The 54,430-nt window shown below is 42.9% G+C and carries 46 protein-coding genes and 1 pseudogene; 21 read left to right on the top strand and 26 right to left on the bottom strand.

All coding sequences use genetic code 11. The annotated features are described in order from the left end of the window. Positions 1-98: 98 nt before the first annotated feature. From B4G81_RS08080 to B4G81_RS08035, 10 genes are all read right to left on the bottom strand, one after another. Complete coding sequence (locus tag B4G81_RS08080; protein WP_294081481.1) at positions 99-386, bottom strand: transposase; 288 nt, start codon at positions 384-386, stop codon at positions 99-101. Positions 387-614: 228 nt separating this feature from the next. Further along, on the bottom strand, positions 615-1,091 hold the full coding sequence (locus B4G81_RS08075; protein ID WP_294081477.1) for a transposase: 477 nt from the start codon (positions 1,089-1,091) through the stop codon (positions 615-617). A gap of 226 nt (positions 1,092-1,317) precedes the next feature. Then, positions 1,318-1,821: a hypothetical protein gene (locus B4G81_RS08070; RefSeq protein WP_294081476.1), complete on the bottom strand. Its 504-nt coding sequence runs from the start codon at positions 1,819-1,821 to the stop codon at positions 1,318-1,320. A gap of 175 nt (positions 1,822-1,996) precedes the next feature. Further along, entirely contained in the window at positions 1,997-3,622 is a 1,626-nt protein-coding gene (locus tag B4G81_RS08065; RefSeq protein WP_294081475.1) for a fimbrillin family protein, read from the bottom strand. 30 nt (positions 3,623-3,652) lie between these two features. Next, positions 3,653-5,371 carry a fimbrillin family protein gene (locus B4G81_RS08060; RefSeq protein WP_294081474.1) on the bottom strand — a complete coding sequence of 573 codons (1,719 nt, stop codon included), beginning with the start codon at positions 5,369-5,371 and terminating at the stop codon, positions 3,653-3,655. A gap of 161 nt (positions 5,372-5,532) precedes the next feature. Next, entirely contained in the window at positions 5,533-6,966 is a 1,434-nt protein-coding gene (locus tag B4G81_RS08055; RefSeq protein ID WP_294081473.1) for a fimbrillin family protein, read from the bottom strand. A 145-nt stretch (positions 6,967-7,111) separates the two neighbouring features. Beyond that, a complete protein-coding gene (locus tag B4G81_RS08050) occupies positions 7,112-8,614 on the bottom strand; it encodes a fimbrillin family protein (RefSeq protein WP_294081472.1) in 1,503 nt (500 codons plus the stop codon). Between the two features lie 132 nt (positions 8,615-8,746). Beyond that, positions 8,747-9,724 (bottom strand): fimbrillin family protein, encoded by a 978-nt coding sequence (locus B4G81_RS08045; RefSeq protein WP_294081471.1) that lies wholly within the window; start codon positions 9,722-9,724, stop codon positions 8,747-8,749. A 49-nt stretch (positions 9,725-9,773) separates the two neighbouring features. Beyond that, positions 9,774-10,616, bottom strand: coding sequence for a FimB/Mfa2 family fimbrial subunit (locus B4G81_RS08040; protein ID WP_294081470.1), 843 nt, complete (start codon positions 10,614-10,616; stop codon positions 9,774-9,776). 28 nt (positions 10,617-10,644) lie between these two features. Further along, positions 10,645-11,742, bottom strand: a complete 1,098-nt coding sequence (locus B4G81_RS08035) for a DUF3575 domain-containing protein (protein ID WP_294081469.1) — start codon at positions 11,740-11,742, stop codon at positions 10,645-10,647. Between the two features lie 356 nt (positions 11,743-12,098). Between B4G81_RS08035 and B4G81_RS08030 the strand changes: the two genes are divergently transcribed. From B4G81_RS08030 to B4G81_RS08020, 3 genes are all read left to right on the top strand, one after another. Continuing rightward, the gene (locus B4G81_RS08030) at positions 12,099-13,211 is read left to right on the top strand and encodes a hypothetical protein (protein WP_294081468.1); all 1,113 of its coding nucleotides are present in this window, start codon (positions 12,099-12,101) and stop codon (positions 13,209-13,211) included. Positions 13,212-13,253: 42 nt separating this feature from the next. Continuing rightward, positions 13,254-14,342 carry a helix-turn-helix domain-containing protein gene (locus tag B4G81_RS08025; RefSeq protein ID WP_294081467.1) on the top strand — a complete coding sequence of 363 codons (1,089 nt, stop codon included), beginning with the start codon at positions 13,254-13,256 and terminating at the stop codon, positions 14,340-14,342. A 350-nt stretch (positions 14,343-14,692) separates the two neighbouring features. Then, positions 14,693-16,582, top strand: a complete 1,890-nt coding sequence (locus B4G81_RS08020; RefSeq protein ID WP_294081466.1) for a mechanosensitive ion channel family protein — start codon at positions 14,693-14,695, stop codon at positions 16,580-16,582. A gap of 22 nt (positions 16,583-16,604) precedes the next feature. Here B4G81_RS08020 and B4G81_RS08015 read toward each other — a convergent pair whose 3' ends face one another. Both B4G81_RS08015 and B4G81_RS08010 read right to left on the bottom strand, forming a co-directional pair. Continuing rightward, a complete protein-coding gene (locus B4G81_RS08015; RefSeq protein ID WP_294081465.1) occupies positions 16,605-18,728 on the bottom strand; it encodes a S9 family peptidase in 2,124 nt (707 codons plus the stop codon). 101 nt (positions 18,729-18,829) lie between these two features. Beyond that, positions 18,830-19,486 carry an ABC transporter ATP-binding protein gene (locus B4G81_RS08010; protein WP_294081464.1) on the bottom strand — a complete coding sequence of 219 codons (657 nt, stop codon included), beginning with the start codon at positions 19,484-19,486 and terminating at the stop codon, positions 18,830-18,832. A 105-nt stretch (positions 19,487-19,591) separates the two neighbouring features. Here B4G81_RS08010 and pdxH point away from each other — a divergent pair, with 105 nt between their 5' ends. Next, positions 19,592-20,230, top strand: a complete 639-nt coding sequence (gene pdxH / locus B4G81_RS08005) for a pyridoxamine 5'-phosphate oxidase (RefSeq protein ID WP_294081463.1) — start codon at positions 19,592-19,594, stop codon at positions 20,228-20,230. Between the two features lie 45 nt (positions 20,231-20,275). Here the strand turns inward: pdxH and tsaB are convergent, their stop codons facing one another. The 3 genes from tsaB to B4G81_RS07990 all read right to left on the bottom strand — a co-directional run bounded on the left by tsaB (position 20,276) and on the right by B4G81_RS07990 (position 23,729). Beyond that, positions 20,276-20,974: a tRNA (adenosine(37)-N6)-threonylcarbamoyltransferase complex dimerization subunit type 1 TsaB gene (gene tsaB, locus B4G81_RS08000; RefSeq protein WP_294081462.1), complete on the bottom strand. Its 699-nt coding sequence runs from the start codon at positions 20,972-20,974 to the stop codon at positions 20,276-20,278. Between the two features lie 180 nt (positions 20,975-21,154). Then, complete coding sequence (locus tag B4G81_RS07995) at positions 21,155-21,472, bottom strand: RNA recognition motif domain-containing protein (protein WP_294081461.1); 318 nt, start codon at positions 21,470-21,472, stop codon at positions 21,155-21,157. 205 nt (positions 21,473-21,677) lie between these two features. Continuing rightward, positions 21,678-23,729, bottom strand: a complete 2,052-nt coding sequence (locus B4G81_RS07990) for a M3 family metallopeptidase (protein ID WP_294081480.1) — start codon at positions 23,727-23,729, stop codon at positions 21,678-21,680. 403 nt (positions 23,730-24,132) lie between these two features. On the opposite strand from B4G81_RS07990, the gene B4G81_RS07985 reads away from it, so the two are divergent. From B4G81_RS07985 to B4G81_RS07970, 4 genes are all read left to right on the top strand, one after another. Further along, positions 24,133-25,467, top strand: coding sequence for a PhoH family protein (locus B4G81_RS07985; protein WP_294081479.1), 1,335 nt, complete (start codon positions 24,133-24,135; stop codon positions 25,465-25,467). Positions 25,468-25,524: 57 nt separating this feature from the next. Then, positions 25,525-26,886, top strand: a complete 1,362-nt coding sequence (hisS, locus tag B4G81_RS07980; RefSeq protein ID WP_294081460.1) for a histidine--tRNA ligase — start codon at positions 25,525-25,527, stop codon at positions 26,884-26,886. Positions 26,887-26,952: 66 nt separating this feature from the next. Continuing rightward, positions 26,953-28,872 carry an ABC-F family ATP-binding cassette domain-containing protein gene (locus B4G81_RS07975; protein ID WP_294081459.1) on the top strand — a complete coding sequence of 640 codons (1,920 nt, stop codon included), beginning with the start codon at positions 26,953-26,955 and terminating at the stop codon, positions 28,870-28,872. 115 nt (positions 28,873-28,987) lie between these two features. After that, positions 28,988-29,530, top strand: coding sequence for a lysophospholipid acyltransferase family protein (locus B4G81_RS07970; protein ID WP_294081458.1), 543 nt, complete (start codon positions 28,988-28,990; stop codon positions 29,528-29,530). A gap of 172 nt (positions 29,531-29,702) precedes the next feature. Here the strand turns inward: B4G81_RS07970 and dinB are convergent, their stop codons facing one another. The 7 genes from dinB to B4G81_RS07935 all read right to left on the bottom strand — a co-directional run bounded on the left by dinB (position 29,703) and on the right by B4G81_RS07935 (position 39,846). Beyond that, positions 29,703-30,791 (bottom strand): DNA polymerase IV, encoded by a 1,089-nt coding sequence (dinB, locus tag B4G81_RS07965; protein WP_294081457.1) that lies wholly within the window; start codon positions 30,789-30,791, stop codon positions 29,703-29,705. 122 nt (positions 30,792-30,913) lie between these two features. Further along, positions 30,914-31,393 (bottom strand): DUF6265 family protein, encoded by a 480-nt coding sequence (locus B4G81_RS07960; protein WP_294081456.1) that lies wholly within the window; start codon positions 31,391-31,393, stop codon positions 30,914-30,916. Positions 31,394-31,483: 90 nt separating this feature from the next. Beyond that, positions 31,484-32,083, bottom strand: coding sequence for an NAD(P)H-dependent oxidoreductase (locus B4G81_RS07955; RefSeq protein ID WP_294081455.1), 600 nt, complete (start codon positions 32,081-32,083; stop codon positions 31,484-31,486). Positions 32,084-32,188: 105 nt separating this feature from the next. Then, positions 32,189-33,415 (bottom strand): TlpA disulfide reductase family protein, encoded by a 1,227-nt coding sequence (locus tag B4G81_RS07950; protein ID WP_294081454.1) that lies wholly within the window; start codon positions 33,413-33,415, stop codon positions 32,189-32,191. Between the two features lie 81 nt (positions 33,416-33,496). Then, entirely contained in the window at positions 33,497-35,026 is a 1,530-nt protein-coding gene (locus B4G81_RS07945) for a SusD/RagB family nutrient-binding outer membrane lipoprotein (RefSeq protein WP_294081453.1), read from the bottom strand. 52 nt (positions 35,027-35,078) lie between these two features. Further along, on the bottom strand, positions 35,079-38,276 hold the full coding sequence (locus B4G81_RS07940; RefSeq protein WP_294081452.1) for a SusC/RagA family TonB-linked outer membrane protein: 3,198 nt from the start codon (positions 38,274-38,276) through the stop codon (positions 35,079-35,081). Between the two features lie 274 nt (positions 38,277-38,550). Next, positions 38,551-39,846, bottom strand: a complete 1,296-nt coding sequence (locus tag B4G81_RS07935; RefSeq protein ID WP_294081451.1) for an O-acetylhomoserine aminocarboxypropyltransferase/cysteine synthase family protein — start codon at positions 39,844-39,846, stop codon at positions 38,551-38,553. A 485-nt stretch (positions 39,847-40,331) separates the two neighbouring features. Here B4G81_RS07935 and B4G81_RS07930 point away from each other — a divergent pair, with 485 nt between their 5' ends. Beyond that, positions 40,332-40,976 carry a response regulator transcription factor gene (locus B4G81_RS07930; RefSeq protein WP_294081450.1) on the top strand — a complete coding sequence of 215 codons (645 nt, stop codon included), beginning with the start codon at positions 40,332-40,334 and terminating at the stop codon, positions 40,974-40,976. 64 nt (positions 40,977-41,040) lie between these two features. Beyond that, positions 41,041-41,220 (top strand): hypothetical protein, encoded by a 180-nt coding sequence (locus B4G81_RS07925; RefSeq protein WP_294081449.1) that lies wholly within the window; start codon positions 41,041-41,043, stop codon positions 41,218-41,220. 119 nt (positions 41,221-41,339) lie between these two features. Here B4G81_RS07925 and B4G81_RS07920 read toward each other — a convergent pair whose 3' ends face one another. Together B4G81_RS07920 and B4G81_RS07915 are read right to left on the bottom strand one after the other, a co-directional pair. Next, positions 41,340-41,801: a Fur family transcriptional regulator gene (locus B4G81_RS07920; protein ID WP_294081448.1), complete on the bottom strand. Its 462-nt coding sequence runs from the start codon at positions 41,799-41,801 to the stop codon at positions 41,340-41,342. A 68-nt stretch (positions 41,802-41,869) separates the two neighbouring features. Next, positions 41,870-43,825 (bottom strand): heavy metal translocating P-type ATPase, encoded by a 1,956-nt coding sequence (locus B4G81_RS07915; RefSeq protein WP_414703183.1) that lies wholly within the window; start codon positions 43,823-43,825, stop codon positions 41,870-41,872. A gap of 162 nt (positions 43,826-43,987) precedes the next feature. Between B4G81_RS07915 and B4G81_RS07910 the strand changes: the two genes are divergently transcribed. Both B4G81_RS07910 and B4G81_RS07905 read left to right on the top strand, forming a co-directional pair. Then, positions 43,988-44,197, top strand: a complete 210-nt coding sequence (locus tag B4G81_RS07910; protein ID WP_294081447.1) for a hypothetical protein — start codon at positions 43,988-43,990, stop codon at positions 44,195-44,197. Beyond that, the gene (locus tag B4G81_RS07905; protein WP_294081446.1) at positions 44,191-44,370 is read left to right on the top strand and encodes a hypothetical protein; all 180 of its coding nucleotides are present in this window, start codon (positions 44,191-44,193) and stop codon (positions 44,368-44,370) included. The genes B4G81_RS07910 and B4G81_RS07905 overlap by 7 nt, the downstream gene beginning before the upstream one ends. Before the next feature lie 141 nt (positions 44,371-44,511). Here the strand turns inward: B4G81_RS07905 and B4G81_RS07900 are convergent, their stop codons facing one another. Next, a complete protein-coding gene (locus B4G81_RS07900; RefSeq protein WP_294081445.1) occupies positions 44,512-45,834 on the bottom strand; it encodes an OmpP1/FadL family transporter in 1,323 nt (440 codons plus the stop codon). Positions 45,835-45,883: 49 nt separating this feature from the next. Here B4G81_RS07900 and B4G81_RS07895 point away from each other — a divergent pair, with 49 nt between their 5' ends. From B4G81_RS07895 to B4G81_RS07885, 3 genes are read left to right on the top strand one after another with little or no spacing between them, the layout of a single operon-like run. Further along, the gene (locus tag B4G81_RS07895) at positions 45,884-46,339 is read left to right on the top strand and encodes a transposase (RefSeq protein ID WP_294081444.1); all 456 of its coding nucleotides are present in this window, start codon (positions 45,884-45,886) and stop codon (positions 46,337-46,339) included. Next, the gene (locus B4G81_RS07890) at positions 46,336-46,890 is read left to right on the top strand and encodes a hypothetical protein (RefSeq protein ID WP_294081443.1); all 555 of its coding nucleotides are present in this window, start codon (positions 46,336-46,338) and stop codon (positions 46,888-46,890) included. The genes B4G81_RS07895 and B4G81_RS07890 overlap by 4 nt, the downstream gene beginning before the upstream one ends. Positions 46,891-46,906: 16 nt before the next feature. Then, positions 46,907-47,635, top strand: a complete 729-nt coding sequence (locus B4G81_RS07885; RefSeq protein ID WP_294081442.1) for a hypothetical protein — start codon at positions 46,907-46,909, stop codon at positions 47,633-47,635. Here the strand turns inward: B4G81_RS07885 and B4G81_RS07880 are convergent. Further along, positions 47,628-47,939 (bottom strand): annotated as a pseudogene (locus tag B4G81_RS07880) (Arm DNA-binding domain-containing protein); the annotation flags it as partial. The gene B4G81_RS07885 and the pseudogene B4G81_RS07880 sit on opposite strands and share 8 nt — an antisense overlap. Positions 47,940-48,587: 648 nt before the next feature. Here B4G81_RS07880 and B4G81_RS07875 point away from each other — a divergent pair. From B4G81_RS07875 to B4G81_RS07850, 6 genes are all read left to right on the top strand, one after another. Further along, positions 48,588-49,676: a Fic family protein gene (locus B4G81_RS07875; RefSeq protein WP_294081441.1), complete on the top strand. Its 1,089-nt coding sequence runs from the start codon at positions 48,588-48,590 to the stop codon at positions 49,674-49,676. Positions 49,677-49,767: 91 nt separating this feature from the next. Further along, positions 49,768-50,778 (top strand): helix-turn-helix domain-containing protein, encoded by a 1,011-nt coding sequence (locus B4G81_RS07870; RefSeq protein WP_294081440.1) that lies wholly within the window; start codon positions 49,768-49,770, stop codon positions 50,776-50,778. Positions 50,779-51,380: 602 nt separating this feature from the next. Next, positions 51,381-51,824, top strand: coding sequence for a DUF2141 domain-containing protein (locus B4G81_RS07865; RefSeq protein ID WP_294081439.1), 444 nt, complete (start codon positions 51,381-51,383; stop codon positions 51,822-51,824). A 16-nt stretch (positions 51,825-51,840) separates the two neighbouring features. Further along, positions 51,841-52,488 (top strand): hypothetical protein, encoded by a 648-nt coding sequence (locus tag B4G81_RS07860; RefSeq protein WP_294081438.1) that lies wholly within the window; start codon positions 51,841-51,843, stop codon positions 52,486-52,488. 32 nt (positions 52,489-52,520) lie between these two features. Continuing rightward, positions 52,521-53,366, top strand: a complete 846-nt coding sequence (locus B4G81_RS07855) for an RteC domain-containing protein (RefSeq protein ID WP_294081437.1) — start codon at positions 52,521-52,523, stop codon at positions 53,364-53,366. A 273-nt stretch (positions 53,367-53,639) separates the two neighbouring features. After that, on the top strand, positions 53,640-54,167 hold the full coding sequence (locus tag B4G81_RS07850; RefSeq protein WP_294081436.1) for a dihydrofolate reductase family protein: 528 nt from the start codon (positions 53,640-53,642) through the stop codon (positions 54,165-54,167). Positions 54,168-54,430: the final 263 nt, after the last annotated feature.

The following is a 54,430-nucleotide window of genomic DNA, read 5'->3' as shown; positions in this document are numbered from 1 at the left end:
TACGCACTTAACAAGCGGGATACCGTTCAACAACTCGCACTGGCGTGAAACGCTTAGACTATGAGTTTTGTCAATCTTGGCCATCCGATCCTTTTTTGCTATTTCCCCAATACTTTTTTTAAGAAGTCATTCTCCAGTTGAAGCTGCCCCACTTTCTTGAACAGGGCATCTTTCTCTTTATCATCCTCCGCTTTGGAAGTGCCTTTTTCAAAAACGCTACTCGCGGTAGATACAAATTGGCTCTTCCACGTGGAGATCTGACTCGGGTGAAGCTCGTACTTCCGGGCGATCTCATGGACTGTTTCTCGCTCTTGTAGCACCTCTAAAACAACTTTGGTTTTAAACCCGGAACTGTAAGTTTTCCTTTTCTTCTTGACAACAAAAATAATACAATTTATTAATGATACTTGTTGTCCAAGATTTGGGGGTAATTATACTGATTTGTTTCTCCCCGCTTTCAGTCAGTTTTTCTGAAAGTTGTTCATAGCGCTTGCGGTGGGATAATTTTTCTGCAATTTTCTTCTTTAACAATTCCTTCCGGTCCTCTGCATCAGATTCATTTAATTGTGTTTCATATTCCTCTACTTTCTTGTCAATGTACTCGATATGGCGATCTATCTTTTTTGATTGGAGTTGTGCTTCAAATTGTTTTGAGCAAATATCTTAAATGAGTCGATTGCGACCGTGTCCCCTTCTATCAATTCCAGTTCTTTCAACATGAGTACAAATCTCCTGAAAACCGACTTAAAAGCCTCCGCATTTTCTTTTCGAAAATAGGCTATCGTACGGAATGAAGGTCTTAGACCATGTAACAACCACCATAGTTCTACATTTATGGTACAAGAGTATGCAAGTTTCCTGGAGGATCTGATTGTATGCTTATAACCGTATAAATAAAGTTTTAAAAGTGTTGACGGGTTATATGCGGGACGTCCTTCCTTTCCTACTCTTGCATGCTTGAAGCCTAACTCTTCCAGTGGTAATATATCTACAAATAAATCAATGACTCTGGCCCAAGAGTCTTTCGGAACCATTTGATCCAGCGAGAGGAATTGCAGTTGATTACGGTCTGTGCCTATGATATGATCCATTTGGGAATGATTTTAATACACAATAAAAATACGAAAAAAAGATGAGATATCAAAGCATCATGCGTAATATTGCGTGCTTATTTCGAGTTTTTGCACAGTCTGCCGGTCGCTTACTCCTTTGCTACCACAGAGGATAAGTCCGATAGGCGGATTATCTCCGTCCGACATTTCATTTAATATTAACTCTCACTGACACAGTTTAATTCATACTCTCAAAAGGACTTTTTCATCTTTTAGTCCATTTACCGGTACCACCTCCTCCGGCAATACCGATACCACCTACAGCAAACTCCATTGTGCCCAGGATATCACCTCCCGAAGGCCACATGTTTACTTGCATAACTCCCCCTGTAACACCCACTACTGCAAATTGACAGCAATGTTCTTGATTTTGTTTAGGACGAAATCCGTCCGGGAAAACGGCATAACCTGCTCCAGAAAATGCAGCTGCACCACCGGCCCAAAAACTACATGAGAAATTCCATTTTTCGTTATCTGAAAAATCTACATTTATAGACAAATCTCCTCTACAAATTATTACTTTTACATCAATAGAGGCATAATACCAACTGACTCCGGAGAGTTCTTCACTGGTATTTGTTATTTCATCTTTTTTTGCCTCTTCCTCTATAAGAATTGCTTCCAACTCTTCAGGTCTTTTGCCTAAACGATTTAACGCTTTTCCTTTTCTGCTTTCAAAGAATTCAATTATGTCTTTATTATTTTCCATTACTATTAATTTTTAATACGTTAATAATTTAATGAACTGAGCATTCCCTGCTTTATCTCCTCCTTTCTCAAAGCATAATTTTAGTTGTTTCCTACTCTACTTCAGGCTTTTCGGATGTTGCCTTTATTTTTATTGCTACAGATGCTGCCTTTTATTTAAACGGTAAACAGCCAAGCTAAAAAGCCAAAACAGAACGCACCCTAAAGTAGCGGTCGCCCTTAGGGTGGGCGTTTACGTCACCATTACCGAAGTCCACGCTGAACGCGTAGATGTTCATATCGCGAACGAGCTCCGAACTTGACCAGTAATTCCCAGATGGTATTATCGTAGCCGGACTGCCGACTTTGTTTAGTGATGTATTCACGATATCGTGCATATCTATACCTCCCGACTTGTTAACCCAAATATCATTCATATCCCGTCCACAAAGCAGAGACAGTTCTTTTCCTGATGGTAAGTACCAGCCGCTGCTGTTTGTGGGAGCGGTATTGCTTGCAGCCCAAGAGTCTATGAACTGCACGGGGAGCACATTGCCGATATTACTGACATTAGCATTATATGCCCGTATCGCCTGCGTATTGTTATACCCCCGAAGCTTATTCAAGGCATCGTTTTCTCCTGTGTTTGTGGTAATGGTTTGGTAAGAGGCGTTACCTCCGTTGCCGATGACACTTACAGGGTTTTGCCACAGCGTTGCACTTGATGCATCCTGCAATGCCACTACCAGCCCGTGTGTGCACTGTGGTTTTTCACTTCTCAGAGCAGGGTCGCCAAAGTCGGTGAAGTTTGTTCCGTTGTTATGATTTCCCTTCGTAGGGTCGCCCACCCAGAACACAATGCCCATGCAATTCGCTTTTTGGGTGGCTGTCAATGTTTCGTCTTTGCTCAGCAGTGTGCCGTCTTTCAGCATAAAGTCACCAGGCTGCAGGTTGTAGTTGGATATTACAGTTGCTATTCCGCCATCTACTTTGAAGAGTTTATAATTGCCCGAGGAAATACCTGCCGGATTAATTTCCCATCCTTTGGCCGCACCCGAAGCATTGGTATGGCTGCCTGTCAGGTTTGATATTGTGCTGGGATTTACCAAATAGCGGTAGCAGCCATCTTTCATACGGCAAGGGGAGTAACTATCAAATCCGGTATTGAGCGGGTCGGTTATGTAATCGGAAACAGAGGGATTGGTATTGCTAAACTCGTATTTAGTTCCCGGCAACTCGATCACCACCAGTGCCATTTGGTGCTGCAGGGCAAACGAAAGTTCGTTGTCGCTGATAATACCGTCGGCCACCATCAGGTCTTGTGCCGTGTATTTGGCATACGTGCCCTGATCGGTATTGGGCGACCAATTGGTAATGATATTGGCAAAGAAGTTGGCGGCATTACTTGCCGAAGCATTCGTCGTCCCTGTCGGTGTCGACTGATAAGGATAGTAGGCATAGTAAGCAGCTCCGGTGAATTTCAGGGGAGCGTTACCGCTTGCATCTTTCCACTCCAGTATTCCGCCATTATCGGTGGCCGTCAGGCACAGGTTGTTTACTTCGGTGAGGATAGCTCCACCCTTCATAGCAAACACTCCAATCTTGTCGCCGGCAGTAAACTCGGTTGTGTAGCTGTTTTCTACGGCTTTGGTATGTATGCCTTCCCGTGCGGTTGTGTAGCCGCCGTCGGTTACGCTCACGCTGAATTGTTGTCCGTCGTCACCTAAGCTCCCTCCCAAATCATCTTCGGAGCAAGCTGTTAACATTCCTATCACGACTAACAAAAGCAGCATGAAGAGAGACTTTTGTTTTGGCTGTTTCATATTTTTTGTTTTTATATTGTCTTTTACTATTTAAAAAGCATGAACTGCACGAACCCGGCGATCATTGTTCTTAAAGATGCTGTACACTAAACCATTATTGAAGTTAACGGCGTACGCATTGCTCGAAATAGTATGCTCCGAACTGGACCAATACTCGGTAGATGTTATTGACGTAGCCGGACTGCCGATCTTGTCCAGCGAAGCATTCACAATATTACGCATACCTGTTCCTCCCGAGTTGTTATACCAAATATTATTCACATCCCGTCCGCAAAGCAGAGTCAACTCTTTTGCCGAAGGCAGATACCAACCACTGCTGTTTGTGGGAGCGGTATTGCTTGCAGCCCAATTATCTATAGCCTGCACGGGGAGCACTTTGTCGGTATTACTGTCATTAGCATTATATGCCCGTATCGCCTGCGTATTGTTATACCCCCGAAGCTTATTCAAGGCATCGCCTGCTCCTGCGTTTGTGGTAATACTTTGGTAAAAGGCATTACCACCGTTACCGACAGCTGAGCCTGTATTTTGCCACTTCATGGAATTTGACGCATCCTGTAATGCCACCACCAGACCATGAGTACACTGTGGCTTTTCGGTTTTCAAGGCAGGGTCTCCAAAGTCAGTGAAGTTTGTACCATTGTAATGATTTCCCTCGGTAGGGTCGCCCACCCAGAACACGACACCTACAACGATTTTGCCACCAACAGGGGATACGGTTCCCGCTCCCCAGCCTGTGCCATCGGCATACATACGGCGCAGACCGCTATCGCTCCATGTGCCGTCGCTGTAGTAATAATCGCCGGGTTTCAGGTCGGTGGCGGTATAGGAAGTCCAACTTGTTATAGCTTGTTGTCCACCATTCGTCCATTGTCCACCCGTCACGGCATCCACATCCAAGTAGCCGTTCTTTATGGTGATGTTGTAGGTGTGTACTTTGCCGCCTTGGAGTACGCCATCCGTTCCTGTTGGGGTATAATAATAGGTGTTGCCATTGTTGTGTGTGACGGCGATAAACTTTTTGTCTTTCATATTCTGCGGGATGACAAGGGCGGCATAGCTTTTCAGGTCAGTACCTGTGGGCGTAAGTTCTTTTGGGATGAAGTTTGCTACGTATGTGCTTAAATTGCTCCATGTGCCTTGGGTAGCATTGCCTGTGGGCGCAGCATAATTTCCCGACAGAGCAAAGTTCTGGGCGCCACCTATCCTAACACTTGCTATATCACCAACATTTGTAGCCGCTTCGGCTTTGACGATATTGATAACCACCTTTGCCGTTTGGTGGTAGAATTTCAAAGGGGTGCTTTCTCTGCCTGCAAAAGTAATTTGGATGGGAGGAGCAAACAGCAAATCGCTCGCTTGATATCCTATACCTGTGTTCTGGTTCGATTTTACGACCCACGAAGTTGGTGTTGTGCCACTATACGGATACCATCCTTGCACGGTCTTTGTTTCGGATTGACTTTGCCAATAGAATGGTTCTACACCGTTTGCCGCGGTCAGCTTGCCGTTGGTAGTGGCAATGTACTTCTTTACCATACTGCCTATCTGTATAGTTACTTCCTCTCCGCCATCCCATGAATTTGAGGAAGAAGAGCGGGCAAGCTGTTGCTCGACTGACGTGCTGAATGTCATCGGGTATTCTCCGGCAGGCAATAAGCCGATGTCGTCTTCATTGTTGCACGAGGCAAGAAACAAATTGCACAACAGCAGGGTGGCAATGTTTCTGAAGGTCAATAATCTGTTCATTTTCGTTGATATATTTTTAATTTTTATTGTGCCACCGCCCCATGCGAAAGGGGCCGATGAACCGTTTGTTGTCGGTTTCTGTCTCCGAACTTTAACGCGTTGTCCGGGATGGTATTATCGTAGCCGGACTACCCCTTTGTCGGGAAAGCAGCCTATGTTTATTAGAAAGCTAAAACACACCGCGCCATATTGATGTCATTGAGTTTAAGGCCGAAGTGCGTAAAGCCAAAGTCGAAATTGACATACCACGCGAGGTAGGCGTCATCCTCCGACGAAGACCAGTACCAATAGCTGCCTAAACCGTCACCCCCGGCGGCTGTCAGCCTGCCGTTGAAATTGCTTTTCCCATACGTGTCATAGGCGCTGTACAGAGCCGATAACTCATCTCTGGCCGGCAGATACCACACGCCCGTGGCATTGGCATTGCCGTAGTCTTCATTGGCATCGTTCAGACTGTGCACCCACGCAAAAACAGGATAGCCTGAGAAATTCGCAGACAAACCCTGTATGGTTCTCATATTCGCCCGGCCGTTTGCTATATCCGTGATATTAATAGTACTATATGAATCCGCCCACTTTACATTACTTTTCTCTTTCAACCACACCGCCTTGCCGTGCTTGCCGCCACTTGCGGGGTCGAGCCAGTAGACAATACCCACGGCTGGCCCTGTGTGCGGATAGGCATCGCCTACGGCATACGCATGATTGGGGTCAATGCCCCAGCCCAGGGTTACGCTGTATTTACGCGTGCCTTTAGCTGGCAGTGCAGCGGAAGCGATGCCGGGGTAGGTCATGTCTATCTCCTGGCCCGAGATGGTTTGCACAAAGCTCACTTTGCTGTCTACCCCCAGTGTTTGCGCAGGTACAAGGGCACGATAGGTATTTGTCATCCCCGCCACTTTGTGCATCACGATATTGGTCGGCGTGCCTGCACCCGTCAGGTCGGATGACCAGCCGAGCTGTGTTGCGGGTTTCGCTTCCGTCAGTGTAACGGTAAAATCTCCATCGAAGTGCGGCACGTTCACCTCCCGCTTCACCTCCACCTGCACCAGCGAAAGGGCGTGCTTGAATTGCAGCTGTACGGCATTTCTGCTTTCAGACACATTCTCAGTTTTAGCTGTCATCAGGTCGCTCTTGCTGTAACCATTGCCCGACTGGTCTGCCTGCACGCTGAACGTATAGGCGGTGGGGTTGGTCATATACTCATCGTAAGGGTAGTAGGCGTAGAAATTCAGCGAGTTGACATCGCTGGGATAATAAATTTGGGAGCCGCCATCTATCTCCCATGTGCCATCACCTTGCCTGGTAAGCTTCACATTATCTACATAATTACCCGAAGCTTGCAGGCCGCCACTTCCTTTCACGATGTAGATGCCGATGGCATCGCCCACCTCCCATGTGGTTTTAAAATCGGGGGCGGTAACGGTTTTGTTTTGAGGGATGCCTGCTGCTGCGTCCTGCGGAGCAAAGCCTATTTCAAAGCGGATGGCATCGCCTGTTCCTCCCGGAGTATCGGGATCGCTGCCCAATTCGTCTTTGTTGCATCCTGTCAGCAGCATCGCCGGTAAAAGCAGGAATAAGATTCTTCTTTTCATGTTATATCATTGTCTATTTTTTATTCTTCTCGTCTCTCTTGTCATCCCGAAACGAAGTGAGGTATCTCCATATATTTGTATTCGGTAGACTCCTCCGTCTTGCTGACGTTCGGGATGACAGTTTTTTCAGATTTAAATAACCAAACTAAAAAGCTAAAATACACCTCGTGCTATTGCCACTAAAGCCCTTATTGCCGAAGTAGGTATTGCCACCGCCGAAAAAGACACCCCACGCGCTGGTGCTATCATTCTCCGACGAAGACCAGTAATAATAGTCGCCTAAACCGTCACCCCCGACGGCATTCAACCTATCGTTGAAATCGCTTTTTCCATACGTATTATAAGCACTGTACAGGACAGACAACTCATCCATGGCTGGCAGATACCATACGCCGTCAACAATACCACTATTCATGGTTTGGTATATCCAGTTGAAAATGAAATAGTCAGTCGTAAAATTCGTTTCTCCTTTACGTGCTGCTATCAGGTTGCGGGTGGCAGTTTTACCGTCTGTGGTGCTACGGATACCTGTTACGTCTACACTTTCATCTTTGAGATATACACCCCAGCGTCCTATTGTTTCTTTCAGTCCCAGCACCTTGCCGTGGCGGCTGTCCGATGGGTCTATCCAGTAGACTACGCCAATAGCCGCCGTACCCGACTGCAATGTACCACCCGCATAAACAGCATTCGGGTCGGGATAATAGTCGCCTACTTTCCATGCCCCTGCTCCTCCCTCGATGGTGGGATCGGTCGTTCCTGTTCCTGTCCAGTCGGTGATATCACCCACACTAACGGTGATGCCTGTACGGTTTACCGTAATGTTGTAGGTGTGTGCTTTGCCGCCTTGGAGTACGGCATCGGTTCCTATTGGTGTATAATAATAGGTATTACCATTAGTTAACGCAACGGCGATGAATTTCTTACCCGTCATATCCTGCGGGATGACAAGGGCAGCATAGCTTTTCAGGTAAGTACCTGTGGGGCTAAGTGTTTTTGGGGTGAGGTTCGCGTATGCGCTTAAATTGCTCCATGTGCCCTGGGTAGCATTGCCTGTGGGTGATGTGTAGCTACTTGAAAGGGCAAGGTTATTGGCATCACCTATCTTAACACCCGCTATATCACCGGCATTTGTAGCAGCTTCGGCATTTACTATATTGATAACCACCTTTGCCGTTTGGTGATAGAATTTTAAAGGAGTGCTTTCTCTGCCCGAAAAAGCAATACCGGTAGGAGGTGTAAACAGCAAGTCGCTCTCTTGATAGCTGTTCCCTGTATTCTGATCAGTTTTTACCACCCACGAGGTTGGTACTGTGGCACTATACGGATACCATCCTTGCACGATCTTTATTTCGGATTGGTCTTGCCAATAGAATGGTTCTACACCACTTGCTACGGACAGTTTTCCATCAGTGGCGGCAATGTACTTCTTTACCATACCGCCTGTATGTATGGCTACTTCTTCTCCGCCATCCCACGAATTTGAGGAAGAAGAGCGGGCAAGCTGTTGCTCGACCGATGTGCTGAATGTCATCGGGGATTCTCCGGCAGGCAATAGACCGCTGTCGTCTTCGTGGTTGCACGCGAAAGCCAGCAGTGCACATGTCAGCGCCACAGCCATATTTCGAAATATTTTTAGTCTGTCCATTTTCTTTATCTGTTTATTATTGTTTATTTTTTCGATTGTGCCACCGCCCCCTGCGAAAGGGACCGGTACACCATTTAGATGGGTTGTATCTCCGAACTTAACGCTGTTGTCCGGGATGGCCTTGGTGATTGATTAATCCATTTCGGCACTGCCTGTTACTACGTTTACAGCCTCCCAATCCTCGATAGTCGAAGTAACCTGCAATCCGGTCAGGTTGAGCGTAATCTCGTACCGGTATTTTTTCCCGCTCTCGAAAGTCGTACCTGCCGGGATGGTATATTTCAGCGTTCCGCCGCTTGCTAAATTGAAAGTAAGTACCTTACCTGACATATTTTGCGGAACCAAAATAGCTTCGTTATAAATAATATTGGCAGTAGTAAAATCGGTACAGGTAAGTTGTCCTAATTGCATGGTAGCTGTAGTCGTACCGGCAGCGAGCATAGCTGCACGGTCTGCCTGATTGGTCATCGTGGCAGTGATGGACGGAGTGAATTCCCCATCTACAATAATATTATTATTCCCCAACGATACGGCATCGGACAGAGCCAAAACAGGCACTCCATTGCCAATTTTGACAGCGACTTCCAGCTTCGATAACATATGATAAAAAGTAAGCGATGCTGTAGTCGGATTGCCATTGCGTGCTACATTTTTCGAGTAAGCGTAAAGCAAATCGGAATTGGTGAATTTTACTCCGCCAAATACACTTTGATCGGTTTCTACCGAATAGGCTACAGCACTGGTCGGGAACGCATCACCGTTTGCAAATGGGGTAGCAATTTTACCATGAATAGCGTAGATATCCACATTATTTCCCGTTTGCGGAAAATACATGGGATTGCCTCCTGCAAAACCGTTGCTTCCATTGGCTGTAAGCTGGTTGGCTTTATATAGGGCATCCGCTGTTGTGGCATCATCTACCCACAGGTTTACGGTTTCTCCGCTTGCTATTGTATTTTCCTGTGTGTCGGCAGCACTTTTAAGCAGAGAGCTCACTCCGCTGGAGATGCGTAACTCCGGAGCTTCATTGTTTAAGTCGTTGTCATCGCTGCTACATGATGCAAATAAAATGGCTGTAATAGCCAGTACTGATAATAGTTTCGTTTTCATACTTTCTTTCTTTTTATTGATAATATTTATATTGTTTAATTTGTCTTTTTTATTCCGCATTGCCTGACTCCACGTTGCCCAATATCCAGTCGCTGATGGTGCCCGTCAATTCCAGTCCGCCGGGAGTTTCCACCACAGTTGAGCTTAGGGTGAGCGGTGTTTTCTTGTCGGCGTTGAAATTCGTCAGCATCGTGGTCAGGTCGCTGTCGAGGGTTTGGTCGGCCGGATTGCCGTCCGTAAAAGAAATTATAGCCGTCAGTTTTTGCTCCGAATCCATTACACCTAACAGTCGCACCGTAGCCGACCATTTTTCGTCGTTGCCTTTGGTAAAGGTCAGCGGTGCGTCGGAGGGCGAGCCGTGCGTGTCATTGTCGATATCCAGCGTTCCTGCTACGCCCGAAAGGTTGGCTGTGATGGTCTCTATCCTGTCTGTCGAACCGCCTTCGGGAGTGATAACCAGCGTTAGTTGGCGCACCTGCTGTTTCATCGGTACGGTAAATACATAATCCTTGTCCGCATCTACGGTTTCTGCCAGTTTCCCGGTAAACAGCCAGCCAATCGGTATGGAGGCGTAAGTAGCCGTGGCGGTGGTTCCGCTGATGCTGATTCCTTCTGCCTCGTTAAAGAGGTATGCTATGCAGTTTCCCGAATCCATGTCGGGGAAAGTGTGGCTTTCAGGAGCCGTTGGTATATCTGCGTGTTCTGCTCCGTTTATAACCGCCGTATATTTTGTGGGTTTGGTTAAATTTGGGTCCATATCCATCCAGTCCGCAGTAAGCGTTACCCTTGCCTTGTCGGGATGCGCCGTTTCGTAGATAGGGTCTTTCACGTCGCAGGCGGTTAGCAATACCGCCGCCCCGATTGCCGTTATCAATGATTTTTGTGTCCTCATATTTTTTTATATTCTTTTTTATCGTTTTCTACCTGCATCCGCCTATCGTCCAAACGAGGTTTATGCCCGCCCCGGTTGGTCCCCAAAAGTCTTTGCTCTTGCCCCTGTCCTTATACACGCGGGTTCCATTGGAGATGGTGAAGCTGTCGTATTTGAGGTTGGTGTAACCCAGACCGAGATTGAAGTCCAAAGAGAAACTGTGGCTCAGATAAAGCTGATAACCTACCGCCAGCCCTGCACCCCAAAGTTTGCCCTGATAACCGGTGTCTTTGTCAAACATATTACCGATAAGGAATTTCTGTACGTTGTACTCGCCGAAATTAGCTGATGCACCCACATAAAAACGTTTTGCGTCGAGCAGATACCAACGCAATTCGGGATTTACGAGCCATATCTTCTGCACTTTGCCGTGCTCATCGCTCCACCAACTGCGCGAGCCGTCCACCTTGACGCCTATGCTTGGGTTTATGCGCCACTCAATGCCGAGCGTCGGCAGCAGCATGGCATCGTACATCAGGTTTGTGCGCACGGCGAAGCTGTAGGGCTTGATCAGTGCAATGGGTGCCGTTGCGATAACCCACGGTTCGGATTGTTCTTCCACGACAGGCTCCGTTTTTTGTTCAGCTACCGGCGGTTCCTCGTGGTGGGGTTCTTCACGCACGGGTTCCGGCTTTATTTCGGCTTTCGGTTCTTTCTGTGCCGGAATACGCAACGTTACTACTACCATATCCTTGTGTCCGTCGTAAGCCGCAGCATGGTTTTTCGTGATAAAATGTTCTTCCAACAGCCCTTTGTGGGTTATCAGCTCCGATTTGACACGGTTGGAACGTACCACCGCCGTTTTAAGGTTGTCCTCACGGCTGTCGGACGAAGCGCAGTAGCCGTCCACATGGACGGGCATACGCCCGGCTGCTATCTCGGTACGGTATTCATCCACGAGAGAGTAAAGGCGGTTGATTTCCACGTTGTTTTTGGAGATATTTTGCTTTATACGTAAGGCGTAACTCTTTGAAATATAATCGCAATTGCTTAACCTGACGCGTGAGGCATTGTGTGTGACGGAAATTTCGATTCCACCAAATATATTGCACACCAAATGCGCACTTATCTCACATCTTCCACTCATACATATTGCGGTCGTCCGGGTAAAACTATTTTGACCGCAAAATAAAACTATTATTTTATACCTTTGCGACAAAAAGGTACATATCTGATGCGCGGTAAATCTGATTTTTGACGATCCTGTACAAAAGTGTACATTCCGGACATTTTCATCAAGACATTTATATGGTCATAATACTTATTACAAGTACTATACATACATAAATCAACATATTACATATTTTGTATTGAATATTTCAAAACTATTGCTATTTTTGTCTGTATAATTTGAATATTTTTGAGATTATAAGGGCTTTTATCCTGGCTTTACCGCTCGGTATTTTTATCACTTTCTTCTTGATGGTAGTTGTAAACAGCTCCATGAAAATGAGAAAGGCCGATGCCTTGTTGCGTAAAATAATGGGGAGCTATTGCTTTTCGGCCTCAGTCTCAAGTTTTGCTCTTCTGGCATACTATTATATACCCGACCTGTTTACGCTGTTTGATATTTTACTCCCCGTTTCTGCTATTTTTTCGATGGTGATCTTCTACCATTTCTTTCACTATGCCACCAAACCGGGAGTGCGATTCAGTACACTGCACTATATAATACCGTCACTACTTTTTGTTGTATTGACGGTTATTAAATTGTTGTTCCCCGAAGTGTGGATTCAGGAGGGAGTTCATGCATCGTTGATTGCGGCACTGCTATTCGGGATTGTCTATTCGTTGCTCCCGCTCGCCGGGATGCAGCGATACCAGATGGAAAAGATGGCCGCGCAAGGCAAATCTTACTCGATTAACTTATTACAGGCGACCCTATACGTGACTGAGGTTTTCCTGTTTCCGGTCGTGTTCGTGTTTTTCCCGCTCATCGGCGGACAAACTCCGGGGATACTTACGACATCATTGCTTATGATTTGCATATTGCTGGCACTTAAAGCGAACATTCCTTTTACATACGCGGTAATACGTCACCATATATCATTGGATGCTCTAAGTCATTCGTTTTTTGATGAGACATCGGAACAGAGAATGAACATAAATTCCGATGTAGAAGAGGAGAGCGGCAAGGTCGATATTAGCGAACAAAATACAGTTTCCACTAAAAATGAGATTCCGAAAAAAAGTAACAAGGATTTAAAAAACAGCCTTCCACCCGGCTTCAACAAAAAAATGTTCAATAACTTCATGCGCCGTCATAAGCCATATCTAAATCCCAATCTGACGATTAACGATGTGGCTAAGATGCTCGACAGCAACCGCACCTATATCTCCGAGTTCGTGAACAAGGCGTATAAAATGAATTTCAGCTCCTACATCAACCTTTGCCGCCTGCGCGAGATGAACCGTCTGCTGGGTTTGCAAAAAAACAGCGGTAAAACTCCCCGTGAGCTGATTTCGCAAACCGGTTTCGGAACGCTACGCAACTACCTGCGGGCGAAACGGCAATTCGGCAGGCAGGCAGAAGAAGCCGGGAGTAATGATAATTAACGGATGATAGACTTACAGCAGATACATAACACATTGCCCTTCATGTTGCCGATACAAACGGCGATTATCTGCATGTTGCTGCTGCTCAGGCTTTGGCGCAGGGGTGAATCGCAGCTGGGAAGCAAGCCGGTCATCCTTGCCGTGGCAGCTTTCGCTGCGTCCGCGTTGGGTTGGGGTGCAATCGTGCTGTACATTGCCGCTCCAACGTTATATGTGATACTCCAAGTACCAATCATGTGGTTGTTTATGGGTGTAAATGTGTTGTACTACCGATTTATTTATGAGATAACCAAAACTGATGCGGGTGAGAAATTCTCCCTGTGGCACTATGGTTTACCAACGCTGATAGCGTTGATTTATCTGGTGTGGTCGCTGTTTGTCCCGTTTGGCATTCAACGTTTTCTCGTTGAATCAAAAGGTGAAATTGTTGATGGTTACGAGGCTTATTCGTGGTTCTCGACATCAAAACCGCTCCTGTTTTCACTATTTCTGATTGTTTATACGGTTATCACTATTATCAGGGCAAGACATTTTAGCCGCGCTGTGATCAACTACTCGGCAGATGAAGGGCGGATGTCCCTTTCATGGCTCTATAAAATACTTTATCCCCTGCTGGGCATGGCTCTGTTGGCTGCTACATTGGTGCTTTTTTCCAATAAAACCCTGACCTCCACTCCCGTTATCATCATTCCGCTGTTCTTCTTCATCTTCAGGGATGTGATGCTTACACACAATATACTCCTTGATAACTTTGTGGTGATCGCAACCGAGCCGTGCGGGGAACAGCAACCGGAAGATGCCCCTTGCCCGTCATTGGTGCCGATTACCCGTGAAGATATCCGCCGTCTGGAAAGCTATATGCGTAGAGCAAAACCCTATTTGAAACCTAAGCTGAAGATTACAGACATGACAACAGACCTGGGTACAAACCGTACCTCGCTCTCGCGGCTTATCAACCGCACATACGGCATGAATTTCAGCCGTTTCATCAATCGTTACCGCATGGAAGAGCTGGAGCGGCTGCAAGCGGATTCAAAAAATGCGGGCGTTCCGGAACTTGACCTTATTGCCAGAGCCGGATTCAGCGATTGGAGGGGATATGTAAGGGTGAAGAACAGGGAAAAGATTTAACTCTAAATACAATGAAAGGGGTGGACTGGCAAGCCATACCGCCCTGTATTGTGGAGAAAAAGAGGGAGTTGCCAGGGTCTTTCAAGTGTTCACCGAATTTATAGCTGGCAACTTTTGGCAAATCTTAATTGTATTTTTTCAAGATTGTAACCGTTATCAGAAAATACAGTGAAAATGGCAACAACAGTACAGTTGAATTAAACTAACTGCTAACTTTTCCAACATCTGTGGGGGCGACTTGCAGATTCTTCAGCTTATATAAGCTGTCGGATAGTAATTTTGTTTATATTTGGCCGCCGGAAAATTTATTTTTGAGCAAAAAAACTTATTCTGTTTTTACAAAGCTGACTATGAAACTGATTACATTTATCTTATCCATATTTTTACCCGTTGTAGCGGTAAATGCTCAAAGTGATACCACGCAAGTCATCCAAGCAGATTCCCTGAGGGCGATCTCAAAAGACAGTTTAATAGCGGTAAATCCACAAGCTGATACCTTAAAAGTTATCGACAATAGTTCCACAATTGAGCTGATAGTCAGTTCGACCCAAGAAAATCAAACCAGTTCCATGAAGGAAGAACTGCTTAATGAACAACTTGAAGCACTACAATCCAGTGATCTTCGCCAACGACGATTGATTGAGAAACAGTTGAACGAATTGAGAAAAACCGATTCCATTCGGCGAGTAGCGCAGCGCGAACAGATAGACTCCATGAAACGGCAAGCTGCCGGTGCTCCGGTTGTCCTGAAAGGGGATACTTTATACCTGATTTATACGAACCTCGGCTCTTTTTCGCCGAACGAACGGGCGGCATCCAATTCTGAAAAAATCTTCCGTGCGGCGAAAATGTTCTCACTGAAAAGCGATTCGTTGATTGTTGTCGAGAGCGGTTCGACCTCAGATATATTATACCGGGAAACTATACTATCTAGTATAACCGATATGGATGCGTTGTGGATGGATACTCCCCGTAATGCTCTGGCAGAGGCTTACAAGGAAAAGATCATAGAGGCTATTGGCGTATATAAAAAGAGTATCAGCCTCTTGAATATCCTGAAAATGTCCGGATTAAGCTTGTTCGTCATATTGATATTATTCGGGGCTGTAAAAGGGGTAGGCCTTTTGTTCCGGCGTGTGATCGACAAAAAATTAGTGTCAAAAAAAGATAAATGGTTTCCCGGCATCAGGATCCGTAATCTGGAGGTTATGGATTCGGACAGGGAAGTAAAAGTGGCACTGTTCGTCTCGAAAATAATCCGTTACCTGATCTACATTATTCTATTTTATCTCGCCATTCCCTTGCTATTCAGTATATTTCCCCAAACTCAACGCCTGGCAGAAACCCTGTTCGGGTGGATATTCTCCCCCTTGGCTTCAACCTGGAAAGGGTTCGTATTGTATTTGCCTAACCTCTTCAAAATCATTGTGATTGTATTAATCATGCGTTATGTTGTCAGATTTTTCCGCTACATATTCCGAGAGATCAGTGCGGAAAAACTCATTATTCCAGGCTTTTATGCTGATTGGGCAAAGGCGACATTCAACATTCTACGGATATTTCTCTATGCTTTTATGCTAATCCTGATATTCCCTTTGTTGCCTGGCTCTGATTCAGGCGTTTTCCAGGGGGTTTCGGTATTTATGGGTGTAATTTTCACACTCGGGTCAACCAGCGTGATCGGTAATCTTGTGGCCGGAATGGTGATCACATATATGCGCCCTTTCATTATTGGTGATCGTATAAAAATCGGCGATGTGACTGGAGACGTAACCGAAAAATCTCCCTTTGTGGTTCGTATACGAACCACAAAAAACGAGATCGTCACTGTTCCCAACTCCACTATATTATCGTCGAATGTGATAAATTACAGTTCAACATCCACGGGACAGAATGAAGGACTAATCGTCAATACATCTGTTACGATGGGATATGAAGTACCATGGCGCCAAGTTAACCAGTTATTGATAGATGCGGCTCTCAAAACAGACCTGTTACTCTCAAAACCCCAACCGTTTGTACTCCAAACTGCGTTAAACGATTTTGCGGCCTCCTACCAGCTAAATGCCTACACTAAAAATCCGGAAAAACAGGCGGTAATTTACTCCCAACTGCACCAAAATATCCAGGATATATTCAGGGAAGCCGGTATAGAGTTGATCACTCCACATTACCGGGCGACCCGTGACGGGAATAAATCGGTTGTTCCCCCGGAAGTGGAGAAATCAATTCCTCTCTAGCCGATATCTTTTCAAGGCTCCATTATTTCAACCATTCATCGAACCAACGGAAGAACTCGCGTTGGAACAGGACTCCATTCTGCGGCTTACTGATCCAGTGGTTTTCGTCGGGAAAGATGAGCATCCTCGACGGGATACCCCTCAGCTGTGCGGCATTAAACGCCATCATGCCCTGCGACGCCAGAATACGGTAGTCGTGCTCACCATGGGAAATCATAATCGGCGTATCCCATTTATCTACAAACTTATGGGGAGATGTTGCATAGGTCTTTTGTGCAATACCATTTGACTTATCCCAAAACGGGCCGCCCATATCCCAATTGGCAAAAAACATCTCCTCTGTTTCGAGGTATTGCGCTTCCAGATTGAATATGCCGGCATGGGAGAAAAAAGCTTTAAAACGTCCGTCATGGTTTCCGGCAAGCCAATAGGTGGAAAAACCTCCATAACTGGCACCGGTACAACCGAGCCGATTTTCATCCACATAAGGTTCTTTGGCCATTGCATCGATGGCGGCAAGGTAATCCTTCATATTTTGCCCGCCATAATCGCCACTAATTTGTTCCAGCCACTCCTGCCCAAAGCCGGGTAATCCACGGCGGTTGGGTGCTACTACGATATAACCGTTGGCGGCCATCATCTGCAGATTCCAGCGATACGACCAAAACTGGCTGACCATGCTCTGCGGACCACCCTGACAATACAACAGTGCGGGATACTTCTTCGTAGGATCAAAATCGGGAGGATAGACTACCCAGGTAAGCATTTCCTTCCCGTCGGTAGTAGCGATCCAGCGTTCTTCCACCTCTCCCATCTTCAGCTGATCGAGTATTTCTTTATTTTCAAGTGATATTTCAACGGCTTCTCCGGAGGCTATATCCACACTGTATATCTCCGTAGGTTGTGATAAAGACTGTCGTTTGGCGATCAATTTACCATTTCCCAAGGCAATAGAGACATAATCGAACTTCCCCTCAGTTATAGGTGTGATCTTTTTAGTAACGATATCTGCAGAGTGTAACCGGGTAGTACCCTTTACAGACACCACCATATAAATAGTGCGGTTGTCACTGCTCCATATAAAATCATCGGTATTGTAATCGAACTGCTCCGTGACGTATATTTTCTCCCCTGTCTCCAAATCCATCACGAATAACCGATTTTTGTCTGCTTCATACCCGTCACGCTCCATACTCTGCCAGGCAAGATATTTCCCGTCGGGTGAGAACTGTGGATTCACATCGTATCCCATCATTCCTTCGGTCATATTTTTGGTTTGGCGGGTTTCTATATCATAGAAATAGATATCAGAATTAGTGGAAACAGCATACTCTTTTCCGGTCTTTTTTCGGGAAGTATAGGCAACAGTCTTACCGTCCGGACTCCAAGCAAGCTGTTCCATCCCTCCAAACGGCAACATCGGTGCTTCATAGGGTTCCCCATCCAGAAGATCTTTGATATTCGTCAACTTATTACCCGAGAGGTCAGCCACAAAGGGATGAGGTATATTTTCCACCCATGTGTCCCAATGTTTATACATAAGATCGTCCACTATCCTACCCGATGCATTGGGCAGATCGGTATATTTTTCGGTTGCGGTCTCCACTGTTTTGACACTCCTGATAAACAACACTTTTTTCCCGTCGGGGGAATATTTAAATCCATCTATTCCCCCTTCTACATTGGATATCTGCTTCATTCCTCCCCCATCGGGATTGATAGTCCAAATTTGCGAAGAACCGGTTTCATCGCTTAAAAAAGCGATCTTTTTCCCATCTGCGATCCATTGGGGATTACTTTCCTGCGTACTGGTGATGGTGAGTTGCTTCTTATCAGAACCGTCACTTTTCATAGTGAACAGTTCTGAATTGGTTTTATTTTGTGGAATACTCACATAAGTCACCTGATAAAGGATATTCGACTTGTCGGGTGACACCTCCACATTTCCTATCCGTCCGAAGCTGTAAAGCACTTCGGGAGTCATGATGCCATTTACGATATTGGGTTTTGCCTTGCCTATCGTCTCTGTTAGTTCTTTACTTCCCTTTTTTTCTGTCTCTTTGGAAGCAGATGACTGAGGAGTATCGTTGCAGGCCAGCAGGCCCCCACTGATAATAATTGCCATAAATAATGATTTACGCTTCATATGATTATTTTTTTGCTCCGAGTAATCTAATAGCAATAAAACACAACTGTCTTAACTTTCAATTTCTTAGTCTACGAAGCCTTGCATCTTGTTTCTATATATTATTGCTCCATGATTTGCCCGTCTATCATATGGATAGTCCGGTCGGTAATCGATGCCAACTGTTCGTCATGGGTGACGATGATAAAAGTCTGGTTCAGCTTATCCCTCAACTCGAAAAAAAGCTTGTGAAGCTCTTCCTTATTATCGGAATCGAGGCTTCCCGATGGTTCATCGGCAAATACCACCAATGGATCGTTGATTAATGCACGGGCTACTGCGACACGTTGTTTTTCACCACCCGATAATTCTGCCGGTTTATGGGAGATACGCTCCGAGAGACCCATCATGTGGAGCAATTCCTGAGCTTTCGACTCTGCTTCGGCATGTCTTGTACGTCCTATCAATGCCGGAATCATCACATTTTCGAGTGCAGTAAATTCAGGCAACAGTTGGTGAAACTGAAAAACAAAACCGATATTCCGGTTACGGAAATCAGATAATTTCTTCTCATTCAGTAAGCTCAACTCTTGGTTATCGATATAAATCTTCCCCGAGTCCGCCTTTTCCAATGTGCCCATAATCATTAACAAGGTAGTCTTACCGGCGCCACTTGGACCTACAATAGAGACTATCTCTCCTTTCTTCACTTCCAGATCAATCCCTTTCAATACCTGAAGCGCGCCGAAGCGCTTGAAAATTTTTTCTGCTTTTATCATCTAATTCGTTTGCCACACATAATCAATGTGCGAAGATAAGAAAAATGCATAACTATTTAGAGAAAATCATTTACTTTTGCAAACAGCAAATAAAAATTACAGCAAATGAAAGATTTAAGTAGAATGAGACAGGAATACAGGGAAGGGAGCCTGGATGAAACGGAAGTAGCACTGAATCCTTTAGATCAGTTTAAATTATGGATGGATGCAGCCATTGCTTCCGGATTATCGGAACCCAACGCCATGGTCGTCGCAACCACAACTGTGAGCGGGAAACCTTCTGCCCGTGTGGTACTTTTAAAAGAATTGAATGACCAAGGATTTGTTTTTTATACTAATTACATGAGTCGAAAAGGACGTGAATTGCTTGCGAACCCGTTCACGGCAGTCGTTTTCGACTGGCATGAGATAGAGCGGCAAGTGAGGATTGAAGGCACTGTGGAGAAGGTGGAGGACAAAGAGTCGGATACTTATTTCAACGTACGTCCCGATGATGCCAAGATAGGTGCATGGGCATCTCCCCAGAGCAAAGTGGTAAAAAGCCGTGAAGAACTGAAAAAGATGGAGGAAGAATATGCCACTCAGTTCGAAGGCAGCGATATACCACGTCCCCCTCATTGGGGTGGTTTTCTGATTCGACCGACAATGATAGAGTTCTGGCAGGGACGGCCCAATCGGATGCACGACCGTATAGCATACTATAAGATTGATATGGACTGGGAAATAGTACGGTTGGCTCCCTGAAATCCTGAATGCATAAAGGATTTTATCTAACTCAAGATAAAACGACTAACTTTTGACATTAATCACCTTATTCCTGGGTATGGTAGCCACAAATTCTTTGAGATAAAAAGGTTCAAAATAAGCCACATCAACAAATGATTTTTCAGTAAAGGATGTTTCAGCTAATGGGACCATTGCCGAAGCCAACGGATAAATTCCATCAAAAAAAAGTGCATTGGGATGTGTGATCACGGAGCGGCATTTTTCTGCTCCGTTTCCAAAAAAAATAATCTGCTGTTTATCAAGCATGTCGTTATAGCTACCTCTTTCCACAATATCGGCCGATGTTGTACGAATCACCTTGAGTGATTTGTCAAAAAAAGTGGCATATACTTCCATTCTCCGTGCATCAATCATGGGACAAAGCAAAGTATTCTCATCCGCTTTTTCCTTCATCATGGAAGCCATGACATGTGCTGTGGAAATGGCGATTAACGGAATATCCAAACCATAGCTCAGCCCCTTTGCTTCCGATACACCTATACGAAGTCCGGTATAAGAACCGGGGCCCCGACTGACAGCAATAGCATCCACTTGAATATGCTGTTTCCTGACATATTCCATGATTTCACTGACAAACAAACCGACCAGGCTGGCATGCGACCGACCTTCATAATTCTCTTTATTGATCAATATCTCTCCATCACGTGAAAGCGCACAGGAACAAACCGGAGTGGAAGTTTCAATTGTAATCAGCGTACTCATAATAGGAATAAGGGCGAAATTATTTGTTGCTATGGCAAAATGCAAACAAGTGCAATTTTGCACATTGAATTTAGCTTGATTATTTAGAGGCGTAAAGATAATAAATTTATACCTGCCGGACCGAAAGGGCATAAAAAAACTGCATCGATGTGATGCAGTTTTTCTAAATCTAATAAAAGATCAATACCTATTGTTCCTGTCGCGGTTTCCATAACCACCTCCACGGTTGTTATTATACCTTGGGCGATCTCCCTCTGCACGAGGGCGAGCTACAGAGACAGACAATGTACGTCCGTCATATTCAGCATCGTTGAGCTCTTCAATGGCGCGTTGTCCATCACCTTCGTTGGACATTTCTACGAAACCATAACCTTTTGAACGGCGGGTCTCACGGTCAGTAATAATCTTTGCAGAAGAAACTTCTCCGTATTCTTCAAACAGTTCTTTTAAATCGGCATCCGTAATCTGATAACTTAAGCCAGCTACAAAAATGTTCATGTAAAAAAATTAAAATAAAAAAATAAATAAATTTTGTGCAGAAGTCCTTTCAGTAAGGAGGAGTTAGGAAATCACTTAACATTAAGGTGTGAAGAAACTAAATAACGCCGCTAAAAAAATACTAATGCACGGCAAAGATAGAGATAATATTATTGAAGCAAAACAATTTGGCGATAAATTTACAAAAAAAATATAAGCCAATATATTAATTATCGATGCCACTTCTCTTGAGTAAGGCTTCCACACTGGGTTCCTGCCCACGAAAGCGTTTATAGAGAATCATGGGGTCTTCGGTGTTTCCCCTTTCTAAAATATTGGTTCTGAATAAATGGGCTGTCTTTTTATCAAAAATCCCATTCTTCTTAAAAACAGAGAATGCATCAGCATCCATCACTTCCGACCATTTATAACTATAATAACCGGCAGCATATCCTCCGGAGAAAATATGTCCGAAGGAGGTTGACAGACTGGTTTCTACCACTACCGGCAGAAGTTGCACACGTCCCATCGCCTCTTGTTCAAACGTACGAACATCGCCTTCAAACGGTGTCTCTAAAGAATGCCAGGCCATGTCGAGATACCCAAATGAAAGCTGGCGCAAGGTTAGATAACCGGTATTATAATTGGAAGCGTCCACAATCTTCTGCAGCAACCCGTCCGGCATCTTTTCACCCGTTTGATAATGGAAAGCGAATTTATCGAGATATTCCTTCTCTATCAACCAGTTCTCCATTATTTGTGAAGGTAACTCCACAAAATCACGGTATACATTGGTGCCTGAGAGTGTTGCATAATTACTTTCTGCCAACATACCGTGCAATGCATGACCAAACTCGTGCAGGAAGGTTTCGACCTCGTCAAAAGTAAGTAATGCCGGTTTGGTTTCGGTAGAACGGGTGAAATTCATCACAATGGAGACATGGGGACGACTATCTTTACCGTCCCTTATATATTGTTCCTTGTAAGAGGTCATCCAAGCTCCCGAACGTTTCCCGTCACGAGGATGAAAATCAGTATATAGGACAGCGAGAAAATCTCCATCCTCGCCCAGCACTTCATAGGCTTCCACTTCAGGATGATATACCTGAATATCGGTATTTTTCCTGAATTGCATACCATATAAATCGGTCGCCAGTCCGAAAACACCTCTCTTCACATTTTCCAGTTCAAAATAAGGACGCGTCATCTCGTCATTCAGATCGAAAAGGCTATCTTTCATCTTTTCGGCATAATAATTCCAATCCCATGGCTGCAAATCAAACCCTCCTCCTTCCATTTGAGAAGCAAACGATGCTACATCTTTTACTTCCCGACGGGCTGCCGGGCCAAATGATTCAGCCAACTTGTCGAGTAATCCGAAAACTGCTGTTTCATTCCCGGCCATACTATTCTTTAATGAATATTCGGAATAATTCTTATAACCCAATAGACGAGCAATTTCCAGACGAAGATTGACAATCTTCTGTACATTTCCCTGATTGTCGAATTCACCTCCTGTCATACCTTTTTTATTATATGACCTGTAAAGTTTCTCTCTCAGATCGCGTCGGGAAGAGTATTTCATAAAACCGGTATAGCTGGGTGCTGAGAGGTCTACCAGCCACCCTTCTTTCCCTTTCAACTTCGCTTTGGCTGCGGCAGCATCGATAAGGCTTTCCGGCAACCCAGCCAAATCGGCCCTATCGGCAAGTAGCATTTCAAAGGTATTGGCCTCTTTCAAATTATTTTGCCCAAATGCGAGAGTCGCCTTGTTCAGTTTCATCGACAATTCACGGTATTTTTCTTTTCCTTCGGGGGATAAAGTAGCGCCGCTATTTTCAAAGTTTTCATAATATTTCTCCGTTAACCTCACCTGCTCCGGTGTAAGGCCCGATGAATGTCGGATATCGTATACCGCTTTTACACGTGCGAAAAGCGCTTCATTCAGATTGATATTGTTAGAATGTTCCGATAACTCAGGACTCAACCGCTGCGATATTTCCATCATCTCGTCATTACTTTCGGCACTCAGCAGATTGAAGAAGACACTGCTCACCCTGGTCAGCATTTCTCCTGAATACTCTATTGCTTCAATCGTGTTGCTAAAGGTGGGGGCCTGCGGGTTAGCCACAATCGCATTGATTTCCGATTGATGTATTTCCATCGCTTTCTTAAAGGCCGGTTCATAGTGTTCTATCCTGATCAGATCGAATGGAGCCGTCCCATAGGGCGTTGCAAAAGGTTTTGAAAAAGGATTCTCTTTTTCACATGCAGTCATCATTATCATTATACAGCTAATTATTAATAAAATTTTATTCATAAAGTTCATTATATTTATAGATTACAGGAGTTGTCTTAGAAAAGTTTGAGCAAGCTTGGCTTTTTTCCCGGCTTTCACTACATTTGTAACCCGATAAGATGTACTCCGGATAAATTGAATGAAATTAAGAAAAAATAAAAATTCAACAAAGGTAATTTTTTTGTTCCTGCCAAGCAAAAATCATATCGGGTAAAACAATCTTCATCCAATTGTGTTTTTTATTACAACAGATAGCAACAATCCAAGAACGGAATACGATTACACATAGTTAAATTAGAAAAATATGGCAACAGCTGAGAATAAAACCAGTGGCAAAACAAAAACTACAGCCACTACAGGTAAAAGTAAAACCAATACCAAGATGAGCCGCGCGAGTGTGAAGAAAAACTTCATTCTTGACACGAATGTGATCCTGCACGATTTCAATTGCCTCGATAATTTTGAGGAAAACGATGTCTATATTCCTTTCATCGTATTGGAAGAGTTGGACAAATTTAAGAAAGGGAGCGACCAAATCAATTTCAATGCCCGCGCTTTTGTGCGTGAGTTGGATTTGATTACCGACGACGACTTGTTCACCAATGGCGCCGATATGGGTGTAGGCAGAGGGAAGCTCTATCTTGTAAACGGTTCAAGAGATAACAGGAAAATCATTGATGCGTTTCCTGAAAAAACACCCGACAACCGTATTCTTACTGTAGTATCGGAAGTAGGTGAAAAACATCCGGAGATGAAGACTATTCTCGTATCGAAAGACATCAACCTCCGGATGAAAGCGCGCTCCCTGGGAATGCTCGCAGAAGACTATATCAACGATAAAGTGACAAATGTGGATATCTTCTCACAAGGTGAGGAGGTGATCGGGGGTATCAATCCCGATCTCATCGACAAGATATATGCGCAAGCAGGTGGAGTGGATATCGATGAGTTTAACTTCGAAGATCAAATCGATCCCAACCGTTGTTTTATCCTTAAGAGCGAAAGGAACAGCATATTGGTACGCTTCAATCCTTTTACGCAAAAAATAAAAAAGATCGAGAAAGAGTCGAATTTTGGTATCCAGCCCCGCAATGCGGAGCAAGCATTTGCTTTCGAGATTCTTAATGATCCGGATGTGAAGCTGGTAGGGCTTACCGGAAAAGCGGGTACGGGAAAAACGTTGCTGGCACTGGCTTCCGCCCTGAAACAAAATAAAATATACAGCCAGATACTGTTGGCTCGTCCCATTGTTTCCCTATCGAATAAAGATCTGGGGTATCTTCCGGGGGACGAGAAACAAAAGGTGGCACCCTACATGCAGCCTCTGTTTGATAACCTGAATGTGATCAAATCAAATCTTGGGCAAAATAACCCTGACCTCAGGCTGATCGACGAGATGCAGAAATCAGGACAATTGGAAATAGAAGCACTGGCTTTTATCCGTGGGCGAAGCCTTACAGGTACCTTCTGTATTATCGATGAAGCCCAGAACCTCACTCCGCATGAAATAAAAACAATTATTACCCGTTCCGGAGAAGGTACCAAAATGGTTTTTACAGGCGACCTGCAACAAATCGATTCGCCTTATCTCGACACCCAGTCGAACGGACTCGCCTATATGATCGACAAGATGCGGGGTCAAAACCTGTTCGGACATGTGAACCTGGTAAAGGGGGAACGAAGTGAGTTGTCGGAACTGGCAAGCAACCTTTTGTAGAGAGATAAAGGTGGAAAATCATTATCTTTGCACCTCAAAATAAAGATCAATAGAACAATGCAAAAGCCTTCCATTCCAAAAGGGACCAGAGATTTTTCGCCCGAAGAGACAGCGAAAAGGAATTATATTTTCAATACTATCAAAGAAGTTTACCGTCTATACGGCTTTAGACAGATTGAAACGCCGGCAATGGAAAATCTCTCCACACTAATGGGAAAATATGGCGAAGAGGGAGATAAACTACTCTTCAAGATACTCAATTCCGGTCATTTCTTAGGAGACATGAGTGCGGAGGATATCGCTGAAGGAAATTCAGTGAAGACCGCCAATAAGATTTCTGAAAAAGGATTAAGGTATGATCTTACCGTGCCGTTCGCCCGGTATGTGGTGATGCACCGCAACGACATCACCTTTCCTTTCAAACGCTACCAGATACAACCGGTATGGCGAGCCGACCGTCCACAAAAAGGACGTTACCGCGAATTTTTTCAGTGTGATGCTGATATCGTGGGATCCGACTCTCTGCTCAACGAGGTGGAACTGATCCAGATCATCGACGAAGTTTTCAGCCGGTTCGGCATCCGTGTGTCAGTAAAACTGAACAACCGTAAGATTCTTGCCGGTATTGCCGAAATCATCGGAGAAGCCGACAAGATCACCGACATCACCGTCGCCATCGATAAACTCGATAAGATCGGCACGGAGAAAGTAAATGAAGAACTGGCATCGAAAGGAGTTACTCCAGACGCGATAGAAATGCTACAACCAATTCTCCGGCTCAGTGGTTCCATTCGTGAAAAACTCGAAACGCTGAAAGAGGTGCTGGTATCCTCTCCCACCGGGTTGAAAGGGGTGGAAGAACTCGAATATATTTTCGATAAGACAGATTTGCTTTCACTGGAAAATGAGTTGACTCTCGACCTTACATTGGCACGGGGACTCAACTATTACACTGGTGCTATCATTGAAGTGAAGGCGCTCGATGCGGAAATTGGAAGTATCACCGGCGGTGGAAGGTATGATAACCTGACCGGCATCTTTGGGCTACCCGGTGTTTCCGGTGTGGGAATCTCGTTCGGCGCAGACCGGATTTATGACGTACTGAACCAACTCAATCTTTTTCCGAAAGATTTCGTACATGCTACCGACCTGCTGTTCGTCAATTTCGGTGAAACAGAAACCACTTACCTTCTTCCGTTAATGCAACAACTGAGAAGTACCGGCATTCGCTGTGAACTTTATCCCGACCCAACCAAGATGAAGAAGCAGATGTCATATGCCGACAGTAATCGTATCCCCTTCGTGGCCATCGTAGGTGAAAACGAAATAAAGGAGGGAAAGATCACATTGAAGAATATGGAGACCGGAGAGCAAAAGGCGGTTACCCTCCAGGAGATCATTAATGAAATAAATAATTGAACTCTCACATGTTTCCTTGAGAGGGAGTGTGACTACTAAAAGGAATATCCAGCAAATAACAATTAAATGCTCAATATAGAGAACGTAACCGTTGAGTTTGGCGGTTTCACATTGCTCGACCGGATATCATTCGTGCTGAACAGAAACGAACGGGTTGCCCTCGCCGGTAAAAACGGCGCGGGAAAATCCACTCTGCTGAAGATTATGGCAGGCCTGCAACAGCCTACCTCAGGGGTGGTATCCCTATCCAAAAGTATCTCCATCGGGTACCTACCCCAGCAGATGAAATTGAGTGACAACCATACTGTACGCGAGGAGGCCACACTTGCATTCGATCATCTTCAAAAGATGGGAAAAGAATTGGAAGCACTTCATTCTCAAATGGCAGAGCGTACGGATTATGAATCAGAGGCCTACCAGGCCGTGATTGAACGGGCGACCGACCTGCAGGAGCTGTTACAAATGTCGGGAATCCATAATTTTGAAGCCGAAGTAGAGAAAACATTAATGGGTTTGGGATTTCTGCGCAGCGACTTCGACCGTCCGACTCGTGAATTCAGCGGTGGCTGGCGTATGCGTATAGAACTGGCAAAGATATTATTGCAGGCACCGGATGTTCTGCTACTCGACGAACCGACTAACCATCTTGATATAGAGTCGATCCAATGGTTGGAGTATTTTCTTACCACCCATTCTAATGCCGTGATGCTGGTATCGCACGACCGTGCTTTTCTGGACGCGGTAACCAACCGTACCATTGAAATTGTATTGGGTAATGCCCACGACTATAAGGTAAACTACTCCAAATATCTGGAACTGCGGCAGGAGAGGCGGGAACAACAGCAAAGGGCCTATGAAAATCAACAAAAGCAAATCAAGGATACCGAAGAATTTATAGAACGATTCCGCTACAAAGCAACCAAATCAAACCAGGTACAATCGCGCATCAAGCAATTGGAGAAAATAGAACGGATTGAGATAGACGAAGTGGATAACTCGCAGCTCAACCTGAAATTTTCCCCTGCACCACGCTCCGGCTCCTACCCCATCATCATGGAGAATGTCTCGAAAAATTATGGTAGCCACCTTATCTTTGACGATGTCACTCTCACGATAGAGCGGGGTGAAAAAGTGGCCTTCGTGGGAAAGAACGGCGAAGGGAAATCTACTCTCGTAAAGTGCATCATGCACGAGATTGATCATGGTGGAAAACTGGAATTGGGACATAACGTAAAAATCGGTTATTTCGCCCAGAACCAGGCGCAATTGCTGGATGAGGAGTTAACGGTGTTCGACACCATCGATTATGTGGCTGTAGGCGATGTCCGCACAAAAATACGCGATATTCTGGGTGCATTCATGTTTGGAGGCGAAGCTTCGGAAAAAAAGGTGAAAGTATTGTCCGGTGGTGAACGAAGCCGGCTGGCGATGATCCGTTTGCTCCTCGAACCGGTCAACCTGCTTATTCTGGATGAACCGACCAACCACCTCGACATCGCATCAAAGGAGGTACTGAAAAAAGCAATCAGCGAATTCGACGGTACAGCCATTATCGTATCGCACGACCGGGATTTTCTGAACGGATTGGTCAGCAAGGTCTATGAATTCGGCGGCGGAAAAGTGAAAGAACACCTCGGGGGTATTTACGATTTTTTAAACAAGAAAAAGCTGGAGAACCTCCAACAACTGGAGCTTTCCACAATTTCTCCGTCCAAAGAGGAAAAGAAAAAAGAGGAGCCTTCAGAAAATAAACTTACCTACCAGGAACAAAAAGAACTGAACAGAAAACAGCGTAAGTTAGAGAAGCAGATTGAAGAAACCGAGAATAAAATTGAACTACTTGAAAAAAAGATATCAGAGATGGAAGCAACATTGTCAACTCCCGAAGGGGCATCAAATATGGGTTTACTGCAAAAATATCTGGACACCAAAGCCCGGTTAGACCAGACAATGCACCACTGGGAACAGTTGCAAAACGAACTTTGAACTATAGGCCTACGTTAATATGCTGACCGGTTCCGCCATCACAGGAAGAAGAACCGGATAATCTTTCAAAAGAGTCCAAGAATAAAAAAATCACAATAAAGAAACAATAGGGAGAATGGGGAAAATCAGTAAATTCATCTTCAATAATATCCTTGGCTGGCATGTCAGGGGCGAATTCCCCGATCCTTCCAAATGTGTGATCGCTGTGGCACCCCATACCAGCAATTGGGATTTTCCGATAGCTAAACTGGCTTACTCCTCCATTGGCAGGACAGCCAATTTCCTGATCAAAGCAGAATGGTTCATCTTCCCTTTCAACCTATTTTTTAAAAGCCTGGGAGGCATTCCAGTAGCACGTGAAAAGAATTCCTCACTCACCGACACCCTTGCCGCCGAGTTTAACCGGTGCGACCGGATGCAACTGGCGATCACTCCCGAAGGAACTCGAAAGCCGGTGCAAGAGTGGAAAAGGGGATTTTACTATATTGCCTTCAAGGCTGGGGTTCCAATATTATTGGTCGGTCTGGATTACGGCAAAAAAGAAGCGATCTGTCTTGGGCTCATTTATCCATCAGGAGATTATGAAAAGGATATTCAAGAAATAAAATCCCGTTACAAAGGGATTCAGGCTAAAAAACCAGAGAACTTTTCACTATGAAATACCAGGGTAAGCAACGAAAACCGAAACACCTATTACCCGAAATTCGACTCTCCACTTTAGAATAAACACTACAGCACCGGAAATAAATTTTAATCTAAAAACAGATTTTTCGCAGGAGCCTCCCTTTGGCCTCTGATGGCCCAAGGGGTAATCACTAATCAACAGTCAATCAGTCCTTAAAATCTAAAGACAACTGAAATCCATCAACCGGGCGGCGAACCGGGTCGGCATCGGCATTTTTCAGGGTGAGTCCCATCAGCCGGATTTTTTTCTCTTCCAGATCATCTACCTGGAATAACAGTTCCTTGCCCAATTCGAATATCTCTTGATAAGTCTTGATAGGATAATCCACAGTCCTGCTTCGGGTAATAATGGTAAAATCGGCATACTTAATCTTCAGCGTGAGCGTCTTGGCAAGAAATTTCCGCTTTTCTGCCCTGCGGGATACTTCATGGGCAATCTCGTCAAGGGCGGCCAACATATCCACAATTTCATTTAGATCCTCCAGAAAGGTCTCTTCGGCTCCTAATGACTTACGGACCCTCTCCGACTCCACCTCCCTGTCATCCACCCCTCTCGCAAAATAATAATAAGCAATCCCGGCTTTCCCAAACTCACGTACCAAATCGACTTCGGTCCACTGTTTCAGGTCGAATCCCGTTTTGATCCCGAGGTCCGCCATTCTTGCTCCTGTAACTTTTCCCACTCCAAAGAACTTACTCACCGGCAGTTGATCTATAAAATCCTCCGCTTTATCCGGTTCAATCACAAAGAGCCCGTCCGGCTTTTTATAATCAGAAGCAATCTTCGCCAGAAATTTGTTATAGGAAACACCGGCTGACGCTGTGAGGCATGTATGGTTAAATATCTTCTGTTTGATCTCTTTTGCAATCATGGTGGCGGAACGAAGCCCCCTATGGTTCACAGTCACATCAATAAACGCCTCATCGAGGGAGAGTGGTTCCACTTTATCGGTATATTCAAGGAAGATCTGCATGATCTGGTTGGAAACATTGCGATAAACATCGAACCGGGGCATGACAAAGATAATGTGAGGACATTTTCGAAGTGCCGTCACCGAGGGCATCGCCGAATGGACTCCATATCTGCGCGCTTCATAACTCGCCGCAGCAACCACACCCCGTTTCTCACCATAACCCACTGCAACGGGTTTGCCCCTCAATTCAGGATTATCACGTTGTTCAATGGATGCGTAGAAGGCATCCATGTCTATATGGATTATCTTCCTATGGTTCATGGTAACAAATGTAGTTTCAATTTATTACAATCCAAAACAAAGATAGAAAAAACTTCACCAACCGACTCTCAATATAACCCAATCCTTCAAAGGGTACATACTGCTGGTAATGCACTTTCATATCACTTTTCAAATATAAACGGGATTTTTATTGTATCGTCTGCGATCTCAGCATTTAAAATATTATCCGTTTTCCAATACCTGATTGTTTTAGGAAATTCATTCAACCTGTTTTCACTTGTAAAAGAATCATTCTCATAATCAATCACTTTAAAATCAGTCGATTCCTTATCTTCCGGAGTTTTTACCTGAAGATACCAGTCCCCATTCACCGGTGACAGGATCATATTTTCTTTCCAAATCGTATCGTTATCTTGTAAAGTAGAACCCTCTCCTATATAAGTTGAATCGTTCTTCTTTTCCCAATTTTCAAAAGTCCTTTTTCCCTCTTCATCATTCGTTCTCTTCCATTCTCCAAGTAAAAAATCAAAATTATATTCCGCATAAGAGAATGACTTTTTAGAATTATCTGTCTTATTGGAAGAGCAGGATATAGCAGATAATGCGATAAAAAGTATCACTATTCGACTGATTGTCTTCATTATATGCATATTCCAAGAGGAAATATTCTTAACTTTACTCATTTTAACATGTACATAAAAGTTCAAATTAACCGGGATGGAAAAACCTGATTAGATATTCCGTATCACGTTTTCTTTTTCCAGACGAAATTTGGGAGTGATAGAGGGCTGGTTGACATCGTCCTTATCCCTGTAACCGATTGCAACGGCAAACAGCGTTTTATATCCTTCCTGCTGTAAGATACGGTCATAAGCCTCGGTATCAATCCCTTCCATTGGAGTAGAGTCTATGTCCATACTTGCACAGGTACTTAAAAAGAAACCCAGGGAAATATACACCTGGCAAGACAGCCAGGATTTGATTTTTGCTTCTCCTTTGGGTTTCACCATACGATTGTAATAAACCTCCGATCTTTCCGGTAAACGGGAAAGATTCCATTTTTCAAAATCCTTCACATTTTCAATCACACTGAAAACAATCACATGGCTGGTATCTTTGACTTTTTGTTCGTTGTGAAACGATACTTTTGACAATTCGTTTTTCGTCTTGTCATCCGATATAAAAGTAAACTTCCAAGGCTGACTGTTTATCGAGGAAGGACTTAAACGCAATATTTCTTCTAACTGTGCGATAGTTTCTTCTGCGATCTTTCCGCTTGGATCATACTTTTTGGTAGTGTACCTGTTCTTTGCTATATCTAAAAAACTCATATTGATAAAATTATATTCTATAGGTGCAAATATAGCAAAAGCCGGGAAAAGAAGACACATCTCTCCTGCAAAACCGGAAAGACGTGTTATAGAAAGGGAATTGCATCACTCCGATAAAAGGCTATCTATCAGCAAATTGAAATCATTCTTAAATTCTTCATAGAAAAGTCCTGTTGCCGGACCATTGAAGCCGGTATGTATTTTGCGTACTTTTCCTTTTTTATCGACAAAGAGCGTAGTTGGGTAACCCGAAAAATTCTCGAGTTCGGGAAGTGCATTAGCCACACTCTCCCTACCGACTTCCCCACCGAACAGTATCTCGTAATTCGCACCGTATCGGTTTTTCAACCGGGTCAGTGCGGTTTTCGCATAGTCGAAATCATTCTTGCGCTCAAAAGCAATCCCTATTATCTCCACACCTCTCTCCTTGTTCTCATCATACCACGGTGCAAGAAAATCCATTTCGTCGAGACAGTTGGGGCACCAGCTTCCGAGAATAGATACGACAACCACTTTTCCCTGATAACGTTCATCCTTCAATGATATATGTTGTCCTTCAAGATTGGGCAGGTTAAAGCCAAGTGAACCGGATCCGGGTTTTAATTTCGCCAACGAGTAAGGATCGGCCAGTTCGGCATAATCGTTTCGTGTGCCCACAATTTTTGTCACGCCACGGGTAGTATAAAATTTACCGTTGAAAGTAGAATCACCGGAAAAAAGGATCTCTATCAGATATGGACTTAGACCGCCGAAAGCTGACAAATTCACTCCCGATTCGGTATAAACTCCTTCCAGAAAACGTAAATCACCCGAATTGGTAAGGATGGAACCAGTTACCATATCGTTCTCAGACTTAAAAACACCCACATTCCGGGTTGTATCCTCTTTTTCACCGATGAAAAGGACATCCCATTTTCCATCGATAGGAGTATCCGGAATATTCTCCACGGAACTGAAGCGCTCTTTTACCCCAGATATAGCATGGAACGGAACTCCCGGATCATTTTCGATATAGTTTTTAATAAACCTGCCTTCTATAATATCTCCGGATATCGTCCCTTTTATATAAGCATCATAGGCCGTAATGGGGATGATGAGCGTGTCGGATTGAAAATAAATGCTGTCTAATTGCACCCGTTCCACCCCGTTGAGTAACGTAACCGAGGCGGCATCTGTACCGGCGTTATTAACTTCGAAGAGGAAAGGGGCCTTTTTATTATCAGCTACGTCAAGCTCCCCTCTCCATATCCCATTTTGCAAATGGTGCTGCTTTTGGCAGGATATTATTAAAAGCACTGTCAATAAATAAAATGACCATTGAATTTTTCTCATGATTTTTCCTGTTTTTATATTACAAAGCTAAGAAACTGTTTTCAGTTTTACGCATGTCTTCGTTTAAAATTTCTTCGCCTATCATTTGAATACCCACAATTTAGTTTCAATCAAATCATTCCCCTGAGCCTGAATGGCATCCTGATAGTTTTGTAAATTGACGGTCTGCTCTTTCACCGGATAATATAATCTGGAAGGGATACTTCCATCTCCAAACAGGGGAGAGAAAGTATAAGTGACCGGCTGTCCTTCCACCACTCCCGAAAAGATCACATCATCCTTTTTTATCAGGAAATCAGGATAACCGGTCCTGCGGTAATCGCTCCAGGCTTCAAGAAATTGAGTGAATAATGCGATATACTTCTGATTCAATACACTCCGCTCATCCGCAGGAGGGAGCTGGGATACATAAGCATTTATATCGGCAGGGGAAACGCCCCATTTTTCGAGCGACGCACGCACTCCATTCACATAATTGGCCTGGCTCCAGTTATTGTATTCTGAGATCAAAAATTCCACTTCGGAATACTCCAGTAGGACTTCTCCGAAATCAGCCGCACTGTATATAGTTCCCGGAAGACTCACATCACCCGAAGAAAAGACGCCTGCCTGCGCTTCAGTCAATCCGTAAGCCAATCCTTCATACACCCCAAGATTATTTACTGACGCGTACTTGCTTAAACGCGGATCGGCAATGGGAATTTGAGGATTTTCACCTTTCAGTAAATCGATAAACGGTTTCGAGAGCGCAAAATCCCGCCTGTTTGCAGTAACAGTAGCACGATAATAAGGCGCCTCATTGGGTGCTGCCGCAGCATATCCGTAAACAGCATTATCCGCATTGCTGGTGAATACTCCTTTCTGCAACGCATCGGCAAAATGGGATTGATAAATGGAACTGTTCTTGATTTTTAACCGTGTGGCGAAACGCAACCGCAACGAATTGGCAAATTTCGCCCATTTCGCATTGTCGCCGCCATAAATAATATCCGATACTCCAAAAGTTTTCTCTCCCGAATATTTCAGCAAAGTATCGCCCGCCTGTTCAAGTTCATTGAGGATATCTTCATAGATTTTTTCTTGCGAAGCATATTTGGGGGTAATATTATCGGGATTCTGCTGCAATGCCTGAAAGTCGGTATCATCGCTACCGTACGAATTATAAGGCACATCTCCAAAAATATCGGTGAGCGCATAGTATGCGTAAGATTTCAGGACACGACTGATAGCTATCTGGGTAACATTTCTGCCCGCTCCATCTGCCGTCACCAGATCCTTGGTAGCATCATCGGTATTCAGATTGATAATTTCCTGCAAATTATTCAACACAGTGTATAATCCGCTCCATATCTCAGCCGAATAGCCAAAAGGGATATCATAACGCGATTGGCTGGTATAGGTAACCTGACTAATTTGCTGGACAAACAAAGCCGAACTGCGTAAGGAGGCCTCTTCACTCTTCACATTATCAGTCAGATGCTTTTGTGCCGTAGAGATTAATGAAGTGGTCGGAACCGACGAAGGGCGATTGGGATCGATATTCAGGTCTTCATCAATACAGGAAGTTAGTCCGATTCCCAATAGGATAAAAAGTATATTTATTAATTTCATATTATGTTTGATGATTTGATAATTTACTAAAAGTCTTGAATCTTGGCTCTACTTAAAACTTAATACTCAGATTGATTCCATAAGTAAGCGGAGTAGGCATATTACCGCCTTCAATTCCCTGTACGTTTCCACTGCTATTAGTCAATTCGGGATCGATAATTTTACTTTTCCTATACAGATAGAACAGGTTACGGGCATAGAATGAAGCCCCGATATTTTTAACCAGCCCCGTTTCTGGCAATTTAAAATCATATCCTAACGACAGTTCTCTGAGTTTAATAAATGTAGCATCAAAAATATCAAAAGCCGTAGGTCCGTTATAATGGTTTCTTGCCCATGCCTGTGCTGTCACATTCTTTGTATTTTGAACAGGATTGGCCACCGAATAAGTTCCGTCGGCATTGAATGTTACATCAGCAGTCACACCATCAGCCACAACCCCTGTTTCACGGATTCCGTTGGCAGCCGTTTCGGGCAAGATCCCCGAGTACATTGCCACTTTATAAGTCTGTGAGAAGAATTTGCCTCCCACACGGGAATCTATCAAAAAATTGAACCGCAGGTTCTTATACCTTATGCCATTCTGAAAACTCCATAAGAAATCGGGTAAAACACTACCGAGCGGCACCAATTGTTGGGTTCGCATATAAAGTCCATCCTCGCCAATCACTCTTTGACCGTCAGGTGCATATACAAAATCATAGCCGTATAGTTGGCCGTAACTTTCACCTTCCTGTGCTACCAGGCTGACCAGCGAATTACTTAAATCAAGACGATTTACTGCATCGGAAAGTGTAATGATCTTGTTGCTGTTTTTGGAAAAATTGATTGAGAAACTCCAATCCAGGTCTCGGCTCTTTATGGGATTTACACCTACAACCGCCTCGATACCCTTATTATTGATCTTTCCTGCATTAATCAATTTTGAAGAATAGCCGAATGCATCGGATGTGGGAAGTGAAATTATCTGGTTCCGGCTTGTATTGTTGTAATAAGTAAAATCAACATTCAACAGGTTTTTAAATAGTTGGAGTTCCAGTCCGGTTTCCACAGACGAGGTAATTTCGGGTTTAAGGTTCAGGTTATTCAGTTCACCGGGTAACGTATAGGCAATATTCCCGTGAATGGGTGTGATGGCCTGATACACTTTATAGAGGCGATAAGGATCGGTATCGTTCCCCACTTGGGCCCATCCCAGGCGGAACTTAGCGAACGACAACCAGTTCTGGACTCTTACGCCGGGCAACTCGGTTAAAATGACCGATGAAGTGACTGAAGGATAAAAATAGGAGTTATGCCCTACCGGTAAAGTCGACGACCAGTCGTTACGGAATGTACCGTCGAGATAAAACAGACTTCTCCACCCATAAGAAACATTCCCAAAAACAGACGACATATCTTTTTTATACAGGCCGGTTTCAGGATTGATTACTGTAGAGGTAGCATTATTCAGACTATAATAATCAGGCACAATCAATCCTCCCGAAGTAGATATATCACTGATACGACGGTTTCTCTGCAAAAAGTTCGTTCCCAGGTTGGCCACCAGAGAATGCACGTTCCATGAACGGTTAAGGGTAGTCAGTAATTCATAATTGAATTCACCATAATTCTGGCTGTATTCCTGGTAGGAAGATTGTGAACGGGAATTATAAGCGATCCTATCCTGAAAATTATACTGGAAGACATCGGCATAGATACGTCCCGTTACCGAAAACCATGACACAGGAGAAACCTGTATTCCAAAGTTGCCATACAACCGGTCCCTGTCTTCCTGGAGATAACTCTCATAAGCAGACCAGTAGGGGTTATCGATGTATTTTGTCTTTTCATCTTCTACCGTATCCCTGTACCCCGTACGGTTCCACGCGCGAGGTGTGCCATCCGGACGTTTATATTCACTGAGCTTTTTGTAGTCCACCTGTACTTGTCCCCACTGATAAGCCTCAAGAATAATATTCCGGTTGGATGCACCTGTCCAGGGGCGCCCTTCGGATACCGTCTTCAGATAATTCGCACTTGCGAAGAACGAGACATATTTACCATTTACATTTCCTGAAATACTAAGCGAGTTTTTATCGAGTGAGGCATTGGGAATGGTACCCTTCACATTTTTATTGGTGAACGATACCCGGAAAGCAGAATTATTGTTCGATTTGGAAAGTGAAATATTATTAGTATTGCCAATCCCCGTCTTAAAGAAATAATTCACGTCGTGTTCGGGATATACCCATGGTTCCGGTTTCAGGTATTGATTCGGATATTCGGGATCGAGGTTATACCAGTGTAACACGGATGTACCATCGAGTTTAGGACCCCAACTTTCGTCGGCGGCATAATCTACTATATGGTAGGTTTGTCCCTCGATGGTGGCAGTCGCAAAACTGGTATTATAACCACCGCCGTATAATTTTTGGCGTTCAGGCAACCGTACTACATTCTCAAATTCCAGACCGGTATTCAGTTCAATGGCTATTTTCCCGGTACCGCTTTCTCCTTTTTTGGTAGTAATCAGTATTACACCATTGGCAGCACGGGAACCATAGAGCGCCGCGGCGGAAGGGCCTTTCAATACATTCACCGAAGCAATATCGTCGGGATTAATATCCTGGATAGTACTGCCCACATCTTTTCCTACACTACCATCAATAGTGGAAGGACTATTCAGGTCGCTGTTATCCAACGGCACACCGTCAATCACATATAACGGCTGATTATTTCCTGTGATGGAATTAATGCCACGCAAGGTGATACGGGAAGATCCACCCAGGTTGCTTCCTCCTGAAATAACCTGTAAACCGGCTATTTTACCGGAAAGGGCTGTCAGCGGATTCGTAGGTCTTGTCTGGAATGCATCCGAAGAAACATTTTGCACCGCATAGCCAAGAGCTTTCCTTTCGCGCGGTATATTGAGTGAAGTGATAACTACTTCGTTCAACGTAGTCGTACTTTCTTGCAGGATGATATCGATCCTTTCCGATTTTGAGATTCTCACTTCCCTACTGGTAAAACCTATATAGGAAAATTCAAGCAAAGTCCCATTTTCAATGCTTATCCGATAATCACCATCAATACCGGATACCGTCCCTAAAGCGGGATTACTCTTATCCACAATGGTAACCCCGACCAGTGGGTTGCCCTGTGGGTCTGTCACATTCCCGGAAATATTCACCGTCCCGCTATTCTGTGCCGAAAGACCGACCACAAACAAGGAGAGAAATAAAATAAAATTCACTTTGATAACCTTCATCTTTTACAATATTTTTTGAATAAATCTTACATTCTTCGTTTGAATAGATTGCGAAGCTTTTCTAACTATTGATTACAAATTATTGCTTAAAAAAAACGGCTGATTCATTTTACTGATCAGCCGTTTCTTTTTACATACCTGTTTCACTCATGTACATAAGAGATGCCGACTGTCGGGTAATTTGCGACAATTCATCATCATAATACGCATACAATATGTCATAATGCTGGAGAGATACATCTGGTTGTTATTTTTGAATGGATATATATGATATTTAAATTTTGTCAAGCGCCTGTTGCAGATCGGCTTTGATATCGTCGATATTTTCTATACCAACCGAGATACGAAGTAATCCGGGCTCTACGCCGCTTGCCTTTTGAGCTTTTGGCGACAACTGCTCATGGGTAGTAGCGGCGGGATGGATGATAAGCGATTTAGTATCTCCCACATTCGCCAGATGACTTAATAGCCGGACGTTATCGATCAGCTTATTTGCATCTTCAGGATCCCCTTTTAGCTTGAATGTAAGGACAGCCCCCGGCCCTTTGGGGAAATACTTTTGCGCCAAAGCGTAATATTTACTGCTCTCCAACCCCGGATAGTTTACGTACTCCACCTTGGGGTGTTGCTCAAGCCATTCGGCCAGTGCCAAGGTATTTTCTACATGTCGTTCCAGACGAAGCGACAAAGTTTCGAGTCCCTGTACCAGAAGGAAAGAATTAAACGGGCTGATGGTATTTCCCCAATCACGTAGTCCCTCTACCCGCGCACGAATATTGAAAGCAATGTTGCCAAACTGGCTGTTAGCACCGAATACATCCCAAAAAACCAATCCATGATAACTTTCAGATGGTTCGGTGAAAGAAGGAAATTTACCGTTTCCCCAGTTGAATTTACCACTATCCACAATCACTCCTCCGAGAGAAGTTCCATGACCTCCAATCCATTTAGTCGCCGACTCAACCACTACCGCCGCACCATGTTCAATCGGTCGGAAGAGATAACCACCCGCACCAAAAGTATTATCCACTATCAATGGAATATCGTGACGGCGAGCTACTTCAGCAATGGCATCAAAATCGGGGATATTTAATTCAGGATTGCCGATTGACTCCAGATAAATGGCTTTGGTATTTCCGTCGATCAGTTTTTCAAACTCCTCCGGATTTTCATTGGGAGTGAACCGGACTTCAATTCCTAACCGTTTAAATTGAGATTTGAACTGATTGTAAGTGCCCCCGTAAAGAAAAGGGGTGGACACGAAATTATCCCCCACTTGCAAGATATTATTCAATGCGATAAACTGGGCCGATTGTCCCGACGACGTAGCTAATCCGGTTATCCCCCCTTCCAAGGCTGCCACTCGCTTCTCAAAAACGTCAGTCGTAGGGTTCTGCAAACGAGTATAGATGTTTCCAAACTTACGCAGACCAAAAAGGTCAGCACCATCTTTTGCATCTTCAAACACATAAGAAGATGTTTGGTATATCGGCAAGGCACGCGAATGCGTTGTTTCGTCAACTTCCTGTCCCGCATGAACTTGCAGGGTTTCAAATTTATAATTGCTCATATTTGTGCTGTTTTATAAAAAATATTTTTATTATTTTTTTCACTTTTAGCCTTGTTTAACGGGGCAAAGATAGGGCAAGGCGTAAAGTATGACAATACCATAAATATAGTATATTTTGTAAATTAGACATACCATACACTCCTACCGAATCATTACTGAATTGCAGAATACCATTCTTGTTAATCCGGTTAGCCAACTTTTCAAGGATCTGCTGTTTCTGAGTTGCCGTAAGAGTTGCCGATGCGTTTAAATCGAATGTAAGTATTACTTTCGATGCTACTTTATTCACATTCTATCCGCCGCTACCGGTATTTCTTACAGCGGTAAACACACATTATTCAATCAGTTTTCTTATATCGGCGCTCATTATTGTGATAATTTATAAATTGGAGGGTAAAGATAGTTTTTTTGTACAAAAACCTGTTTCCATAAAGAATGTTTTGAAACTTTTGCTTAACTTCGTCCTCAATCATTCAGATAATGAGATGCACACTTATATCATTGCCGACAATCAGGATATTACCCGCGAGGGACTTATATCCGTCCTGAAATCACAGGACGAGAAAAACCGTGTGGAGACAGTCCGCAGTCGTACTGAATTGCAGGCACAGCTACGCAGCCATCCGGAATCGATTGTGATATTGGATTATACTTTATTCGATTTTGTTTCTGTCAATCAAATGCTAAATATGAAGACAGGCGCAAAGGGATCTGCATGGATCATGTTCTCCGACGCGCTGGAGGAACATTTTCTACGCCAGATATTATTGATTGATCCTAGCATCAGTGTTGTGATGAAAAGCGAGCCACTGGAAAATATCCTTGATGCGATTGTATGTGTCGGATATGGTGAAACCTACTTGTGTGATATTGCCGAGTCGGTACTGAAGGAAAGTCCTCCCCCAAAAAAAGAATCAGACAAACTGACCGCCTCGGAAAAAAGTATCCTACGGGAAATAGCACTGGGGAAAACCACCAAAGAAATAGCTTTTGAGAAACATCTCAGTTTCCATACCGTAAATACACACCGCCGGAACATTTTCCGTAAACTAGCTGTCAATAATGCACACGAAGCTACGAAATATGCACTGCAAGCCGGTCTGCTCGACCTGATGGAGTACTATATTTAACACCGTTTCGAATATAATATCAAGAGAGTAAAGTTATAAAACAATACTGATCAACAAGTGCGAGGTGTGCAATGGAAGTTCATCAGCCACCACTTCCATGTTGCAATTCGAAATTGACACCCCTCTATATAAATTGATCGAACTGATTGGAGAGATAGGTTATAAAAAGAGATTCAACCTCGGCAGTACATCCACCGATAGGGTAATCAAAGCAAAAAAAAATGATTTATTGCGTCAGATATGAAGCTACTAATATGATCAAGGAGAAAATTCGTGAATCTACTCAGTTCTTATGCCATTATCTCAGAAGTAGACGAAAAACTCTACTGTCACCCTATTGTGCCTTTAGGCGGCAATCAGTTGTTAAATATTACAACTCTCTTTTTTTGGGGAGAAGCGCTTTCGCTTACCGGATATACATTGGGAACAAACGCCTTTCATCACAAAATTGATATTCTCCAGGCGGAAATTTGGGGGTAATGTTATATTGGGAATAGATATACCTTCCATACAGTAGGTATTGCCACATCTGTCGCAGTGGAAATGCACGTGGAGATCGCCAAGTGAGCATTGACACTCCTCACGACAGACCGAATATTTAATGGAACCGGAACCATCATCTATACTATGGATAAGATGATGCTGATGGAAAAGATTGATTGTCCGGGATAATGTAGATTTATCGACTGTTCCCATTTCAGTCTCCAGATCGGAGAGGCTGAAAGCAGAATTATGATTCAACATAGTCCCCAACACCAGTATTCTGATAGCGGTCGGCTTTATATCCCTTAGATGAAGTATTTTTTCTATATATGCCATATCCATAGGTTACAGATATTTATTTAGAATAAAAATATAAAGATAACCATTTTAATCCTAAAGGCAAGGTTACTTTAAAACTTCTTTCTCATAATACGGATAGCGTTGAGTATCGCCAGCAACGATACACCTACATCCGCAAACACGGCCTCCCACAAAGTAGCCAATCCCCCTGCTCCGAGGATTAATACGACCAGTTTGACACCAAATGCCATCGTTATATTCTGAATAACAATCTGCCGGGTTGCTTTCCCTATACGGATTGCCATGGGAATCTTAATAGGCTGATCGGTCTGAATAATCACATCTGCCGTCTCAATAGCCACATCACTCCCCAAGCCGCCCATGGCAATTCCCACATCGCTCAGCGCCAGTACTGGAGCATCATTGATCCCGTCTCCCACAAAGGCTATCTTATTGGCACCATTCTTCGCAAGCTCCTCCAACTTCTCCACTTTCCCTTCCGGCATCAAGTCGCCGTAAGCACGGTCGATTCCCAACTCTCCAGCCAGTTTCGATACAATAGCCTGCTTGTCCCCTGAAAGCATCACTATATCCTTAATTCCGGCTTTGCGCATTTCCTCAACAGCCATTTTTGCATCTTCCTTGGGAGCATCGGCCACAATAATATATCCGGCATACTTTCCATCAATCGCACACAAGACCGTCGTCTCCGGAATTGTCTCCACTCCGGCAGGGTATGCAATATCATTAGCATGCAAAAGCTTTACATTCCCTGCAAGAATATTCTTCCCGTCAATTTCTCCTATCATGCCCTGTCCTGCCACCTCTCTGACATTTTGCAAATATGGAAGAGTCATATTGACGACAGGTACCGAAGAAACGATTGCCTTGGCTATCGGGTGGTTGCTTTGTGTCTCCACCATCGCCACCGTACGGAGTAATTCATCTTTTGAAAATCCTTCCACCGGAACAATATCCTGCACTTCAAACACACCCTTCGTCAATGTACCTGTCTTATCCATCACTACCGTATCGATCTTCGTTATGACATCCAGATAATTTCCTCCCTTGAAGAGGATACCTTGACGGGAAGCAGCACCAATCCCGCCAAAATAACCCAATGGAATACTGATGACCAATGCACATGGACAGGATACCACTAAAAATACCAAACCGCGGTATAGCCAATCGCTGAACAGATAGGTAAATTCGGGATTGATGAACGACCATAACCAGGGTAATACAACTATCAATACCGCTAATAAGGTGACAACCGGCGTATAAATACGGGCGAATTTACGGATAAACTGCTCGGCGGGTGCCTTACGTTCTGTGGCATCTTGCACCAGTTCCAGAATACGTGAGAGTGCGCTTTGTCCAAAGGGTTTGGTTACTTTTATCCGGCAAACACTATCTACAGCAATCATACCGGCCAGCACCTCTTCGTTCTTTTTAATATTACGAGGAACACTTTCTCCCGTCAATGCCGAAGTATTAAATGATGCAGAATCTGAAAGCATAATGCCATCCAGTGGAACCCGCTCACCGGCTCTTACCTCTACTGTATCCTCCACCCTGACCTGTTCAGACAAGACCGTCTCAATACCATAATCCCTGACCACGGAAGCCTTCTCAGGGCGGACATCCAATAATGCTCCGATATTCCGCTTGGCCCGGTTGACAGCCGCATCCTGAAATAATTCACCGATGGAGTAAAACAACATAACTGCTACTCCTTCCGGGAACTGACCAATAAAGAATGCCCCAATCGTGGCGATGCTCATCAAGCTGAATTCGTTGAAGATATCTTTTTTCCGCATCGCGCCCAATGCTTCTTTCAAGACGGGAATACCCACCGGGAAATAAGCCACAAGATACCATCCCAGACGGGTCCACTGATTATCAAAAAACGAAATGCCGGTAGCTGACATAATTATACCTCCAACTAACAGGATAAATGATATTATGGATCTCATAAAAGAACTTTTCCGAAATATTTTCCCCTCTGTATGTGTGCTTGGTGAGGCTGAAACTACACAAACTCCATCATTGCAACAATCTGCCATAACTCTTCTATTTTATCATTCAGTTACAAAGGTAGACGAATTGGTATGCAACTGGGTTGCAAAAATAATTACCTTTGTCCACAATAAATAAAAAGCCATAGGGTCCATGCGAATGACAGTAATCCTGTCGATTATACGGCTACCGATCTCTTAGGAATTTATATGCTCACCCCAAAAACGCAAGGCGAATACTTTATCGCGGTCAGCATTGTCGGATATGAAGCACTCCACACAAAACCATTTAAGATTTCGCCCGAGAATAGAAAAATTGCTTTGGTAGATATATCAAAGAAAGTATACATCGATGGCAAACCGGAGTTATTGACAACCGATCATTCCACGGGATTAAGGGAAAGGCATACCGGATGGTAACTACCTCACTTCGTCATTCGAATGGCAGGGATAACACCATCTGGTCGGCAGCGATCACGGGCGGTTGGAAAGACCGTTGGAGAAGGGGAGAGCTGCATTACGAAGACACCTGCGAAACGGTAGAAAAAACATACAGTTCTTTCATGGCAAGGATTTTGTCCTTCTCAAAATAAAGGATGGGATGAGATTTTCAGATACTTCCGGGCTTTTTCATCTTCGTTTTTCATGAATGAACCGGTGAAATGCTTCAGATTACCAAGCAGCCCCGGATTAATAAAGTTGAAGAGGGTCCGTATCTCACCCAGGTGTTAACGTTAGAATTTATAATCTATTCCCGCTCCAAAAACTTTGTTGGTACGGCTATATACATCCTTTCCGGGGAGGTTAGGCAGGCCGTTGTAGTTTGCAGACGTCTTTGTATAATCGGTATAAACCGTCCAAAAGTAAGCCACATTTAAAGTTACTTTAGGAGAGAACTTGATAGCAGTCCCTAACCCAACGGAATACGAATCACAAGAGAAACTCGTATCGGATTGAAAATCATCGGACAAACCATAATCGGTTGTCTGATAACCAGCACTCACGGTGAGTTTTTTATGTACGTCCCATTCTACCCCGGCGAGATATTCGTTAGTTCCTTTGGTCAATGCCTTTTGCTTACCCGTAGTTGTTCCCGAAATATTAGCCATACGAGCTTGCTTGTCGAAGAAGTAGTGATACTCTACGGAAGCGCGAAGCGTAGGCAAGATATTATACCCCAATGCCGCTGTCAGCAAGGCAGGAATATCGTTCGGTGTATTTACCCCATGCGCATAAGGCGAAAGCGCATCTTCGAGTGCCGGACTGTTCGGGTCATACGACATCTTTGTCTTATTCTCGATATTTACGTTCGTCATGAACTCATACTTCATCCCCAAGTTCCATTGTCCAAATTTCACATCAGCACCGATGACCGGAGTGATTCCCCAACCTGTCTGGTCACAATCCAATGCAATTTTAGCCAAAGGCTGGCCCCCTAAGTCGCTCCTCATTACAGCATCAAGGTAACCTTCGTAGCCACTATTCACATAGTTCATACGTCCACCTGCAAACACAGCCAACCAATCGTTCACCTTATAGGTCAAGCCTAACTGTAGTCCGTAAATAAACTGCTTGCCATCCATCGCGGAGTTGATGGTGTACATTTCAGGCATAGCCCCGCCCTGTGCTGCCATAGCTATAATTTTAGAATCAAACATCGGCAACCCTGAATCGAAAGAAGCTTTTCCTCCCCCACCCGTCACGGCAAAGCTACCGGATAGGGTCCAGTCTCCTTTTTTATAAGCGGCTTGAAAACTTGGGATAACCGGGGCCGAAGCCGTACCCTTATACCGGCGGGTACCTTCCCACAAAGCAAAGTCCGCATCAATCACACGTGTTTGGTATGCGCTCTGTATATTCAGCGAAAGATACACACCATCGTCCAGAAAGGCCAGTCCGGCCGGATTGGAGTACACCCCGTCAATACCAATAGAAGCTCCACGAGCAATCATCCGGAGAAATGAAACATGTTGGTTCGTATTGGTGAGTAGCCCCCCCGCAAAAATTGAACTAGAAACGACCAGCATAAACGCGCTGAGAAGAAATAATCTCTTCATTTTTATTTTTAATGATTCAGGCGGCAAAGATAGCCACGATTGTTCAAAAATGAAAACAGAAAAGTATCAATTCAGAGGCCAGGGAAGTTCTGAGAGAAATTTCCCAACAGACGGGAGTCTAAAAAAGCTATATCCATCTCGGGTATTACATCTTTATTTTGAAGAAGGAATGGACTATCGTTCCATCAGTGAAATTTTACCGGTCTCATTTGCTTCTGTTGGCTATTGGATTCATAACTTTGCCAAAGAATATAAGAGTAATACAGAAATAATGGAAGCCATCTCCAATCTTGATAAATCCTCACTTGAACAGTCGGGAAAAGAAAAAGACAAGGTCAATACAGGTTCGTCAAAAGATACCGCCTCTCTTGAATCGGAATTGGCAAGCCTCAGGGATGAGTTGAAGTATCAACGTCTCAGAGCAGATGCGTATGATGAGATGATAAATGTTGCCGAAGATCAATTCAACATCAAAATAAGAAAAAAAGTTGGCGCCAAACGGTGACAAACCTGCATACACAGTGCGGCGATATCCTATCGCTGCACTGTGTATGCAGGTTTGGCGTTACCGAGCAGGCATATTTCAAGGATGTAGAACAGTCCAGACTTACAAGACTCTCCCAAGAAGCATTTGCTGTTGAGTTTATCCACTCGATAAGAAAAGTAGATTCGGGCATCGGTGGTATGAAACTGTGGTATATGTATTCCAAAGAATTCAAAGGGAATGCGCCTTTAGGGCTTGACCGCTTCGAGACGGTTGTTGATAAGTATGGACTTAAAGTACGCCTTAAGACAAGAAAACCTCGCACTACAAACTCTCGCCATGGATTACCATTATATCCGAATCTTATCAAGAGGTTTATTCCCACTGCTCCAAATCAGTTGTGGGTAGGCGACATCACCTATGTTCCGATTTGGATAGATGACAATGACTGCCAATTCTGTTATCTTTCACTTATAATGGATGCTTATTCCGAGATATACAAGAACCATTATACGAAATGTAAATTTGATAAACTATCATTATCGCAGTATATTTTATATATTTGTGCATAATTTTATTTAGATAGCGATGGAAGATTATGGCTGGGCAATGTTTTTTGACGAATATGCAAGTGATTTACATACAACCTTTAAACAAGAGATAAGTAGACAACTTTTCGAAAAAACAGCTATTAAAACAGGACTCAAACAATTTGAAAAATATAATTTTCAATTAATAATTGGAATGAATGATTTGTATAAACAGGTCATCAAAAACAAAATGTATGCAAGGATAGACATAATAACTCCAATATCTATGGGATTGCCTGCTTGGATATATTGGTATTCTGAATCTTTCGATAATATCGAGGAACTTCACAAACAAGATATAACAAATATTCCTGTTGTAATAGATTGGAATATTGATTTCCCTTTAGATGATGTATTATCTTATACTCGCCCTCGTAAGATTGACAAAAAAGATAAAACGGGATATGGTTTTGATGTTGAATTCTATTATCATTCTTTTCCCGATATTTCTATCGAATTTAATTTTCTCAGAAATTTAAACAATAAAGAAATAGAAAGTCTACGTATTTTCTTTAAAGAATTTCATCAAGAGTGGAATAAAGAATATGAGAATAAGGCTATTAATTTTTATTACATTGACGAACAACAAGTAACCAACAATGGCTCTATAATATGTGTTGAATTCGATTTTGGATTAAATAACAATAGTAAAACAATAACAAAGCTACTTCAACAATATTCTGAAAAATTAGAGGAATTTCCAACAATAAAAGTTTGCATTAAGTAATAAATTCACTCATGAAAAACACACCTTGAATTACTAAATATTCGGGAAACAGCAACACTTTTAAAACAACCTTTTGTGCCGAAATTGATTCTCGGTCGAGTTCCATTTCACGATAAATTTGCATAATCCGTAGACGAATGGTATCAAGTCGAGCATTAAGTTCATCGTCCATGCGGGTGTTAGCGATCGACTTCCCCGCAACGGCATTCCAATTCTTGGGATTGACTTTGAGATTTACGGATGCAACAAAGCGTTGTCCGTTGATAGTAACACGCAAAAGGATAAGGGCTTGACCATCTTTTGCAACTCTTGATTTCTAAAAACAGATTTTGAATGTTCTTCGTTTCATACTTTTTACGTTTTAATCTTGATTGTAAAAGTATGAACTTCGAACGAGAAACAGACTACGCAAAATACTACAAATCAGCGAATAAGGATCAAATCACTAACATTTTAACCTTCTTGAATATGTTAGCGATTTTGCAGGTTTTAACTGCTTAAATCTGCTCTTTTTTGCTATTCCCACAGAAACAAAAAGCACCGTAATCGTTTGATTTACGGCGTTTTGCTTTGATTTACCTTTCGGCTTGGCGGAGAGAGAGGGCGGTGAACCTTCTCCTTATGTGTCTAAAAGTCAATGTTTTTACTTTCCAAACTTTCTAACGGTAATGAATTAGGCACAACTTTCATAGCCTAATTTGACCACCTTTGACCTATGCTTTTCTGCATATATCACGGGTTCAAAGATACATATAAATTTCGTATCTGCAAAATATTTATCATTCAGCGATTTAGCCTTAGTGCAAGGTGCAAGCTTATCTATATAGATACTTGCACCTTGCACTTATCCATGAGCAATGCGAAGATTATCTACTTAATCTACGCAAGTTTTGAGAAGAAATTTGCTATGCGAAGAAAAAGAAGTATATTTGTCGCATAAATCGCAAAGAATATGTTTATTCATCAACGCAAAAACTGGACAGATTTCAAGTGGAATAATGACAAATTACTTCCATTACTCGCAAATGTTCGCCATTTACAAGGGCGTTTATTGGGACAGATGGAGAATTTAGGCTTCAAATTTCAGGAAGAAGCCGTACTTTCCACTTTGACTTTGGATGTACTCAAATCAAATGAAATAGAAGGCGAAGTTTTGAATAAAGACCAAGTTCGTTCATCTATTGCCCGAAGGTTGGGATTGGAAGTTTCCGGACTTGTCGATTCTCCCCGTAATGTCGATGGTGTTGTCGAAATGATGCTCGATGCAACGCAAAACTATATGAAGCCCCTAACCACCGAAAGGCTGTTTGGCTGGCACGCAGCCTTATTCCCTACCGGATATAGTGGGATGTACAAAATAGAAGTCGGTAAATATCGTAGCGGAGGTATGCAGGTAGTATCAGGAGCAATGGGAAAAGAGAAAGTCCATTACGAAGCCCCCAAAGCAGATTTACTTGAAGCCGAAATGAACCGATTCCTGAAATGGTTTAATAATGGTTCGGAAACAGACCCGGTATTAAAAGCTGCTATTGCTCACTTTTGGTTTGTAACCATCCATCCTTTTGATGATGGCAATGGACGTATAGCCCGTACAATTACTGATATGCAGCTTGCCCGGAGTGATGGTAGTCCGCAGCGGTTTTACAGTATGTCCAACCAAATACTGACGGAACGCAAAAAGTATTATGAGGTATTGGAGGGAACGCAACGAAGTGATGGGGATATAACCGAATGGATGGAATGGTTCTTATCTTGTCTCGGAAATGCGCTTACAAATAGTCGTGAAGTATTGGAATCCGTTTTGGCAAAAGCTAAGTTTTGGGAACAGCATAGTCAAACACCCTTAAATGACCGCCAGCGTTTAATGCTAAACAAGCTGTTAGATGGCTTTGAAGGCAAGCTGACTTCTTCCAAATGGGCTAAGATAGCCAAATGTTCGCAAGATACCGCTATACGTGATATTCAAGACCTGATAAACAAAGGAATATTACGCAAGGAAGCGGAAGGCGGTCGTAGTACCAATTATGAATTACAAATATAATAGTTAGTCAATGTTTCAAATAATCTCATTAATAGCAGCATTTCAAGCTTTATTTTTCGGTGTGTTAGTCATTACAAAGAAGAATAAGAGTATGTTAGATAAGCATCTTGCTACATGGTTGTTTTTTCTGACTGCGAATATTCTGTGTATAACAATATCCCAAAATGTAAACTTATCCTATTCAGGAGATTTTCTTTATCTGGGTTATATTTTAGTCGGATTACACGGTTTCTTTTTGTATCTGTGTACAAAATCACTCATTAACCATTCACATAAGGACTTTAAGAAAGAATATGTCACAATAGCCGTGTATTGGGGAGTAGCCATTACTGGATTCTTCTTTTATAATTCATATCCGCAAACAACGGCAGTTATAACCCGTATATTTGCTTTTTGTTTCAATGCTTTCTTTATTATACTTGCAGTTAGGCTATTTCACCGATATAAAGCATTTTTAGAAACAAACTTTTCCAACATAGATAAGTTAAGTTTTAACTGGATGAGGTTTCTCGCTTTTGGGTTGATACTCATATTAAGTGGAGCATTAATATTAGTTATACTCCATGAGTTTTCTTCATTCCAATTCTCCTTGTATAGTCTATTTGCCATTATCGTACTATTGTTCGTGAATATTTTAGGATTCAGAGGTATTAAGCACAGCACAATTTTCAATCAGGTTGTAATTCCATATAACCAACCCCAAACAGAAGAACCAACTTCTATCAGCAAAGATAAATCTTATGAGAATTACGGATTGAAACAGGAGGATGCAATTTCTCTATCTGAACAACTCAAAAATTATATGGAAACAGAGAAGCCATATACCAATATTGACCTAAACTTGAAAGACCTTGCTGCTGCTTTGGAAACCTATCCCCATTATATCACCCAAGTGTTAAATACGGTTTTCAATCAAAATTTCTACGATTTCATAAATACCTATCGGACGGAAGAAGCTCAAAGGCGATTAATCGACCCACAATTCAAGAAGCTGACGGTATTAGCTATCGCTTACGATTGCGGGTTTAACTCGAAGTCCACCTTCAATAGAATTTTTAAGCAAAAAACTGGACTTACGCCAAGTGAGTACCGAAGTCAGTAATTTGTTATTAATCAAAAACATCATAGTCCCACTTTCATAGGTGGGACTTTTTTATGTCTGTATATATGTCCTATTCGTGCGAGTGGGACGACCGGACACTATCAATTGCCTTCTTTTGCATAGTTTTTCACAATGTAGATTATGATAGCAAAGGAAGAAATTCAGAAAAAACAAAAAATATTGCCCCGAAACCGGACGAGAAAAATCGGCACGGACATTTTATTGGGAGCATTAATATTAGTTGCCATTAGCGGTTTTATTTTACTTTATATGCAAATAACATCCGGCAAGGTAGTATTAAACTTGAATATCTGGTGGTGGGCTTTCATACATAGAATATCGGCTTTAGTGTCGCTTATCTTTACTATTCCCCATGTTTATAAGCACCGAAAATGGTATAAGAAATTCTTTTCGATAAAGCGTAAAAGTAAAGTTACTGTAATACTTTCGGTTAGCTTCTTCATTACTCTAATAACTACAATAGTCTTGGCATTCCTGCGAAATTCCGTCTTATTAGAATTAATACATTCTATAATCGGCATTATTGCAGTGCTTTTTATCATATTTCATGCACTAAAAAGGTATCACATAATTAAATAACAATGAAAAGTAAAAAGTATATGTTCGTTATTCTCTTAATTATTCTGCTAACGGGGAAAGCTGTTAAAGGTTATAGTCAGGATACTTTTACGATAAAAGGTAACTGCGAAATATCAGAAGCAGGAACACTATATATCTTCCTTGTCGATGAGCTGGGAAGTAAAAAGCCCATGACAGGAATACAGGAACTTACAATAGAAATAGATAGTTGCAACAATCAGAAATTGATTGAATTTTATTTTAGGGACATCCCGAAAGGAAAATACGGAATCAGGTGCTTTTTGGATATGAATGGAAACGGAAAACTTGATTTCAAACTATTCTCCGCAAGAGAGCCTTGGGGAATGAGTTGGAAAAACAAACGAAAATCCGGCATTCTTTCTTTTAGCGACTATTCTTTTATTGTGGATTCTGACACAGAACTGAAAACGATTAAAGTTGAATAATAAAAATATAAACAGTATGAAAATCGAAACAATTAAAAACAAAGGATTTGCTTTATCAATTATCTTATTTCCTCTTATGCTGCTGGCGGGATTTGTTATGCACCCCGACCTGATAGAGATGAAAATGTTACATACGGCTCAAGACCTTGTGGACAGGTTTCATAATAATAACCTTTATCATATCGGGCATTTTATCGTAATGATGGCTGTACCCTTAATCATTGTTGTAATGGTTGGAACAATGAATATGCTACAAGGCAAAGGAAAGAGATATGCTTATTGGGGTGGGATTATTGGGATATTCGGAGCTTTCATTTTAGCAGTAGACAAAGGAGCATTATGTTTGGTTATGTCGGCATTCGACACTATTCCTGAACCGCAATTTCAGGGACTTATTCCTTATTTGGACGTTATCGTTAAGAAAGCAGGTCTTCTTTGGATAGTCTATTTCCTTCCTCTTCTGCCATTAGGTGCAATAATCCAAACTATTGGACTTTTGAAAGAAAAAGTCGTATTCAAATGGGAAGGTTTTCTTATTATTATAGGACTTGCATTACTGAACAATCCCGAAATAGAATTAATAAGCACTATTGGTAGTGTTTTAATGTGTATGGGGTATATTTCTTGGGGAGTAAGAGAGTTTTCAAGAAAACAAAAATCATAAGCAATAGAAATCCTCTTTAAATACTATCAGTAATGCAAAATCGGATAAAACAAATATCAGAAGAACTAACTGCCTTTATTCAGGAAAGGGAGTTAGAACTTATTGATGTTATTAAGGATGTACCTTCTATTATCTCGGTTTTGGAAACCGGATTTAAGCAACTCAAAGAAGTTGTATCTCAATATGAGTTCCCTACACCCGAAGAAGAAATTCACTTTTTCAAAGAAACAAAGCCACAATTATTCAGTAAATTGATTTACTACCATAAAATATATCAACTTGAACTAAACCGCCCTATCGCTAATTACCTGACATTAAAAGCCTATCTGAATAAAGAGCTTGAACAGATTCACTCTTTCTGTAATAAAAATGCGGAGTTTATACAGTATTACCGTTCAGGTAAAACCATTTTGGACAAATATTATTTTCTTCGGGAACGTAACGAGATAGAATTAAACTTAGAAAGCTTTTACTTCGAGCGTGACCCCAAATTCTCAACCCACTTTGATTTTAAGATTGCTAAATTACTGGCTAATGATATGCTTGCAGCCTATCTGACTTGCAAATTAGCAGAATTGAAACATAAGGAAGAGCATGGAGAATACATCCCAAATATTCAATCTAATGAGCGTTGGACGGATAAGAAAGCTGCTTTAGTTGAACTAATTTATGCACTCCATTCGGCTGAAAGTATTAATGCCGGAGATATTGACCTCAAAGTATTAGCTGCCATTTTCGGAAAAATATTCAATGTCGATTTGAGTGACTTATATCGGATTTATTTGGAGATAAGAAGCCGAAAAGGAGATAGAACGCTGTATCTTAAACGCTTGACAGATGCACTAAATAGAAGAATGGACGATGCAGATAGTAAATGACTCAAAATAAAATCGTAACTTTGTATGCGTAAAATAAAGAAAAATAGGAGTATCCAAGATACTTCATAGATATATATCATAACGTTCACTGAACGTCTCAACGTAGAAAACTGGCACTTTTCAAGAGTAGACGAGACAACAGGTGTAATGTTCATGCTATACGAAAGTATGGCGTGGGCTTACCTGTTTCGTCTACAAGGTATGCCAGTACCTCTACGTTGAAGCAGTGTGAGTTCCACGCTTTTTTCGTATTTAGAAGAACATTTGTACATCATGAAAAAAATCAAATTATATATAGCAACATCCATTGATGGATACATCGCCCGGAATGATGGCGATTTGGACTGGCTGACAGAATATCCTAATCCGGAGAAAACGGACTATGAATATCAATCTTTCTTCAATTCGGTTGATACGGTTATTATAGGTGGGCGTACTTTCCGGGATATTCTTTGTATGGATGTAGTTTGGCCATATAAGGATAAAACTACATACGTTATCTCTCGCAATCCTTCTATACAAAAAGATAATATCCACTTTATTTCTCAAAACATAGTCGAAACAGTATCCCAGCTTAGGGAAGCAGAAGGGAAAGATATTTGGTTAGTCGGTGGTGGAGAAATAATATCTATGCTACTTAATCACGACCTGATTGACGAAATGATTATTATTACCATCCCCTTTCTGTTGGGAAATGGTATTTCTTTATTTTCTGAAATATCAAAAGAATCTAAATGGGAAGCAACTGCTTTTCAAAAATACACCAACGGAGTAACACAAGTTCATTATAAGAAAAAATAAAGTTTTTTTCGCATACCCTCAAAAAGTCTCAAGTTTTCCGACTTGGGACTTTTTGTTTTTAGCTGGCTCATATAGATATATTGATGCATTTTTTCATTACCCTATACTTTTATCTTTCAATACTTCGGTAAATATTTAATAACTGATTAATATACAGATATATATGGACAAAGCTTAACATAAAAAAGTAGGTCAAGCCACTGATTTTCAGTATCTTTATAGCTGATCAAAGACTATTGAAGAAGTGAAAAGACTCAGCGTAC

This window comes from Proteiniphilum sp. UBA5384 (assembly GCF_002410825.1).
In the GTDB taxonomy this organism is placed as follows: Bacteria; Bacteroidota; Bacteroidia; order Bacteroidales; family Dysgonomonadaceae; genus Proteiniphilum.
This window is presented reverse-complemented; position numbering and strand designations above follow the sequence as displayed.

Bases quoted from the DNA above. Each gene is read 5' to 3' on its own strand.
- B4G81_RS08075 (WP_294081477.1), bottom strand. From the start codon at position 1,091: ATGGATCATATCATAGGCACAGACCGTAATCAACTGCAATTCCTCTCG.
- pdxH (WP_294081463.1), top strand. From the start codon at position 19,592: ATGAAAGATTTAAGTAGAATGAGACAGGAATACAGGGAAGGGAGCCTG.
- B4G81_RS07850 (WP_294081436.1), top strand. From the start codon at position 53,640: ATGAAAAAAATCAAATTATATATAGCAACATCCATTGATGGATACATC.
- B4G81_RS07865 (WP_294081439.1), top strand. From the start codon at position 51,381: ATGAAAAGTAAAAAGTATATGTTCGTTATTCTCTTAATTATTCTGCTA.
- B4G81_RS08020 (WP_294081466.1), top strand. From the start codon at position 14,693: ATGAAACTGATTACATTTATCTTATCCATATTTTTACCCGTTGTAGCG.
- B4G81_RS08035 (WP_294081469.1), bottom strand. From the start codon at position 11,742: ATGAGTGGAAGATGTGAGATAAGTGCGCATTTGGTGTGCAATATATTT.
- B4G81_RS07940 (WP_294081452.1), bottom strand. From the start codon at position 38,276: ATGAAGGTTATCAAAGTGAATTTTATTTTATTTCTCTCCTTGTTTGTG.
- B4G81_RS07855 (WP_294081437.1), top strand. From the start codon at position 52,521: ATGCAAAATCGGATAAAACAAATATCAGAAGAACTAACTGCCTTTATT.
- tsaB (WP_294081462.1), bottom strand. From the start codon at position 20,974: ATGAGTACGCTGATTACAATTGAAACTTCCACTCCGGTTTGTTCCTGT.
- B4G81_RS07870 (WP_294081440.1), top strand. From the start codon at position 49,768: ATGTTAGATAAGCATCTTGCTACATGGTTGTTTTTTCTGACTGCGAAT.
- B4G81_RS07875 (WP_294081441.1), top strand. From the start codon at position 48,588: ATGTTTATTCATCAACGCAAAAACTGGACAGATTTCAAGTGGAATAAT.
- B4G81_RS07895 (WP_294081444.1), top strand. From the start codon at position 45,884: ATGAAAACAGAAAAGTATCAATTCAGAGGCCAGGGAAGTTCTGAGAGA.
- B4G81_RS07955 (WP_294081455.1), bottom strand. From the start codon at position 32,083: ATGAGTTTTTTAGATATAGCAAAGAACAGGTACACTACCAAAAAGTAT.
- B4G81_RS07860 (WP_294081438.1), top strand. From the start codon at position 51,841: ATGAAAATCGAAACAATTAAAAACAAAGGATTTGCTTTATCAATTATC.
- B4G81_RS07885 (WP_294081442.1), top strand. From the start codon at position 46,907: ATGGAAGATTATGGCTGGGCAATGTTTTTTGACGAATATGCAAGTGAT.
- B4G81_RS07945 (WP_294081453.1), bottom strand. From the start codon at position 35,026: ATGAAATTAATAAATATACTTTTTATCCTATTGGGAATCGGACTAACT.
- B4G81_RS07950 (WP_294081454.1), bottom strand. From the start codon at position 33,415: ATGAGAAAAATTCAATGGTCATTTTATTTATTGACAGTGCTTTTAATA.
- B4G81_RS07930 (WP_294081450.1), top strand. From the start codon at position 40,332: ATGCACACTTATATCATTGCCGACAATCAGGATATTACCCGCGAGGGA.
- B4G81_RS07990 (WP_294081480.1), bottom strand. From the start codon at position 23,729: ATGACTGCATGTGAAAAAGAGAATCCTTTTTCAAAACCTTTTGCAACG.
- B4G81_RS08045 (WP_294081471.1), bottom strand. From the start codon at position 9,724: ATGAAAACGAAACTATTATCAGTACTGGCTATTACAGCCATTTTATTT.
- B4G81_RS07960 (WP_294081456.1), bottom strand. From the start codon at position 31,393: ATGAAGACAATCAGTCGAATAGTGATACTTTTTATCGCATTATCTGCT.
- B4G81_RS08050 (WP_294081472.1), bottom strand. From the start codon at position 8,614: ATGGACAGACTAAAAATATTTCGAAATATGGCTGTGGCGCTGACATGT.
- B4G81_RS08025 (WP_294081467.1), top strand. From the start codon at position 13,254: ATGTTGCCGATACAAACGGCGATTATCTGCATGTTGCTGCTGCTCAGG.
- dinB (WP_294081457.1), bottom strand. From the start codon at position 30,791: ATGAACCATAGGAAGATAATCCATATAGACATGGATGCCTTCTACGCA.
- B4G81_RS08010 (WP_294081464.1), bottom strand. From the start codon at position 19,486: ATGATAAAAGCAGAAAAAATTTTCAAGCGCTTCGGCGCGCTTCAGGTA.
- B4G81_RS07935 (WP_294081451.1), bottom strand. From the start codon at position 39,846: ATGAGCAATTATAAATTTGAAACCCTGCAAGTTCATGCGGGACAGGAA.
- B4G81_RS08060 (WP_294081474.1), bottom strand. From the start codon at position 5,371: ATGAACAGATTATTGACCTTCAGAAACATTGCCACCCTGCTGTTGTGC.
- B4G81_RS08030 (WP_294081468.1), top strand. From the start codon at position 12,099: ATGAAAATGAGAAAGGCCGATGCCTTGTTGCGTAAAATAATGGGGAGC.
- B4G81_RS07900 (WP_294081445.1), bottom strand. From the start codon at position 45,834: ATGAAGAGATTATTTCTTCTCAGCGCGTTTATGCTGGTCGTTTCTAGT.
- B4G81_RS08055 (WP_294081473.1), bottom strand. From the start codon at position 6,966: ATGAAAAGAAGAATCTTATTCCTGCTTTTACCGGCGATGCTGCTGACA.
- B4G81_RS07905 (WP_294081446.1), top strand. From the start codon at position 44,191: ATGGTAACTACCTCACTTCGTCATTCGAATGGCAGGGATAACACCATC.
- B4G81_RS08065 (WP_294081475.1), bottom strand. From the start codon at position 3,622: ATGAAACAGCCAAAACAAAAGTCTCTCTTCATGCTGCTTTTGTTAGTC.
- hisS (WP_294081460.1), top strand. From the start codon at position 25,525: ATGCAAAAGCCTTCCATTCCAAAAGGGACCAGAGATTTTTCGCCCGAA.
- B4G81_RS07985 (WP_294081479.1), top strand. From the start codon at position 24,133: ATGAGCCGCGCGAGTGTGAAGAAAAACTTCATTCTTGACACGAATGTG.
- B4G81_RS07915 (WP_414703183.1), bottom strand. From the start codon at position 43,825: ATGGCAGATTGTTGCAATGATGGAGTTTGTGTAGTTTCAGCCTCACCA.
- B4G81_RS07995 (WP_294081461.1), bottom strand. From the start codon at position 21,472: ATGAACATTTTTGTAGCTGGCTTAAGTTATCAGATTACGGATGCCGAT.
- B4G81_RS07975 (WP_294081459.1), top strand. From the start codon at position 26,953: ATGCTCAATATAGAGAACGTAACCGTTGAGTTTGGCGGTTTCACATTG.
- B4G81_RS08040 (WP_294081470.1), bottom strand. From the start codon at position 10,616: ATGAGGACACAAAAATCATTGATAACGGCAATCGGGGCGGCGGTATTG.
- B4G81_RS07970 (WP_294081458.1), top strand. From the start codon at position 28,988: ATGGGGAAAATCAGTAAATTCATCTTCAATAATATCCTTGGCTGGCAT.
- B4G81_RS08015 (WP_294081465.1), bottom strand. From the start codon at position 18,728: ATGAAGCGTAAATCATTATTTATGGCAATTATTATCAGTGGGGGCCTG.
- B4G81_RS07910 (WP_294081447.1), top strand. From the start codon at position 43,988: ATGCTCACCCCAAAAACGCAAGGCGAATACTTTATCGCGGTCAGCATT.
- B4G81_RS08070 (WP_294081476.1), bottom strand. From the start codon at position 1,821: ATGGAAAATAATAAAGACATAATTGAATTCTTTGAAAGCAGAAAAGGA.
- B4G81_RS07920 (WP_294081448.1), bottom strand. From the start codon at position 41,801: ATGGATATGGCATATATAGAAAAAATACTTCATCTAAGGGATATAAAG.